The sequence below is a fragment of the Carnobacterium jeotgali MS3 genome (assembly GCF_000745125.1).
GTDB lineage: Bacteria > Bacillota > Bacilli > Lactobacillales > Carnobacteriaceae > Carnobacterium_B > Carnobacterium_B jeotgali.
Map to the genome: position 1 here is coordinate 576,714 of NZ_JQNF01000010.1, position 57,014 is coordinate 633,727.

The following is a 57,014-nucleotide window of genomic DNA, read 5'->3' on the forward strand; positions in this document are numbered from 1 at the left end:
TTTCTCTTTTGAATTCACTCTTTACACCGCCTTTGTCAACAGTACACACAATCTGAGTGCTGTTTACTGTTATGATCGATTATTAGCTTTATATCTTGCCTTTATGCCAGAAAAAAAGCACCAGCAAGATGCCGATGCTTTAACTCTATAGATTTTTTGTCAACTGAGGAATTAACCCAAATTGGACAAAAAACATCTGAAAACGTTGATACAATAGAGTATTGATTAACGTTTTGAGAATTGTGAAGCTTTACGCGCTTTTTTCAAACCTGGTTTTTTACGTTCAACCATACGTGGGTCACGAGTTAATAGACCTGCAGCTTTTAAAGCGCCGCGGAAATCTGGATCAACTTGTAATAACGCACGAGAGATACCGTGACGGGCAGCTCCTGATTGTCCAGTGAATCCACCACCATTTACGTTTACATGTACGTCATAGCTACCTAAAGTTTCTGTAAGAGCTAAAGGTTGTTTAATAACTTCGTGTAAATATGGGAATGGGATATATTCAGTGATATCTTTTTTGTTCATGATGATTTTTCCAGTACCTGGTACTAAACGTACGCGGGCAGTTGAATTTTTACGTCTTCCTGTTGCAATGTATTGTGCTTGTGCCATAGATATTCCCTCCTTAAATTAAGTTTGTGATGTCTAATACTTCAGGTTGTTGCGCTTGGTGATTGTGTTCTGCTCCACCGTAAACATGTAATTTCATGCCTTGAGCGCGACCTAAAGTATTTTTAGGAAGCATACCTTTGACAGATAATTCGATTAATTTACGAGAATCTTTAGCACGTAATGCACCAGCAGAGATTTGTTTCAATCCACCTGGGTTACCGTCGATGTTACGAGAATAGATTTTGTCAGTTGCTTTTTTACCAGTTAATTTTGTTTTGTCAGCGTTGATTACAATTACAAAATCCCCTGTATCAACATTAGGTGTGTAAGTTGGTTTATTTTTACCACGTAAAATAGCTGCGACTACACTTGACATACGTCCCATAGGGATATCAGTTGCGTCTACCACATACCATTTACGTTCTACTTCATTTGGTTTTGCCATATAAGTTGTACGCACGTTTTATTCCTCCATATTCTTATCTGTTTGTTTGAATGCACAATAAGTTTCCGGGGCTCATCGTGGTGGCAAACAATACCATTTAATATTCTACCCTTAATATTAACTTTTGTCAAATTGTTTTTTATGAATAATCCATTTTTTTCATCAATCGTGATTTGGATTTTCATTGCTGGGTTATGCAACTCTTGAAACAAAGTAAGCCATCAATAAATCATCAACAAACTGAGCATCCATCCAAAACTCATCTTTCAACCGACCTTCTATTTCAAAGCCGTTTTTTTGATACAATTGAATAGCTGCGGGATTTGTAGATAAGACTCGTAACGATAATTTGTGGATACCCTGTTCAGCGGCTAAGAGCTTGATAGCCGTTAACAAAGCTGTTCCCACCCCTTTACCCTGAGCATCCGGATGAACACCGACATCAACCATCCAGGTCTTTTGGTGCGTCGTTAATCCTGTAGGGTTATGGAATCCTAGAAAACCAGCAATTTCCCCGCTCTCTTCTGCTCTAGCGACAAGTTGTGAACCCTCAGTGTACTGTTTTTGGTAATCTTCCACTGTTTCATAAGTTGTTACCTGAGGCGTATTGCCTAAATGCCAAATTTGATTTTCAATCGCCATCAATTGAGGGTAATCCTTTCGTTCACTTAACCGTATGATCCAATTCATGTTGCACCTGCTCTCCCAGTTTGTTGCTTTCTTGATAGTCTGTCCCAGATTGAGCGATCGAGGGTTTGTAATAGACTTCCATTAAATACAATCCTTGAGGTTTAGCTGTAGGACCTGCTTCATTGCGGTCTTTGACGGCTAATAGTCGTTTAATCTCATCTGCTGGACGCAGCCCGTTTGCAATTTGCAATAATGTGCCAACGAATATACGGACCATATTGTACAAAAAGCCATTTCCACTAAATGTAAAAATCAATTCATTGTTGAAGACATCTTTTACGACACTAGCTTCATAAACGGTGCGCACTTTATTTTCTCTGCCACTGTTGCTCGCACAAAAGCTGGAAAAGTCATGTTCCCCTTCTAGATCCTTCAGCGCGTTTTGCAACTTTTCCATATCGATTGGATAAGGGTGGTGCAATGTGTACAACCGTTTAAAAGGATTTGGAATCGCATTTAAATCAACTCGGTATTGGTATTTCTTTCCTGATGTGTTGTACCGTGCATGAAAGTTCGTATCCACAATCGCTACTTTTTCTACGAATAATTCATCTGTCGTTAAACTGTTCAATGCTCGCTGCATATTTTCGACAGGCAATAGGATTGGGTAGTCAAAATGGATCACTTGCCCTTTTGCATGTACGCCAGAATCAGTCCGGCCAGAACCGTGAATAATAATTTCTATTCCTTTTGTCATGATTTTCAAAGCTTTTTGAATTTCACCTTGAACGGTACGATCATTCGGTTGGATTTGAAATCCAGCAAAGTGCGTCCCATCGTATTGTACAATCATTTTATAACGTATCCATTCCATCGTTGTTCGACTCCTTTAAAAATAACCTATTCTCAATCAACTAAAAGTCAAAGAACCTTTCACAATCTTAATAGAAAGGTTCTTTGAATGTTTTTTATTTTCTTAATACGACTAATCCAACGGTCAATGCAGCGTATCCTAGCATCGCTATAGTATCGCGTGATACCCAATCTAACTTACGGTATTTCGTTCGTCCTTCGCCACCTTTATATCCTCTTGCTTCCATGGCCGTAGCCAATTCTTCAGCACGGTTGAATGAGCTGACAAATAATGGAATCAAGATGGGAACGATAGATTTCATTTGTTGAAAGATGTTTCCTTCGCCAAAATCAACCCCACGAGCACGTTGAGCATTCATAATTTTTTCAGTCTCGTCCATCAATGTTGGGACAAAACGCAAAGCAATCGACAACATCAAAGCAATTTCATAAACCGGTACTTTGACCACTTTCAAAGGACGCAATAAGTATTCAATCGCATCTGTTAATGATAGCGGCATCGTGGTCAATGTCAGCAGTGTCGACATAAAAATGATTAAAACAAAGCGACAAAAAATGAAGACTCCGTTTAACAGCCCTTCTTGAGAGACAATGATTGGACCCCAATCAAAGTACACAGTACTTCCGCCTGTAAAGAGAACCTGCAAGACCACTGTAAAGAGTATTAACCAAATCAAAGGTTTGACCCCATTGATAAAGAAACTTAGTTTAATCGTAGATAGGCGAATCGCCGTTAACGCGAACGCTAATAACAAAAGATACGTCAGCCAATTATTCGCTAAGAAAATAATACCGATAAAAATAACTGTTCCAAGTAATTTAGCTCGTGGATCTAATTTATGAATCCAAGAATCTCCAGGGATGTAACGACCAAAAATCAATTTATCCATCATTGGTCATCACCCACTTTTAATTCATTTGGTTGTTGTTTTAAAGCTTTAGCAATTTCATCTGCTAAATCAGCTGTTGTCAATGGCAATTCATTGAAGATAAGGCCTGTTTTTTGGCTTAAGAGGCTGCCAAATGAAACTGCGGCAGGAACACCTAATTGTTTTGATTCAAGCCATGGTGCGTCTTTAAATACGTCTTGAGGCGCACCTTCTTTAATGACGGTACCTTTTTCAAGCACGACCATATGATCGGCATAATTTGCTACATCATCCATTTGATGCGTCACTAGGATGATTGTCAGTCCTTGCGTGCGGTATAACTGATAGAACATGTCCATCATTTCTTTTCTACCTTGCGGATCTAGTCCAGCAGTCGGTTCATCTAAGACCAACACTTCTGGTTCCATCGCTAAAACGCCAGCAATAGCCACGCGTCGCATTTGCCCACCAGACAGGTCAAAGGGTGAGCGTTCCATGTAGGATGCGTCTAAACCTACAATAGGCAGTATACGCTTAGCCAACTCAATTCCTTCTTCTTCAGAAGCTCCAAAATTTTTCGGTCCAAAAGCAATATCCTTAGCAACCGATTCTTCAAACAGCTGTGATTCCGGAAATTGGAAGACGATTCCGACTTTTTTGCGGATACTCTTCAAGTTTTTATTATTGGATTGTGATGTAATGACGCGGTCTCCAATCGTTACCGTACCTTCACTAGGTTTCATCAGCGCATTCAGATGTTGCAATACAGTTGATTTCCCACTACCCGTATGACCTACTAACGCCGTAAAGCTGCCTTCTTTGATATGTAAATCGATATCATAAAGTGCTCGGTTTTGGAAAGGTGTCCCTTTTTGGTAGGTATAGCCTACTTTTTCGAAAGTAATGTCCATAGCCATTCCACCATCCCTTCTTCAGTCAAATAATCTGCTGGAACAGCGATTCCACGGTCACGCAAATCACTTTTCAATTTCTCAGCAAATGGTAAATCAAGACCCATTTCTACTAATTGGTCTCCATAAGAAAAAATTTCTTCTGGTGTTCCTTCTTGCACCAATTCGCCATTTTTCATCACTAAAATACGATTCGCATTTGCGGCTTCATCAATATCATGTGTAATCGAAATAACAGTCAAATTCGCTTTTTCTTTAATTTCCTTAACTGTTGCTAGAACTTCTTGTCGGCCTTGAGGATCAAGCATGCTAGTAGCTTCATCTAAAATAATGATTTGTGGGCGCAATGCTACAACACCTGCAATAGCCACCCGTTGTTTTTGTCCACCAGACAAACGAGCTGGTTCTTTTTCCATAAAGTCTTGCATCTTCACACGTGTGATTGCACTTTTGACACGTTCGATCATATCGGCTCTAGGGACACCTTGATTTTCTAGTCCAAATGCAACATCATCTTGCACTGTTGAGCCTACAAATTGATTGTCCGGGTTTTGAAAAACCATTCCAACCATCTCACGGATGTTCCAAATGTTTTCTTCACTTAAAATAAGCCCACCCACGGTTACTTCACCTTGACTAGGAGCAACTAACCCATTGATCGTTTTTGCAAGAGTAGATTTTCCAGAACCATTATGCCCAATAATAGCGATCCATTCGCCATCTTCAATTGATAGAGAGACATTTTTCAACGCTGGTCTATCATCCGTATCATGGTACTGATAAGAAATATTTTTTAATGTTATTATTTTATCCATTGAACATTCCTCACGTTCTATATACTAAAAAAGAGTCGTTTCTTTTCCAGCTTTCTAAATACAAATTTAATTAAGCCTAACAAAAAACAAGATCGGTTGCAATCTGAGAATCGCAGACTCACCTAAATAGTTTTCACTAAACTACTGTAATAGTATAGCACTTTTTCATCCGTTTTCGGAGGTGTCTTGACATATTTTAAAAGAAGCTTACATTTTTTTATTTTCATAAATCCAAATCTTTAATAGATAGTACGCTCTTAGGTATACTATCCGTTAGCCATATTCTACCCATATAGCCTGCAAACTCTCTAAAAGTACCATATGCTTAATTTCAGAGCACACATACACTCTTTATTCTGTGTGGTTAGACTATATCGCAGTCATTCCATTTTCCATATTGTCTTTTCAGCCGATTTTTTATATTAAAAAAGGAAACAAATATATGGACACCCCCACCTACTTGTTTCCTTTCTTAAGACAAAAAAAATCACTTTCTTTTGATGAATTTACCTCTCCTGAATGAGCAAACTCAGTTCAGGAGAAGTTTCGAGCTAGACTTGGAAATCAATATGAATTGATCCCATCATCATAACACTCTTTGCATACATCTAAAAAGTGAAACATATTGAACTTAAACAATTTTTTGTAAGCACTAAATACACGCGGCAACTCGTCATTTTAGTGACACTTTAAAATTAAACTAATTCAATAATAACCATTGGTGCAGCATCGCCGCGACGTGGTTGAGTTTTCATGATACGTGTGTATCCACCTTGACGCTCAGCGTAACGTGGAGCAACATCGCTAAATAATTTTTGTAAAACTGATTGAACAACGATATCTTCGCCTTCTTCTTTAACAGAAGCGACTTCATTGCGTACGAATTCTGCAGCTTGACGACGTGCATGTAAATCGCCTTTTTTACCTAAAGTTATCATTTTTTCAGTCGTTTTACGGACTTCTTTAGCGCGAGCTTCAGTTGTTACGATACGTTCGTTGATGATCAAATCAGAAGTTAAGTCGCGTAGCATTGCTTTACGTTGTGAACTTGTACGTCCTAATTTACGGTAACCCATTGTACATTTCCTCCCTTGTTACAGTACTAGTCATCTTGGCGTAAGTTTAAGTCTAATTCAGCTAACTTAAATTTCACTTCTTCAAGTGATTTACGTCCTAGATTACGTACTTTAATCATTTCAGCTTCAGTTTTATCTGTTAACTCTTGAACAGAATTGATTCCGGCACGTTTCAAACAGTTGTATGAACGGACAGATAAATCAAGTTCTTCAATTGTCATTTCAAGCATTTTTTCTTTATGAGTTTCTTCTTTTTCTACCATGATTTCAGCTTTACGAGCTTCATCAGTTAGATTTACAAAGACATTCAAATGTTCTGTAAGAATTTTAGCTGCTAAACTTACAGCCTCTTCTGGACTAATTGAACCATCAGCCCAAACATCAAGTGTTAATTTATCAGAAATATTTTTCTGACCCACTCGAGTATTCTCAACTTGATAATTCACACGACTGACCGGGGTGTAAATTGAATCGATTGGCAATACACCAATTGGCATATCATCTTGTTTATTGTGTTCAGCTCTTACATATCCTCGTCCTGATTTTGCTGTCATGCGTACGTGGAAACGTGCACCTTCTGCAACAGTACAAATGTACAAGTCAGGATTTAAAATTTCAACATCGCTATCATAAATGATATCGGCTGCTGTAACAACAGCTGGACCTTTAACATCGATTTCAATCGTCTTGTCTTCACCAGAATATAACTTGAGAGCAAGTTTTTTAATATTTAAAATGATTGATGTTACATCTTCAACAACACCATCTACAGTTGAAAATTCATGTAATACACCATCAATTTGAATAGTAGTTACTGCTGCTCCTGGAAGAGAAGACAACAAAATACGACGTAGTGAATTACCTAGCGTTGTACCATAACCACGTTCAAGTGGTTCTACAACGAATTTACCAAACTTGGCATCATCGCTGATCTCAATCGTTTCAATTCTTGGTTTCTCAATTTCGATCATTCTATCTATACCCCTTTCAAAACGTTAAGTTCATGTTACTGAGTGCAACCTTACATAGTGAAGCAGCTCTCAATTAAACACGACGGCGTTTTGGAGGGCGGCATCCATTATGAGGAATTGGAGTTACGTCACGAATTGCTGTAACTTCTAAACCAGTAGCTTGTAAAGAACGAATTGCTGCTTCACGACCAGAACCTGGTCCTTTAACTGCAACTTCTACAGTTTTCATTCCATTTTCCATACTTACTTTAGCAGCTGCTTCTGCTGCCATTTGTGCTGCAAATGGAGTAGATTTTTTTGATCCGCGGAATCCTAGAGCTCCGGCTGAAGACCATGAAATCGCATTTCCATGTACATCTGTAATCATTACGATTGTGTTGTTAAAAGTAGAACGAATATGTGCAACTCCGCTTTCTACATTCTTTTTAACACGACGTTTACGTGTAACTTTTTTTGCCATGAGGTTACCTCCTTACTAATGTTTTATTTTTTCTTGCCTGTAATTGATTTAGCTGGGCCTTTACGAGTACGCGCGTTGTTTTTCGTGTTTTGTCCACGAACTGGTAAACCACGGCGATGGCGCATGCCTCGGTATGATCCGATTTCAATTAAGCGTTTGATGTCTTGGCTTACTTCACGACGAAGGTCACCTTCAACTTTTAATGTATCAATTGTCGCACGAATAGCGTCTAATTGATCATTTGACAAGTCACGTACACGAATTTCTTCAGATACGCCAGCATCTTTTAAGACTTTTTGAGCTGTTGTTTTACCGATTCCATATATATAAGTTAAAGAGATTATTACACGTTTGTCACGCGGAATATCTACACCTGCAATACGAGCCATTAACAATTACACCTCCTGTTTTTTTTAATGATTATCCTTGACGTTGTTTGTGTTTAGGGTTTTCGCAAATCACCATAACACGTCCTTTACGACGGATAACTTTGCATTTGTCACAAATTTTCTTTACTGATGGTCTTACTTTCATGAACTATACCTCCTATTTTATTGACGGAGTACAATTATTTAAAGCGATAAGTTATGCGACCACGTGATAAATCGTACGGGGACAACTCAACTGTTACTTTGTCTCCTGGTAGGATTCTAATGTAGTGCATTCGGATTTTACCTGAAACGTGAGCCAATACAACATGGCCATTTTCAAGTTCGACTTTAAACATTGCATTCGGCAAAGTTTCAACGACTGTTCCTTCAATTTCAATGACATCGTCTTTCGCCACGCCTAGTACCTCCTTAAAATTGTTTCGCATTTACACGCGATAAACAGTGAGCGCACTTAGCCCTCACCTTCTATTTGTTTAATCTTCTTATAATAACACAACATATCAGCATTGAAAAGTCAACACCTCGAATATTGTACCACAAATTAAATATAGTGACAAGTAGCCTCGCTCGAATACTGATTAAACAATTTCAATCGTGAGCTAGCTGGCAGTGACTTATATCAAGAAAATAATGAAGCCATTGTTCCTCTGTTCAATTACTTAGTGTTTGAAATTATGTTTTGGACATTTATAAAAACATCTTTAACATCATCTTCACCATTTACAGTGTACAACACATTACGTTCTTTATAAAAGTCTAATAGAGGTTCGGTCAACTCTAAGTTGACACTAATACGATTTTCAACTGTTTCAGGTTTGTCGTCTTCTCTTTGATAGAATTCATGTCCACCACATCGATCACAAGTTCCTTCAACCACTGGTGGTTTATTGATTTTATGATACGTTGCGCCACATGAACGACAAATGATCCGTCCAGTCAAACGTTGCATTAAAATATCTTTGTTAACACTGATGTAAACAACAGCATCTAACTTTTTGTTTAGATCTATTAAAATTTCTTCCAAAGCTTGCGCTTGGTTAAGCGTTCTAGGAAAGCCATCTAATAAAAATCCATTTTCAGTATCTGCTTCAGCCAAACGTTCTTTTACAATCCCGTTTGTAACTTCATCAGGTACTAAATCGCCTTTATCCATATAAGTTTTAGCTTCTAGTCCTAAGGCAGTTTCATTTTTGATAGCAGCACGGAACATATCCCCTGTTGAAATGTGTGGCACATTGTATGTGTCAACAATTTGTTCAGCTTGTGTTCCTTTACCTGCACCAGGAAGACCCATTAAAATGAGATTCAAGATTATTCCTCCTTAAATGTAAGAATGAGTGCCGAGGATAATCCTCAACACTTTCTTCTTATTGTATAAAGCCTTGGTAACTTTTTTTAGACATTTGGCCTTCAAGTTGTCTCATAAGTTCTAAAGCAACACCAACTACGATAAGTAGGCTGGTACCACCTAGAGAAACAGATTGAGGTAAGTTCCAAACGTTTGACGCAAGTATTGGTAGTAATGCGATAACCCCTAGGTAAACCGCTCCGACAGTACTCAAACGCGTTAACGTGTTTGAAATAAAATCTTGAGTGGGTTTTCCAGGACGCACACTAGGAATATATCCGCCTTGTTTTTGTAAATTCTCAGCAACTTTTTCTGGGTTCACTTGGATGAATGCATAGAAATAAGTAAAGACTACAATTAAAACAGTATAAAGAACTGCTCCGATTGGTTCTTGCAAATTAAAAATCTTGTTTAAAATGATAAACCATTGTGCATCTGCATTCGTAGCACTAAAGAATCCTAAGATTGTTTGTGGTGTCATAATAAATGAACTTGCAAAAATTACTGGAATTACACCAGCTGAATTTACTTTTAACGGCAAGTGAGTATCCTGACCTGAGCCAGCTGAGCGTTTTGAGTATTGAACAGGAATTTTTCTTTTTGCATTTTCAACGTAAACGACTGTTACAATAATTGCTACAAAAGCAATGGCAATTAGAAGTGAGAAGAATAAAGCTTGCGCCATTTGATCTCCAGCATTTCGTATTTGCGAATTGTAAAAATCCCATAAATCAGAAGGTACACGAGCAACGATACCTGAGAAGATAATCATTGAAGTCCCGTTTCCAAATCCCTTAACTGTGATTTGTTCCCCTAGCCACATAACCAACATTGTACCAGCAGTAAACATGATAGCAATCATAAGGTAAGTATTCGTTCCTGGATTGATAATCAATCCTTGGTTCGTGCCAGCATTAAACCCATAAGAGATACCGATTGCTTGAACAAACGCCAAACCAATCGTTAAGTATCTAGTAACTTGATTTAATTTTCTGCGGCCTACTTCACCTTGTTTTGCCCATTCAGCAAACTTCGGAATAATATCCATTTGTAACAGTTGAACAACAATTGAGGCAGTGATATATGGTGATACGCCTAGTGCAAAAATAGAAAATCTGTCTAATGCTCCCCCACCAATTGTATTTAACAAGCTAAACAATGAACTATTTGAGGATAGATCTTGTAAAGCTGCCGCATTGACACCAGGAACCGTTATATGAGTTCCTAGTCTAAATACGATTAAAATACCTAAAGTGAAGATAATTCTACTTCGAATGTCCTTTGCTTTAAAGGATTCTATAAGCAGTTTGATCATTAGATCACCTCAACTGAACCGCCAGCAGCTTCAATTGCTTCTTTAGCTGCTTGGGAGAATTTGCTTGCTTGAACAGTAAGTTTACGTTCAACTTGACCATTACCCAAAACTTTAATCCCTGATTTTTCAGATTTAATGACTTTAGTTTCTATTAATAATGCTGGTGTTACTACTGTACCATCTTCGAAACGGTTCAAAGTATCAAGATTAACAATAGCAAACTCTTTACGATTAATATTCGTAAATCCACGTTTTGGAACACGACGGAATAATGGAGTTTGTCCACCTTCAAATCCTAAACGTACGCCACCACCTGAACGTGAGTTTTGTCCTTTTTGACCTCGACCTGATGTTTTACCGTTACCTGATGAAGTCCCACGTCCAACGCGGTTACGCACTTTACGAGATCCTTCTGCGGGTTGTAATTCATGAAGTTTCATATAGATTAGGCACCTCCTTCAATTAAAGTTTACTTACTTGTTTCTATACTTCTTTAACGTCAACTAAATGTGAGATTGTTTTTACCATACCAGTGATAGCTTCATTGGCAGGTTTAACTACAGTGCTATTGATTTTTCTTAATCCAAGAGCTGTAACTGTATCTCTTTGGTTTTGAGGACGTCCGATAACGCTACGTTTTAAAGTAATTTCTAAATTAGCCATTTCTTAATGTCCTCCTTATCCTATAATTTCTTCGACAGTTTTTCCACGAAGTTTTGCAACTTCTTCAACGCGTTTTAATTGTAATAAGCCCTCAACGGTAGCACGGATCATGTTGATCGGTGTGCTTGAACCTAATGATTTGCTTGTTACGTCTGCAACTCCAGCTAATTCCAATACGGCACGTACTGGACCACCAGCAGAAACCCCAGAACCGGCAACAGCAGGTTTAATTAAAATGTTACCGCCGCTATAACGACCGATAACTGCGTGAGGAATCGTAGTATCTACCATAGGTACTTCAATAAGATTCTTTTTAGCATCTTCAATTGCTTTGCGGATAGCTTCTGGTACTTCTTGTGCTTTACCAGTACCGAAACCTACGTGTCCGTTTTTATCTCCGACAACAACGATAGCAGCAAAACGTAGACGACGTCCACCTTTAACAACTTTAGTTACGCGGTTGATTGAAACGACACGATCTTCTAATTCCAAATGTGTTGGATCGATGTAAACCATGTGTGGTATTCCTCCTTTTTTTAAAATTCTAGTCCATTTTCGCGAGCAGCTTCAGCTAAAGCTTGAACACGGCCATGGTAAAGGTATCCACCACGGTCAAAGACTACTTCTTTAATACCTTTTTCAACAGCTAATTTAGCGATAGCTGAACCAACAGCTGAAGCTTGTGCTGATTTTGTTTCGCCTGAAACTTCTTTATCTAATGAAGATGCACTTGCTAGCGTCACACCCGCTACGTCATCAATTACTTGAGCGTAGATGTTTTTATTAGAACGGAACACGTTTAAGCGTGGGCACTCTGCAGTACCAGAAATCTTAGAACGTACACGACCATGTCTTTTCAGACGTAGTTTGTTTTTGTCTGGTTTTGTAATCACAATTGTCACCTCTTTAATTTAATGGTTGAATCTTAGGCAGCCAGGCTATTATTTACCTGTTTTACCTTCTTTACGACGTACAACTTCGTCAGAATAACGAATTCCTTTACCTTTATAAGGTTCAGGTGGACGTACGCTACGAATGTTAGCAGCTAAAGCGCCAACTTTCTCTTTGTTCATTCCTTTAACAACTACTTTAGTATTTGCAGGAACTTCAATGTTAAGACCATCTTCTGCAGTAAATTCTACAGGATGAGAGTAACCAACGTTCAATACAAGTTTACTACCTTGTAATTGTGCACGGTACCCTACACCAATTAATTCTAAAGTTTTTTCAAAACCAACAGTTACACCAACAATCATGTTGTTTAAGTTAGCACGCATTGTGCCATGTAGTGCACGATTTGCTTTCAAGTCATTTGGACGAGAAAAGTTAATTTCGTTGCCTTCTACATTCATTGTGATAACTGGGCTGAAAGAACGACTCAATTCACCTTTTGGTCCCTTAACGGTAACGATATCCTCATTACGAGTAACCGTTACACCTTCAGGGATAGTGATTGTTTTATTACCGATACGGCTCACAGCAATACACCTCCTTGATTATTATTACTTATTACCAAACGTAAGCGATTATTTCGCCACCAATATTTTTTGCTCTTGCTTCTTTATCTGTGATGACACCTTCAGAAGTTGATACGATCGCAATACCAAGTCCGTTAAGAACTTTAGGTACTTCGCCAGCTTTAGCGTATACACGCAAACCTGGTTTAGAGATACGTTTCAATCCTGTGATAACACGTTCGTTGTCTTTTCCGTATTTTAAGAAAACGCGGATAACGCCTTGTTTGTCATCTTCCATGTATTCAACATCTTTAATGAAACCTTCACGTTTCAAGATGTTAGCAATGTCTTTTTTAATTTTTGAAGCAGGTGCTTCTAATTGTTCGTGACGTGCTTGGTTAGCATTACGTACACGAGTTAGAAAATCTGCAATCGGATCTGTCATGACCATTGAATTTAGCCTCCTTTATGCGAGTATCGTATTACCAGCTTGCTTTTTTCATGCCTGGAATTTGTCCTTTATAGGCAAGTTCACGGACGCAAATACGGCAAAGTTTAAATTTGCGGTAAACTGAATGTGGGCGTCCACAGCGTTCACAACGAGTATATGCTTGAGTTGAGAACTTAGCAGGGCGTTTGTTTTTAGCAATTAGTGATTTTTTAGCCACGTAGTTCGCCTCCTATTATTATTTTTGGAATGGCATTCCAAGTTGTGTTAAAAGTTCACGAGATTCTTCGTCTGTATTAGCAGTAGTTACAATAACAATGTCCATTCCGCGAGTTTTGTCTACTTTATCGTAGTCAACTTCAGGGAAGATTAATTGTTCTTTAACTCCTAATGTGTAGTTTCCGCGTCCGTCAAAAGCTTTATTGCTTATGCCGTGGAAATCACGTACACGAGGAAGTGAAACAGAAACCAATTTGTCTAGGAAATCGTACATTCTGTCTCCACGTAATGTTACTTTAGTACCAATTGGCATACCTTCACGTAAACGGAAGCCAGCGATTGATTTTTTAGCTTTAGTGATCAATGGTTTTTGACCAGAGATTACTGTTAATTCTTCAACAGCTTTATCTAAGTTTTTAGCATTTGATACAGCATCACCCACACCCATGTTGATAACGATTTTATCTACTTGAGGTGTTTGCATAATTGATTTGTAACCAAATTTTTCTACCATTGATGGTGTTACTTCTTTGATATACTTTTCTTTAAGGCGGTTCATGAAGTTCATACCTCCTTCCTTATCTATTATTTATCTAAAACTTCACCGGTTTTTTTAGAAATACGTACTTTTTTACCGTCTTCTACTTTAAAGCCAACACGAGTTGGTTCGCCAGTTGAAGCGTCTATAAGCATAACATTTGAAACGTGTATAGGGGCTTCCATTTCAATGATTCCACCTTGTGGATTCGCTGAATTAGGTTTTTGATGTTTTTTCATAACATTAACGCCTTCTACGATTACACGATCTTTTTTAGGAAAAGCTTTTAATACAACAGCTTCAGTTCCTTTGTCTTTGCCAGTAATAACTTTTACTTTATCACCTGTTTTAATGTACATGTCTTTCACGCACCTCCTTTGTGGATGGTAATTAATTAAAGAACTTCTGGAGCAAGTGAAACGATCTTCATGAAGTTGTTGTCACGTAATTCGCGAGCAACTGGTCCAAAGATACGAGTTCCACGTGGGCTCTTATCGTCACGAATGATTACACATGCATTTTCATCAAATTTAATGTATGAACCATCTGCACGGCGAGCTCCTGATTTAGTACGAACGATAACTGCACGAACGACTTCACCTTTTTTGACAACGCCACCTGGTGTTGCTTGTTTTACAGTACAAACAATAACATCACCAATATTAGCAGTTTTACGGCCAGATCCGCCTAATACTTTAATAGTTAAGACTTCACGAGCTCCTGAGTTATCTGCAACTCTCAAACGACTTTCTGTTTGGATCACGGTTGTATCCTCCTTCCAGATTTGGAAACTAAGTTATTTGTTGTTCATCTTAAACGGTAACAGATTCTTCAACAACTTCTACTAAACGGAAATGTTTTGTAGATGATAATGGGCGAGTTTCCATAATTTTTACGATATCGCCAATTTTGGCAACATTGTTTTCATCATGTGCTTTATATTTTTTAGAGTATTTAATACGTTTACCGTAACGGCTATGTTTCTTTTGCGTTTCGATTACGACAACAATCGTTTTATCCATTTTGTCTGAAACAACACGGCCTTGGTAGACTTTACGTTGATTACGTTCTTCACTCATCGTTTGGTGACCTCCTTTGACAATCAACTATTTTTGTAATTCAGCTTGACGTAACGCAGTTTTAATGCGTGCAATCGATTTGCGAACTTCACTTAAGCGAGCAGTATTTTCTAGTTGGCCAGTAGCTAACTGGAATCTTAGATTGAATAACTCTTCTTTAAATGTTTTTTCTTTTTCAACCATTTCAGCAGTGGTTAACCCTTTAAGTTCATTAGCTTTCATTCGATTCACCACCAATTTCTTTACGTTTTACAATCTTAGTTTTAACAGGTAATTTGTGAGAAGCTAGGCGAAGTGCTTCACGAGCAACCTCTTCTGAAACTCCATCAACTTCAAACATGATTTTACCACGTTTAACAGGTGCAACCCAACCTTCAGGTGCTCCTTTACCAGAACCCATACGAACTCCAATTGCTTTAGACGTATATGATTTATGAGGGAAGATTTTAATCCATACTTTCCCACCACGTTTCATGTAACGTGTCATTGCAATACGAGCTGCTTCAATCTGACGGTTTGTGATCCATTTTGACTCTACGGCTTGTAAACCCCATTCACCAAAAGTTACTTCTTTCCCACCTTTAGCTTCACCGCGCATTTTACCTCTAAATTCACGACGGAATTTTACACGTTTAGGTACTAACATGATTATTTCCCTCCTTTCTCAATGTTCTTTTTTGTAGGAAGAACTTCTCCACGGTAGATCCAAACTTTGATGCCTAGTTTACCGTAAGTTGTAGCTGCTTCTTCCCATGCGTAGTCGATATCGGCACGCAATGTGTGAAGTGGAACAGTTCCTTCTGAATGTGTTTCGCTACGAGCGATATCTGCACCGTTTAAACGACCAGAAACCATTGTTTTAATACCTTTAGCTCCAGCACGCATTGTGCGTTGGATAGCTTGTTTTTGAGCACGACGGAAAGCAACACGGCTTTCAAGTTGGCGAGCAATTCCTTCACCGACTAATTTAGCGTCTAAGTCAGGGCGTTTGATTTCAACGATGTTGATGTGAACTCGTTTGCCTGTTAAATCGTTTAATTTTTTACGTAATGCGTCAACTTCAGAACCACCTTTACCAATAACCATTCCTGGTTTAGCAGTATGAACTGAAACGTTAACACGATTAGCAGCACGTTCGATTTCTACTTTAGAAACTGAAGCGTCGCTTAATTTTTTTGCAATGTATTCGCGGATAGCGATATCTTCGTGTAAATAGTTTGCGAAATCTTTTTCTGCATACCATTTAGAATCCCAATCGCGGATGATACCTACACGTAAGCCTGTTGGATTAATTTTTTGACCCACAGATTATCCCTCCTTCTTTTCAGATACCACTACTGTAATGTGGCTTGTGCGTTTCAAGATTGGTGCAGCTGATCCTTTTGCACGTGGACGGAAACGTTTCATCGTTGGTCCTTCGTTAACATAAGCTTCGCTTACTACCAAGTTTTCTACGTCTAAATCGTAGTTATGTTCTGCGTTAGCAATAGCTGACATCAAAACTTTTTCGATTGCTGGTGAAGCACCACGTGGAGTGAATTTCAAAATTGAAATTGCTTCTCCAATGCTTTTCCCTCTAATAAGATCGACAACTAAACGAACTTTACGAGCTGCAATACGAACAGTTTTGGCAGTTGCTTTCGCTTCTGTAATTTGTTCTGGCATATCGAGTTATCCTCCTCTCAAAATTAACGTTTAGTTTTTTTATCATCCGCAGTATGACCGCGGTATGTTCTTGTTGGTGCAAATTCACCTAATTTGTGTCCGACCATGTCTTCTTGAATATAAACTGGTACATGTTTGCGTCCATCATAGACAGCGATTGTGTAACCAATGAAACTTGGGAAAATTGTTGAACGACGTGACCAAGTTTTAACGACAGTTTTCTTTTCGCTTTCAGCCAGTACATTCATTTTTTTCATTAAGTGTTCATCGACAAATGGTCCTTTTTTAAGACTACGACCCATGGGTGAACCTCCTTCCATTCCTTAGGAAAGTTGGAAAATCAACTAACCTGAATTTATTTTGTTTTACGACGACGTGTGATAAATTTATTAGATTGAGCTTTTTTATTACGTGTTTTCAATCCAAGAGCAGGTTTACCCCATGGAGTCATTGGACCAGCGTGTCCGATTGGAGCTTTACCTTCACCACCACCGTGTGGGTGATCGTTCGGGTTCATTACAGATCCACGAACAGTTGGGCGTTTGCCTAACCAACGAGAACGTCCGGCTTTACCAATGTTAATCAATTCATGTTGTTCATTACCAACTGAACCGATTGTTGCACGACAAGTTCCTAAAATCAAACGAACTTCACCTGAGTTTAAGCGGATCATTACGTATTTGCCTTCTTTACCTAACACTTGCGCGCTAGTTCCAGCTGAACGAACTAATTGTCCACCTTTACCAGGTTTCATTTCGATGTTATGGATTACAGTACCAGCAGGAATGTTTTGTAATAGAAGAGCATTACCTGTTTTAATATCTACTGTTTCTCCTGAAACGATTTGTTGTCCTACTTGAATTCCTTTAGGTGCAATGATGTATGTTTTAACACCATCAGTGTATTGTACTAATGCAATATTTGCAGTACGATTTGGATCATATTCAATCGTTTTAATGATCCCAACGATACCGTCTTTATTACGTTTAAAGTCGATTACACGGTAATTACGTTTATGTCCGCCACCACGGTGACGTACCATGATTTTACCAGCATTATTACGACCGGCTTTTCTTCTGTTTGGTTCTAACAATGTCTTTTCAGGCGTTGTTGAAGTGATTTCTGCGAAATCAGAACCAGTCATATTACGACGGCCGTTTGTGGTAGGTTTGTACTTTTTAATTCCCACGTGTTTTCCCTCCCGGTGTTTATTTTACAGCTTTAATTAAGCTTCAAATAATTCAATTTCTTTTGATTCAGTTGTTAAAGTTACGATTGCTTTACGACGTTTTTTAGTGTATCCAGTATGTTTACCCATACGTTTTAATTTTCCACGTACGTTCATGATGTTTACGTTTGAAACTTTTACGTCAAAAATTTCTTCAATCGCTTGTTTTACTTGAGTTTTGTTTGCGCGAACATCCACTTCGAAAGTGTATTTTTTGTTATCTTGAGCAGCCATTGCTGCTTCAGTGATAATTGGGCGCAAGATTACGTCACGTACATCCATTATTGAAGAACCTCCTCTAGCTTAGTTAGAGCAGTTTGTGTCAAAATCAATTTTTCATGCGCTACAACATCTAACACAGTAACGTTATCAAAAGCTACAACTTTAACTCCTGGAAGGTTACGAGCAGATAATGTTGCGAAATCATTGTCGTTTTCTACTACAATAAATGCTTTAGAATCAACGTTTAGATTTTTTAACACTTGTGCAAATTCTTTAGTTTTTGGTGCGTCAAAGTTCAATGCGTCAACAACGATTAAATCTCCACTTATTACTTTAGTAGAAAGAACAGATTTAATTGCTAAGCGACGAACTTTTTTTGGAAGTTTGTAGCTGTATGAACGTGGAGTTGGTCCGAAGACGATTCCACCACCGCGCCATTGTGGAGATCTGATTGACCCTTGACGAGCACGACCAGTTCCTTTTTGAGCCCACGGTTTACGTCCACCACCGCGTACTGCACTGCGGTTTTTTACTGAGTGATTTCCTTGTCTTAATGAAGCACGTTGCATGATGATTGCATCAAAAACAACATTTTCGTTTGGTTCAATACCGAAAATAGCGTCGTTTAAAGTAACTTCACCATTTTGAGTACCATCTTGTTTGTATAAGGCTACGTTTGGCATTCCTTTGTTCCTCCTCTCTTAATTTTTACTTAGCTTTTTGAAAAGCTGATTTAATTTGGATTAAGGATTTTTTAGACCCAGGTACATTCCCTTTAATAAGAAGTACATTTTTTTCAACGTCAACGCTAACGATTTCAAGGTTTTTGATCGTTACGCGATTTCCGCCCATACGACCTGGTAGTAATGTGCGTTTGAACACGCGGTTAGGATCTACAGGACCCATTGACCCTGGACGACGGTGGTGACGGGATCCGTGGGACATTGGTCCACGACTATGTCCGTGGCGTTTGATAACACCTTGGAATCCTTTACCTTTGGTAGTCCCCGTTACATTAACGATGTCTCCAACTGCGAAAGTATCAACTTTCACTTCTTGTCCTACTTCATATTCTCCAAGCACAACATCGTTAAATTCACGAATGAAGCGCTTAGGAGTAGCATTTGCTTTTGCTACATGACCCATTGCAGGTTTATTTGACAATACTTCACGTTTTTCTTGGTAACCCAATTGAACTGCTTCGTAACCATCCGTTTCCATTGTTTTAACTTGTAAAACAACGTTTGGAGTTGCTTCGATTACAGTTACTGGTATTAATTCACCTGATTCAGTAAAGACTTGCGTCATACCTACTTTTTTTCCTAAGATTCCTTTGGTCATGAGTACACCTCCATTATATTTTTTTTAATAAAATTAAAGCTTGATTTCGATATCTACGCCAGATGGTAGATCTAGTTTTGTTAAAGCATCAACAGTTTTTGCTGTTGGGTTAACGATATCAATCACACGTTTGTGTGTAAGCATTTCAAATTGTTCGCGAGAATCTTTATATTTGTGAGTCGCACGGATCACTGTATAAAGAGTTCTTTCTGTTGGCAATGGAATTGGACCAGATACACTAGCACCAGTTCTTTTTGCTGTTTCTACAATTTTTTCCGCTGATTGATCTAAGATACGATGTTCATATGCTTTTAAGCGGATACGAATCTTTTGTTTTGCCATTATTTTCCCTCCTTCGCCTATTCTTATAAATTAGACATTGCTCCACGAAAATTTCCGTCACACTCGCCGTGGCAAAGCGGCCGGGTGTGTCGCAACCTCTCGTTTCATAGCCATTTGGGTTTCTATCGAATACCCAGTACGATTCCACGTGTGAAATCAGCACCTTTTATATTATACAAAAAATAACTCTTTTAATCAAGCATTTTTCGTTTAAATATTAAATTAATTTATTCTTACTTATAAACTATTTTTTTAGTTTTTGATTTGCTTTTTTTATTCTCAAATAATTGTTTAAAAAAATAAACTAAGTTAGGAATACATCAACGTTTCCCATCTTAGCTTATTTCTTTTTATTTGTCTATTTATTTGTTTTATTTTTTTCTTCTTCTATATATATATATATTTATACTCTCTATCGAATCCTACTAAACTTTTACAATCCAGCCGTCCGGTGCTTCTACATCACCATACTGGATTCCTGTCAGTTCTTCATATAATTTTTTAGTGACCGGTCCTGTTTCTGTTTCACTATAAAAGACATGAAAATCATCTTTGTATTGAATTCCTCCAATTGGTGAAATCACGGCAGCCGTTCCACAAGCTCCGGCTTCTTCAAATCTTTCTAATTGGTCAATAAAGACGTCGCCTTCTACCACTTCAAGTCCTAGACGTTCTTTTGCAAGATAAAGCAAAGAATATTTTGTGATACTTGGTAGAATAGAAGGAGAAACTGGTGTCACAAATTTATTGTCTTTCGTGATGCCAAAGAAATTCGCTGAACCTACTTCTTCTATCTTAGTATGGGTTATTGGATCTAAATAAATCGCATCGCTAAAATTGCGTTTATGCGCTTCTACTCCCGGAAGTAAACTCCCCCCATAATTCCCTCCTACTTTAGCTGCACCTGTTCCATTACCAGCAGCTCTATCATAATCTGAGACGACAAAGTTCGTTGGGGTCAGTCCACCCTTAAAGTAAGCTCCTACAGGCATGCAAAAAATAGAGAACAAATACTCTTCAGCCGGTTTTACACCAATATTATCTCCAACACCAATCATATATGGGCGAAGATACAAAGATCCTCCTGTTCCATAAGGCGGAATATATTGTTCATTCGCTTTTACTACTTTTTTAACAGCTTCAATAAATTCTTCTGTTGGTACTACTGGCATCATTAAACGTCTACAGCTACGTTGCATCCGTTCAGCATTTTGTTCTGGTCTAAAAAGATTGATTGATCCATCTTTTGTTCGGTAAGCTTTCATCCCTTCAAAAACAGTTTGGCCATAGTGTAAGGCTGTCGACCCTTCACTGATATGAACTTTATTATCTTCTGATAAAGTTCCAGCATCCCATTGTCCGTCTTTCCAGTAAGAAATATACCGGTAGTCCGTTTTAATGTAACTAAAGCCTAAATTTTCCCAGTCAATGTCTACTGCTTTTACCATAATTACCACTCCTTATCACTAATGCTATTTAGTGTAACACAACAATGATAAATTTATGAGAGTTTCCTTACTTTTATGTAAAAATTTCTTTTTCATTCTTTTGGATTACCTTGGTTAATATTATCTGAGCTTTTTAACTAGCACAAAACACAATTTCCTAGTACATACTTACCCATTAAGGCTAAACGTAGTTTCTTTATACCCTATATCATTTAATATCTCTTGCACAACTTCTTCTTGCGTTGAGTCTTTCCTAATAGTTTTTTCGTTTGGAACCCCTAAATAATCTTTATCATTCCACCAACTGCGCATCTCAGTTTCTCCAAACTCATTTACTTTCCCTCTTTTTTTATGTCTTTCAAGGGTTTCTTCAAAAGGTATGTCAAAGTAATAAATATAAGTATCTGATTCAAAGACCTTGATTAGCTTTAGTAACATCTCTTTATATCTTTTAGTACTCAAAATACCTTCTACTATTACAAATGGGCATTTTCCTAAACCGTACTCAGCAATTTGCTTAATCAATTCTATAGATAAATTTCCTTCTCGATCATTAACTTTGAGCATATCCCGTCTAACCATATCTTGAGAAACAACTAAAGTCGCCTTTCCCAAGATTTCTTGCAGTCTTAAAGCAGTTGTTGTTTTGCCACTTCCAGAGTTGCCACGCAAAATAATTAGTTTTGAATTCATCTTTACAACCCCTTGTTCATTTTTAAGTGCTCTGCTCTTCGCACCTAGTATACTATACAAATAAAGCAACATTTAATAAAAAAATAAAAAAGCCTTGTCGCAATGACAAGGCTTTTTTCTCGGATGGGCACGCTCTATTCCAGATAGAGTCAATTTTTAAATTTTATTTTTAAGAGTTGATTAAGCTTCGATTGAAGCTACAACGCCAGCTCCAACAGTACGTCCACCTTCACGGATAGTGAATTTAGTACCTGGGTCGATAGCGATAGGTGCGATCAATTCAACGTTAATTGTAACGTTGTCTCCTGGCATAACCATTTCAGTACCTTCTGGTAACTCAACAACACCAGTTACGTCAGTAGTACGGAAGTAAAATTGTGGGCGGTAGTTAGCGAAGAATGGAGTGTGACGTCCACCTTCTTCTTTAGATAAGATATAAACTTCACCTGAGAATTTTGTATGTGGAGTAATTGAACCTGGTTTAGCTAAAACTTGTCCACGTTGGATGTCTTCACGAGCAACCCCACGTAATAATGCACCAATGTTGTCCCCTGCTTGAGCAAAGTCTAACAATTTACGGAACATTTCAACACCAGTAACTGTTGATTTAGTAGTAGCTTCGTGAATTCCGATGATTTCTACTTCTTCACCGACTTTGATTTGTCCAGTTTCTACACGTCCTGTAGCAACTGTTCCACGTCCAGTAATTGAGAATACATCCTCAACTGGCATCATGAATGGTTTGTCAGTATCACGTTCTGGAGTTGGGATGTAAGAATCTACAGCATCCATCAATTCCATGATTTTATCTTCGAATTCTTCAACGCCTTCAAGAGCTTTAAGAGCTGAACCAGAGATAACTGGAGTGTCATCGCCTGGGAAGTCATATTCTGACAATAAGTCACGAACTTCCATTTCAACTAATTCTAATAATTCTTCATCATCAACTTGGTCAACTTTGTTTAAGAAAACAACGATGTATGGAACACCAACTTGGCGAGACAATAGAATGTGTTCACGAGTTTGTGGCATTGGACCATCAGCAGCAGATACTACTAAGATAGCTCCATCCATTTGTGCAGCACCAGTGATCATGTTTTTAACGTAATCGGCATGGCCTGGGCAATCTACGTGAGCGTAGTGACGAGTTGCAGTTTCGTATTCAACGTGAGAAGTGTTGATCGTGATTCCACGTTCGCGTTCTTCAGGAGCTCCATCGATTGAAGCGTAGTCCGTTGCAGTACTCTTGAAACCTCTTTTAGCTAATACAGTTGTGATTGCAGCAGTTAATGTTGTTTTACCATGGTCAACGTGTCCAATAGTACCAATGTTAACGTGCGTTTTTGAGCGATCGTATTTTTCTTTTGCCATTTTAGTAATTTCCTCCTCATAATGAGTTCTTTTTTTATTGATAAGAATAGAGCGTTTTGCTCCACCCTCATCATTTGTAAAAATTATAACGATTATTCTTTAGAAAATCAATACTTAAGGTTGGAGAACTAATTAAGATTAACTAGCTGTTCCACCATTTTTCTTGATGATTTCTTCAGAGATAGATTTTGGTACATCTTCATAATGATCAAATGTCATTGAGAAAGTACCGCGACCTTGTGTTGCTGAACGTAATGCAGTTGCATAACCGAACATTTCAGCTAATGGAATCATACCTTTAACGATAGTAGTATTTCCACGAGCTTCAGAACCTTCGATACGTCCACGACGAGCAGAGATGTGTCCCATTACGTCTCCTAAATAATCTTCAGGAATTGTAATTTCAACACCCATCATAGGCTCTAAAATAACTGGATTTGCTTTTTTAGCAGCATTTTTCAATGCCATTGAAGCAGCAACTTTAAAGGCAGTTTCATTTGAATCGACATCATGGTATGAACCATCATAAAGTTTTGCTTTAATATCAACTAATGGATATCCAGCAAGAACTCCGTTGTCTAATGAAGCTTCTAAACCAGCTTTTACTGCTGGGATATATTCACGAGGAACAGTACCACCAACGATTGCATCTTCAAAGTCAAAACCTTTTCCTTCTTCATTAGGAGAGAATTCGATCCATACGTGACCGTATTGACCTTTACCACCTGATTGACGAACGAATTTACCTTCAGCTTGAGTAGAACCACGGAATGTTTCACGATAAGAAACTTGTGGAGCACCAACACTAGCTTCAACATTGAATTCACGTCTCATACGGTCAACAATGATGTCCAAGTGTAACTCACCCATACCAGCGATAATTGTTTCGCCAGTTTCGTGGTCAGTTTCAGCACGGAAAGTTGGATCTTCTTCAGCAAGTTTTTGTAACGCAACACCCATTTTATCTTGGTCAGCTTTTGATTTTGGTTCAATAGCTACTTGGATAACTGGTTCTGGGAAGTCCATTGATTCTAAGATTACTTGATCTTTTTCATCACATAAAGTGTCCCCAGTAGTCGTATTTTTCAATCCGACAGCTGCAGCAATATCTCCAGCAAATACTTCAGGAATTTCGCTACGAGAGTTCGCATGCATTTGTAAGATACGTCCTACACGTTCACGTTTTCCTTTAGTTGAGTTTTGTACATAAGATCCTGCTTGTAACGTACCAGAATAAACACGGAAGAAAGTTAAACGACCTACGTACGGGTCAGTCATAACCTTAAATGCCAATGCTGAGAATGGTTCGCTGTCATCAGAGTGACGTTCTACAGTTTCTTCAGAATCTGGTAAGATCCCTTGGATTGCAGGTACATCAAGTGGTGACGGTAGGTAGTCAACGACTGCATCAAGCATCATTTGAACACCTTTGTTTTTGAATGCTGAACCACATAAAACTGGGTAGAATTCAACGTTAACTGTTGCAGTACGGATAGCTTTTTTCAATTCAGCTTCAGAGATTTCTTCACCTTCAAGATATTTCTCCATTAAAGCTTCATCTGTATCAGCTACTGCTTCAACTAATTTTGTACGCCATTCTTCTGCTAGTTCTACGTATTCTTCAGGAATTTCTTCCTCGCGGATATCTGTTCCTAAATCATTTGTATACATTTCAGCTTTCATCTTGATTAAGTCAATGATACCTGTGAAGTTATCTTCAGCACCAATTGGCAATTGAATCGGATGAGCGTTTGCTTGTAAGCGATCAATAATAGTACCCACAGAATACAAGAAATCTGCACCTGTTTTGTCCATTTTGTTTACAAATACAATACGAGGTACGCCGTAAGTTGTCGCTTGACGCCAAACCGTTTCAGTTTGAGGCTCAACACCTGATTGTGCATCAAGTAAAGCAACAGCACCATCTAGTACACGTAGAGAACGTTCAACTTCAACAGTGAAGTCAACGTGACCAGGAGTATCGATGATGTTTACGCGGTGATCATGCCAAGCAGCTGTTGTTGCAGCTGATGTAATTGTAATACCACGTTCTTGTTCTTGTTCCATCCAGTCCATTTGTGAAGCACCCTCATGGGTTTCACCGATTTTGTGGATTTTACCAGTATAATAAAGAACACGTTCAGTTGTTGTTGTTTTACCAGCATCAATATGAGCCATGATTCCGATATTACGGGTATTCTCTAGAGAAAATTCTCTTTTTGCCATCTTGCAATAACACCTCTCTTAAATTAATTTGAACTAAGAAACTTCAATTTTTCCTTTAAAGACTACGCTGCACAAATGGCAACGCAGTCTTTTCTAGAAAAAATCTTACCAGCGGTAATGAGCAAACGCTTTGTTAGCTTCAGCCATTTTATGAGTGTCTTCACGTTTTTTAACTGCTGCTCCAGTATTGTTAGCAGCATCCATGATTTCTTTAGCAAGACGTTGTTCCATAGTATCTTCTCCGCGTAAACGAGAGTAGCTTACTAACCAACGAAGAGCAAGAGCCGTACGACGTTCTGGACGAACTTCGATCGGAACTTGGTAGTTAGAACCCCCAACACGGCGAGCTTTAACTTCAAGAACAGGCATGATATTTTTCATTGCTTGTTCAAATACTTCAATAGGTTCATTGCCAGTTTGTTCTTTAATCATGTCAAATGCATTATAAAGAATTGTAGCAGCTTTCCCACGTTTTCCGTCAACCATGATACGGTTGATCAAACGAGTTACAAGTTTAGAATTATATAGTGGATCAGGTAAAACATCACGTTTAGTAATAGGACCTTTACGAGGCATCCAAATTCCTCCTTTCGATAATAATTATCTTTTTAGAATAGTTTTTGTTTTTTTAAGCACTAAGCTTATTATTTAGGGCGTTTAGTTCCGTATTTAGAACGGCTTTGTTTACGATCTGCAACACCAGCAGTATCTAAAGCTCCACGAACGATGTGGTAACGAACTCCTGGTAAATCTTTCACTCGTCCTCCACGTAAAAGAACCACACTATGTTCTTGCAAGTTGTGACCTTCACCTGGGATATAAGCAGTTACTTCAATTAAGTTAGACAAACGAACACGTGCATATTTACGTAACGCTGAGTTAGGTTTTTTAGGAGTCATAGTTCCCACACGAGTACAAACACCACGTTTTTGAGGTGAGTTTACTGTTGTTTGTTTTTTTCTTTTGCTGTTGTAACCTCTGTTTAAAGCCGGAGATTCAGACTTTTCAATTTTTGATTTACGAGGTTTACGTACTAATTGATTAATAGTAGGCATCGATTGTTTCCTCCTTCCCTATGTTATTATTCTAGTCCACACATCCAGGCGGTTCTTTTTTCAGCAAAAAAATAAGTGCTGCAAAATTGCAACCAACCGTTCCGTATAGTTTAAGGCCAATGTACCAGTCAGCACGACTGATAGACAGGAATCTGCGTACAAAAGCACCTTTTGAATCATAACATGGTCTAATAATATTGTCAACAAGTTGAGTTGAAAATGCTAAAAGTTTTTTTATCTTTTTTGCACTTTCATTAGTATACTCCTACTCTCTATTTTTTTAAAGCTTTCTTTACTAAATAACAGATATTTATTGTAACTTATTGAATCGAGGCGAAAAAAATGCAGACAAGTATCTTGTTTTTACTTATTTGGTTTACAGGGTGTTGTTTTGGTTCTTTTTTAATGGTAGTTGGTTTAAGAGTGCCTATTCATCAATCTATTGTCTTTCCACGTTCTCACTGTCCGAATTGTCAGCAAACATTGCAGGTTTTTGAGCTGATCCCTATTTTATCTTATGTTATTCAAAAAGGGCGGTGCCGAAATTGCAAACAGCCTATTTCCATTTTATATCCTTTAGCCGAAGCTTTCACTGGAGCTATCTTTTTAGCTACCTTTTTAACTTTCCTGTATTCACCAACAGAAGGCTTATTTGTTATCGGAATTATTTCCTTCAGTCTCATCTTTATCATTACGGATATTTGCTATCAACTCTTACCTGACCGTTTAATGCTTTTTTTCTTGTTGTGGGTTTTCTTAGGTCGTTTGGCAATCCATCCTCATCCTTTCAGCTCTTATCTTTTTAGCGGTTTTGGTTTTTTCTGTTTTTTTTACCTGCTTTATCAGTTCTCTTCTACTCCTATAGGTGGCGGTGACGTAAAATTATTCGGTATCATCGGATTATTACTTGGTTATAACTTAACTTTGATTGCTATTATGATTGCTTGCTTTTTAGCACTTTTAATTCATTTTCCATTAGTGGTCAGCAAAAAAATCCCCTATAAACATCCTATTCCATTTGCCCCCTTTATTTTTTTAGGAACATTTTCGACTTATTTTTTACAAGATTTTTTCACGACTTGGTTGTTAATGTAAAATTAAAAAATTCATCACTAAAAAAAGTATTCGCACACTGTATTGAGAGATTTATCGTATTTATATGGTGTGCAAATGCTTGTTAAGTACCATAGGGTTAATACATACACACTTGTATAGTCTTTAACTCGATTTTAAATACCCTATGACAATCCATTCATCCTTAACACGGTACTTCGCACCTCTTTAATTGAATTGTTCTAGTTCAAAAAACAACATTTTAATCATTTGCTAAAATGAACAAAAAAAAGAGCCCTCATATCAGATATGAGGAACTCTTTTCAAGTTATTTAGGTTCGATTTGGTCATTGATACTGTAAACATTTTCGCTTACAACGCCAACGCCTTTAGGTTTCATTTTACGGTATTTAGCCATTCCGGTACCAGCTGGAATAACTTTACCAATGATAACATTTTCTTTCAATCCTAATAACGGATCACGTTTTCCACGAATAGCAGCATCAGTTAAGACACGTGTTGTTTCTTGGAATGATGCAGCAGATAAGAAACTATTTGTTTCAAGGGAAGCTTTTGTAATTCCAAGCAATACAGGACGAGCCGTTGCAGGAATTCCGCCAGATACCAATGTGTCAAAGTTTTTATCTGTGTAATCATGAATGTCAATCAATGTACCTGGTAAAATATCTGTTTCACCTGGATCCATTACGCGTACTTTACGTAGCATTTGACGTACCATAACTTCGATATGTTTGTCGCCGATTTCTACCCCTTGCATACGGTATACTTTTTGAACTTCACGTAGCAAGTAGTTTTCAACAGCAAGCACATCACGAACACGTAATAATTCTTTAGGATCAATTGAACCTTGGTCTAATGCTTCACCACGGTGAATAATATCTCCTTCTTCAACTTTCAAACGTGCAGAGAAAGGTACTTGGTAAGAACGAGTATCCGTATCTCCCTTGATTGTAACTTCTTTCGTACGAGCTGCTGGATTTTCATCGATCGATACGACTTCCCCAGTAACTTCAGTAATGACAGCTTGACCTTTAGGGTGACGAGCTTCAAAAATTTCTTGGATACGAGGAAGCCCTTGAGTAATATCATCTCCGGCAACCCCACCTGTATGGAACGTACGCATTGTTAATTGAGTACCGGGTTCTCCGATTGATTGAGCGGCAATTGTTCCAACTGCTTCTCCAACTTCAACTTCAGAACCGGTTGCTAAGTTACGGCCATAACAATGTTTACATACACCGTGTTTAGTATTACATGTAAATACGGAACGAATCGTAATTTCTTCGATTCCTGCAGCTATTATCTCTCTTGCAATGTCTTCAGTAATAATTTGGTTTTCACCAATAATAACTGTTCCATCTTCAGGGTTAAAGACTGTTTTACGAGTGTAACGTCCTAATAGGCGTTCTTCAAGTGGTTCAATTACTTCGTTTCCTTCTTTGATTGCTTGAATCACTAATCCACGGTCAGAACCACAGTCTGTTTCACGAATGATAACATCTTGTGCAACGTCAACTAAACGACGAGTCAAGTAACCTGAGTCGGCTGTTTTCAAGGCTGTATCGGTCATCCCTTTACGAGCTCCATGGGTAGAGATAAACATTTCTAAGACAGATAATCCTTCACGGAAGTTAGAAGTAACCGGTAATTCCATGATTTGACCATTCGGTGCAGCCATCAATCCACGCATACCAGCAAGCTGAGTAAAGTTGGAAATATTCCCACGGGCACCAGAGTCACTCATCATGAAGATTGGGTTAAGGTCATTCAAACTTTCCATTAAGCGGATTTGAATGTGATCTTTTGTTTTGTTCCAGATATCAATAACACGTTCATAACGTTCTTCATCCGTAATTAAACCACGACGGAATTGTTTCGTTACTTTTTCAACTTGTTTATGAGCATTATCTAGAATTTCTTGTTTTTCTTCTAATACTACGATGTCGGAGATACCAACTGTAATACCAGCTTTTGTTGAATATTTGTATCCTAGATCTTTCATTCTGTCTAGCATTTTAGACGTTTCAGTTATTTTGAATCGTTTGAATACTTCAGCAATGATATTTCCAAGATTTTTCTTTTTGAATGGTTTGACTAATTCTTGAGCTTGAATGTGTTCAAGAACATTTATGCCACCTTCAACAAAATAGCTGTCTGGAGTTTGCACTTCTAAGTTACTTTGTGTTGGTTCATTCATATACGGGAATTCATTTGGCATGATATCGTTAAAGATCAATTTACCAACAGTAGTGATCATTAATTTATCTTTTTGCCATTCAGTAAATGGTTTGTTTGGAATATCAGTTGGTTTGATTGCAATTCTAGAATGCAAATGAACATATCCGCTTTGGTAAGCAAGCATTGCTTCATTCAAACTACTAAATTGCATTCCTTCGCCTTCGCGTCCTTCTTCTTCCATTGTTAGGTAATAGTTACCTAACACCATATCTTGAGATGGTGTTACTACTGGTTTACCATCTTTTGGATTTAAAATGTTTTGGGCAGCTAGCATCAACATACGAGCTTCAGCTTGTGCTTCGTCACTTAAAGGTACGTGGACAGCCATTTGGTCACCATCAAAATCGGCATTATACGCTTCACATACTAATGGGTGAAGACGGATAGCTTTACCTTCAACAAGAACGGGTTCAAATGCTTGAATTCCAAGTCTGTGTAAAGTAGGTGCGCGGTTCAATAGTACTGGATGTTCACGGATAACTTCTTCTAAGATTGGCCAGATAGCATCATCTTGACGGTCAATTTTACGTTTTGCATTTTTAATGTTACTTGCAATATCACGTGAAACTAACTCTTTCATTACAAAAGGTTTGAACAATTCAATTGCCATTTGTTTTGGTAAGCCACATTGGTACATTTTCAAGAAAGGTCCAACAACGATAACAGAACGTCCTGAATAATCGACACGTTTACCTAGCAAGTTTTGACGGAAACGTCCTTGTTTCCCTTTAAGCATATGTGACAATGATTTCAATGGACGGTTACCTGGTCCAGTAACTGGACGGCCACGACGACCATTATCGATCAATGCATCTACTGCTTCTTGCAACATACGTTTTTCATTTTGTACTATAATGTTTGGAGCGTTTAAATCTAATAAACGTTTCAAACGGTTGTTACGGTTGATTACACGACGGTACAAGTCATTTAAGTCACTTGTAGCGAAACGTCCACCTTCTAATTGAACCATTGGGCGAATTTCTGGTGGGATGATAGGAATAACATCCATTACCATCCATGAAGGGTGGTTTCCAGAATTACGGAATGCTTCTAAGATATCTAAGCGACGAATAGCACGTGTCCGTTTTTGACCTGTAGTTGTTTTTAAGATTTCTTTTAATTCTTCAACTTCTTGATCCAATTTAACATCGTTTAAGAGTTGTTTAACCGCTTCTGCTCCCATTTCAGCTTGAAATTCATTGCCGTATTGTTCACGTTTTTCACGGTATTCTCTTTCTGTTAATAATTGTTTCTTTTCTAATGAAGTGCTACCTGGTTCGATAACCACATAAGAGGCAAAGTAAATGATTTCTTCAAGAGCACGCGGACTCATGTCTAAGACAAGACCCATACGACTTGGAATACCTTTAAAGTACCAAATGTGAGAAACTGGTGCTGCTAATTCAATATGACCCATACGTTCACGACGAACTTTTGAGCGTGTAACTTCTACTCCACAACGGTCACAAACAATCCCTTTATAACGGATACGTTTGTATTTTCCACAAGCACATTCCCAGTCCTTTGAAGGTCCAAAAATACGTTCACAGAACAAGCCATCACGTTCTGGTTTTAAGGTACGGTAGTTAATGGTTTCTGGTTTTTTTACTTCACCATAAGACCAACTACGGATTTTATCTGGAGAAGCCAAACCAATCTGCATGCTTTCAAAATTATTAACGTCTATCAAGGGGCTAACCTCCCTTTATTTTTGTTGAGCTGCCCTACCTGCTCTATTGTTTTTTTTATAGATAGTGGTATCTATCTTTGTTTTAAAAGGAGTGCTCGAATAGTCACTTAAGTCATGTCAACTTATGAACCATTCGAGTTCTGCCCGTTTTAGTCTTCTTTTAATCTTTCTTGTTCAGCTGCTTCAGCGCGAATCTTTTCTTGCTCTTCAGCATATTTATTTAATGCATCTGGGTTCACGATATCGTCATCATCATCCATATCACGCAATTCAATTAATTCATCATTTTCATTTAGCACTTTCATGTCTAAACCTAATGATTGCAATTCTTTTACTAATACGCGGAATGATTCTGGAACACCTGGTTTTGGAATTTTTTCGCCTTTAACAATTGCTTCATATGTTTTCACACGACCAACAACATCATCGGATTTGTAAGTTAAGATTTCTTGTAGTGTATAAGCTGCCCCATACGCTTCAAGAGCCCAAACTTCCATTTCTCCAAAACGTTGTCCACCAAATTGAGCTTTACCACCCAATGGTTGTTGTGTAACTAATGAGTAAGGTCCAGTTGAACGTGCATGTAACTTATCATCAACCATGTGGGCTAATTTAATCATGTACATAACTCCAACAGAAATACGGTTATCGAAAGGTTCTCCTGTGCGTCCATCATATAATACAGTTTTCGCATCAGCAGCCATTCCAGCTTCTCTAACAGTGTCCCATACATCTTCATCTGACGCTCCATCAAATACTGGTGTTGCAATGTGGATACCTAACTGACGAGCAGCCATTCCAATGTGCAATTCTAATACTTGTCCAATATTCATACGTGATGGTACCCCTAATGGGTTCAACATGATGTCAACTGGAGTTCCGTCAGGCATAAATGGCATATCTTCTTCCGGCATGATCAAAGAGACAACCCCTTTATTACCATGACGTCCGGCCATTTTATCCCCTTCGTTAATTTTACGTTTTTGAACGATGTAAACACGAACAAGCATATTTACGCCTGGTGATAATTCATCGCCTGCTTCACGAGTAAAGATTTTAACATCATGAACTGTTCCGCCACCACCATGTGGTACACGAAGAGATGTATCTCTAACTTCACGAGCTTTTTCACCAAAGATAGCATGTAATAGACGCTCTTCAGCAGATAATTCAGTTACCCCTTTAGGAGTTACTTTACCAACTAATAAATCGCCATCTTTTACTTCAGCACCGATACGGATAATTCCCATTTCGTCTAAGTCTTTCAAAGCGTCGTCTCCAACGTTTGGAAGTTCACGAGTAATTTCTTCAGGCCCAAGTTTTGTATCACGTGCTTCTGATTCAAATTCTTCAATATGAATAGAAGTGTATACATCATCTTTAACTAAGCGTTCGCTCATGATGATAGCATCTTCATAGTTATAACCTTCCCATGTCATGAAGGCTACTAATGGGTTTTGACCTAAAGCCATTTCGCCATTTTCCATAGAAGAACCATCGGCTAAGATTTCACCTTTTTCAACGCGATCGCCTTTTTCTACGATTGGGCGTTGGTTGTAACAAGTACCTGAATTTGAACGACGGAATTTTGTTACCGCGTATTTGTTCAAAGCACCATTTTCTTGACGTACGCGGATTTCATTTGCATCTACGTATTCAACGATACCATCATTTTTACAAATCAATGCAGCTCCTGAATCTCGAGCAGCTACGTGTTCCATACCCGTTCCAACAAGTGGTCCTTGAGGGTGGATTAATGGAACAGCTTGACGTTGCATGTTTGCTCCCATAAGAGCACGGTTACTATCATCATTTTCTAAGAACGGAATACAAGCTGTTGCTACTGCGACTACTTGTTTAGGAGAAACGTCCATGTAGTCAACACGACTAATAGGAACCTCTAAGTTTTCTTCCACGTAACGAGCAAGTACAATATCATTTGTAAATGTGCCATCTTCATTTAATGGAGCATTTGCTTGTGCAACAACATAGTTATCTTCTTCGTCAGCTGTTAGGTAATCAATTTGATCCGTAACAACACCTGTTTCGCGGTCAACACGACGGTAAGGCGTTTCAATGAAACCAAATTTATTTACTTTAGCGTAACTTGATAGACTGTTGATTAGTCCAATGTTTGGACCTTCTGGTGTTTCAATCGGACACATACGGCCATAATGGGAATAATGCACATCACGAACTTCATATCCAGCACGGTCCCTAGTTAATCCACCGGGTCCTAATGCAGATAGACGACGTTTATGAGTCAACTCACCCAATGGGTTTGTTTGGTCCATGAACTGAGACAATTGAGATGAACCAAAGAATTCTTTGATTGATGCTACAACTGGACGAATATTGATCAATTGTTGCGGTGTAACTGTAGCCATATCTTGGATAGACATACGTTCACGAACCACACGTTCCATACGAGACAAACCAATACGGAATTGATTTTGCAACAATTCACCTACTGAACGAATACGACGGTTTCCTAAGTGGTCAATATCGTCTACATTGCCAATACCTTCTTGTAAGTTAAAGAAATAACTCATAGAAGCTAAAATATCAGCTGGTGTAGCATTTTTTGTTTCATCAGCAATTATTTTGTTTCCAATCATATTTACAACGCGTTCTGGGTCTTTTTGAGAAAAGACTTTTACAACTTGTAATTCTACAGGTTCTGGAACAACACTGTCTTCTGATGGATAATATGTCACACTGTTTAAACCAGCAGTCAAATACGGTGTTAACTTGTTCATTTGATCACGGTCTAAAAATGTACCTGCTTCAACAATGATTTCGCCTGTTTCAGGGTCAACTAATGTTTCAGCCAATGTTTGATTGAATAAACGTGTTGCTAAGTTTAATTTTTTATTTACTTTGTAACGACCAACATTTGCTAAGTCATAACGTTTTGGATCGAAAAAGCGAGCTGTTAATAAGCTTCTTGAACTATCCGCTGTTTTGGGCTCACCTGGACGAAGACGTTCATAAACATCTTTCAAGGCTTCTTCTGTACGAGAATCGCTAGCGTTTTTGTGCAAATCTTTTTCCATTGTTAAACGAAGACTTTCGTTGTCACCAAAGATTTCCAAAATTTGATCATCTGATCCAAATCCTAATGCACGAACCAATACAGTTAATGGTATTTTACGTGTACGGTCTATACGAACATAAGAAAGGTCTTTTGCATCAGTTTCAAATTCAAGCCATGCTCCACGGTTAGGGATAAGAGTTGAACCAAATCCTTCTTTACCGTTTTTATCTAATTTTCCATGGAAATAAACACCTGGAGAACGTACTAATTGAGAAACGATTACTCGTTCTGCTCCGTTAATAACGAATGTCCCCATTTCTGTCATTAATGGGAAATCGCCAAAGAAAACTTCTTGTTCTTTAACTTCTCCACTTTCTTTGTTAATTAAACGTAATTTAACATAGATTGGAGCTGAATAGTTTGCGTCATGTGAGCGAGCTTCTTCAACGGTATATTTAGGTTCTTGTAACTGGTAATCCGTAAATTCTAATGAAAGATTTCCAGCAAAATCATCGATTGGAGAAATGTCTTTAAACATTTCGCGTAATCCTTCATCTAAGAACCATTGGTAAGAATCAGTTTGAATTTCAATTAAATTTGGAAGTTCTAAAACCTCATGGATACGTGAAAAACTTCTACGTGTACGGTGCTTACCGTAATTTACTAAATGGCCTGCCAACCTGTTCACCCCTCAAACTGTTTTTAGTGTGGTCGTTCTAAGCAAATTAATATATTTCATTTACGTTACTTTTATTAAAAACAAGTAACAATCTATATATCCGTCTATTTTTTGGCAAAAAAAAACCAAAAGATTCGTGAACTTTTAAAAAATAAAAATCCATTTCCTTTTGTTTTCTTCTTTAAACTTGTTCTGGACAATATTTCAAAACAAGTTTTTCTTCTTTAAGACACACTATATGCATTAGATTATTTTACATTATTACTCTGGTTAAGTCAATCATTTTTTTAGTTTTTCACACTTTGAATAATCCAATACCCTTTATCTTTAACCATTACTTGAGCATTGCCAAATGTTTCTTCCATTTTAGCCTTAGCACTCGGTGCACCTTGTTTTTTCTGAATCACAATCGTCAACGTACCACCCTTTTTTAATAGCTCAAAAGCACCGGTTAAAATACCATGAACCACTTCCTTACCCGCACGAATAGGAGGATTGCTAACGATTGCCGCAAAATCTTTCCCTACTACTGATTCATAGATATCTGATGTATGGATCAACACATTTGGCAACCGATTATTTGATGCATTTTGTTTAGCTAATCCTAGTGCCCGCTCATTGACGTCAACCATTTCCACTTTACGTTCAGGGTCTTCTTTTGCTAACGCCAAGCCCATTGGACCATATCCGCATCCAACATCTAATAGATCGCCTGGAATCATCTCTGAAAAATCAAAGGCTTCAATTAATAATCGAGAACCAAAATCAACCGTTTTTTTAGAAAACACTCCTGCGTCAGTGACGAATTTAAACTCGTGCCCGCGTAATGTATATGTCCAAGCAGCTGTTTCACTTACAACAGTGGGTTTATTAGTAAAATAATGATCTGACATATTTATTCCTCCTTAATTTAGCTTTTTAACAACTCGCTTATCACTCAATAAAGATAAAAAAGACACGCAGCGGACTGCGTGTCTTTTTAAAAGCATAGTAAAGTTAAATTATTTAACTTCTACAGATGCTCCAGCTGCTTCTAAAGCTTCTTTCAAAGCTTCAGCATCTTCTTTAGAAATGTTTTCTTTGATTGCTGCTGGTGCTCCATCAACTAATCCTTTAGCTTCTTTCAAGCCAAGGCCTGTAGCTTCACGTACAGCTTTGATAACTTTAATTTTTGAGTCTCCAGCAGAAGTTAATTCTACTGTAAATTCAGTTTGTTCAGCTGCTGCTGATTCTCCAGCACCTGCTGCTGCTACAGGAGCTGCTGCAGTTACGCCAAATTCTTCTTCGATTGCTTTTACTAAGTCGTTTAATTCTAAAATCGTTGATTCTTTCAAGTCAGCAACGATTTGTTCAATGTTTAATGCCATTGTTGGTTTCCTCCATTATTGGGTATTTTTTTTTTGATTCAACTTGCTTGATATTCAAGAAAAACTCGCTTAATTAAGCTACTTCTTCTTTTGATTCTGCAACTGCTTTGATAGCAAGTGCAGTATTGCGAACTGGTGCTTGAAGTACAGATAACAACATTGATAACAAACCATCGCGATCTGGTAATGTTGCAAGAGCATTGATTTCAGTAGCTGAAGAAACACGTCCTTCAATTACGCCACCTTTGATTTCTAATGCAGCTGCTCCTTTAGCAAATTCAGCGATAATTTTTGCAGGTGCTACCACGTCATCATTACTAAAAGCAATTGCTGTAGGTCCTTTAAAAACATCGTCCATTCCTTCTAAACCTGCTGCTTCTGCTGCACGGCTTAAAACTGAATTTTTGATAACTTTCATTTGGATTCCTGCATCACGTAATTGTTTACGTAAATTAGTCACCTCTTCAACAGTTAATCCACGGTAGTCCATTACGACTACTGAAGCTGCTTCTTTAAATTTAGTTGATGCTAAATCAACTAATTCTTGTTTTTTTGCGATTGCTGCTTGACTCATTAATTTTTCACCTCCCGATCGATTGGCTAGAATTCTTTGTTTTCAAAAGCTTAAAGGCTCATTAAACGCAAAAAACTCTACGTCACCTTAGACATAGAGGGATAATTGTATGTTTTCACATATTCATCCTCGGCAGGAAATTAAGGCATCAGCCACCTACTGTCTTCGGTAATATTTCTTAACCTAGACGATTTTAACAATTTCCATCGTCTAGGTCAAGACTTTTAATAGTTATTTATTTAAATGATCCTGCATCAACTTTAACACCAGGTCCAAAAGTAGTAGTTACTGTAATGTTTTTGATGTATTCGCCTTTTGCAGTTGAAGGTTTAACTCTTAACATTGTGTCATTAATTGTTTTGAAGTTCTCAACTAATTTAGCATTGTCAAATGATACTTTACCGATTGGAGCATGAACATTCCCTGCTTTGTCAACACGGTAAGTTACTTTACCAGCTTTGATTTCGTTGATTGCTTTAGTAACGTCCATTGTAACAGTACCAGTTTTAGGGTTTGGCATTAGGCCTTTAGGTCCTAAAACACGTCCAAGACGACCAACTTCAGCCATCATGTCTGGAGTTGCTACAACAACGTCGAAATCAAACCATCCGCCATTGATTTTTTGAACTAATTCAGCTTCTCCTACGTAATCTGCTCCAGCAGCTTCAGCTTCTTTAGCTTTTTCGCCTTTAGCAAATACTAATACTTTTTGAGTTTTCCCTGTTCCGTTTGGAAGAACAACTGCTCCACGAATTTGTTGGTCAGCTTTCTTAGGGTCAACGCCAAGTCTATAAGCAACTTCTACAGTTGCGTCAAATTTAGCAAAATTAACGTCTTTAACTAATGCTACAGCTTCTTCTAATGAATAAGCTTTTAAAACATCAACTTTTTCAACTGCTGCTAAATATTGTTTACTTTTTTTAGCCATAATTTTTTTCCTCCTTGATTGTGGTTATAACGGTTTTACCTCCCACTTAATCCTTACACCATTACGCATAAGGTATACTGAGAAGCGGACTACAGAATTAACCTTCTACAGTGAATCCCATGCTTCTTGCAGTACCTTCGATCATTAACATAGCAGATTCAACGTCTGATGCGTTTAAATCAGCCATTTTTGTTTCTGCAATTTCTCTTACTTGGTCGCGAGTTACTTTTGCAACTTTTTTAGTGTTTGGTTCACCAGAACCAGATTCAACACCAGCAGCTTTTTTAAGTAAAACAGCAGCAGGTGGAGTTTTTGTAATAAATGTAAATGAACGATCTTCATATACAGAAATAACAACGGGAGTGATTAATCCATTTAAATCAGCAGTACGAGCATTGAATTCTTTACAGAATCCCATGATGTTGATTTGTGCTTGACCTAAAGCTGGACCTACGGGTGGAGCTGGAGTTGCTTTCCCTGCAGGAATTTGCAATTTAACTAATTTAACTACTTTTTTAGCCACGTGACATACCTCCTTGATTGAGTCCGTGATGTGGTTAATGGGGTTAATATTTCCCCTCCCACATTTGACGCATACGTAAAACGTACCAAAATACTATACCATTCAAATAATGGATTTGCAACTACTTTTTAAACTTAGTTGTTTTTTTAACTTGTGAACGATAAACCGTCGCTTTTTCTTCCGGTTCTTGCGTCGTCGCTTTCAAGTTACCGTCTTTTTTATCTAGCGCGGCCACTTTCTTTTTCTTCTTAGTACGAGAATAGATACTATAAATAATCCCAACGATAATGGTATATAGAGCAAAGAAGACAATAAATCCCCATAACCCCATTGCAGCATCCGCAAACTCCATATTGCCTCGATTTGTAATCGCTTGTTGAATTTCAATAGCAAAGACCAGCACAGTCATCATTGTAAAAGTGAATATAAATGAAAGAATCGTTGCACTAAATTTCCATTTCTCAATTATCTTAAATATAATATAAACAACTAGAAATAAAATGATACCCATGATCCCAAAAACCCAAAAATGCAGATCTTTATCAGACATACTCATACCAAATATCTGATTCAAAATATCATGAACCTCATTTACACTATTCGCGAGTAACAAAATAAGTTCTCTCATTAACCTTCACCTGCTCATTCCGTTTTTTCTAGTATACCATACCACTCTTTAGCATATACTTGTAAATAAAGTAGGTGGTGGACTGACCATGTGTTTAATCGTATTTAAATTCCAAGAACATCCTATTTATAAGCTGATTTTAATTGTTAACCGTGACGAGTCTTATAGTCGTCCGACTGCAACAGCAACATTTTGGATAAATTACCCGCATATTTTAGCACAATTACAACTAAACCATTACATTTAACGAACGAAGCTATGATAAACTCGGCACTACCGGAGATGTATACTACTCATTCACTATTCAATAATTCATATCCCATCTACAAAAAAAGAACTTTGGCATTTCTGCCCAAGCTCTTTTTTGTAGTCTACGCTTCATCTAAAACATGCTCCGTAGTATTCACCAATTTACAGTTTATCTGCTTGTTCAAAATCAAGTTCTGTACTTGTTTCACGACCAAACATTTCAACATTAACTTTAAGTTTCGCTTTTTCCATTTCGATTTCAGTGATTTTACCTGTCAGGCCACTAAATGCTCCTTCAATGATCGTAACTGTTTCGCCAACTTCAAAGTTAATTTCTTGATGACGAGCACTCATACCGATACGACGTAAAATAACTTCTATTTCTGAATTCAAAAGCGGAGCTGGTTTACTACCTGCTCCATGTGATCCAACAAAGCCGGTTACACCCGGCGTGTTACGAACAACGTACCAAGAATCATCAGACATGATCATTTCAACTAAAACATATCCAGGAAAAGTTTTTTTCATATTCACTTTTTCTTTACCATTTTTCACTTCTTTTTCTTCTTCTTCAGGGATAACAACTCGGAAAATATAATCCCCCATACCCATGCTATTTGCTCTAGATTCGATATTTTGCTTTACTTTATTTTCATAGCCAGAATATGTGTGTAAGACATACCACTGTTTTGCACTTTCTATTTCTTCCACGTGTATCACTCCTATTCATTAGTTATTGCCAGTTATATTTTTGATAGCGGCTAGTCAATTTATTTTTCACAACATACAAAAAAACCTTCATTTACTTTTAAAGAAGGTTTCGTGCATTCATTAGTGAATTTATTATACCATCACGCAAAGCTTCACGCTAGTGGTTTCTCTATTCCAGTCATCTTATAGAATCAAATCTAAGATTGCATCGATTCCAAAGTCAACAACCGCAAAGAAAAGAGCAAATAATAGGCAGACCACAAAAACAGTCAATGTATACTTTCTAAGTTCTTTACCAGTAGGCCAAGTAACTGCTTTGATTTCTTGGCGTACGCCGCCAAAAAAGTTTTTTATTTTCTTCATTTTTGTTCCCTCCAAATTGGCATTGAGACTTTTTTGGTTATTTCGTTTCACGATGTAATGTATGTTGATTGCAATATTTACAGAATTTTTTCACTTCTAAGCGTTCTGTGCGATTTCCTTCATTTACTTTTTTAGAATAATTTCTAGACCCACAAACAGAACAAGCTAAAGATGTTTTTTTACCACTCATTTTTTCACCTATTCCCTACTATTTCTACGGACGAATGACATCTTACATAATTTACCATCACTTACGAAACATGTCAACACGCTCTTTCACATTTACTTAAACAACAGACTAACAGCTAGCAACACAACTTCGCTGCTGCTAAATAAAACAATGTTTTTTATCGCAATTATAAATGTTTCTGATTTCACCTGTTTGTCATTATATACAGCTAAATTTTTTCTCATAGGTATTATCGTTCCCAACAAGAGCAACAAAACAGGATGTAACAGTCCTAATAAAACAGCTAAAACAATCACTACATAACTCAAGTATACTAACACATTAAATAATTGAACAGCTTGCTTTTTACCAATATAAAAAGGCAAAGTGTAACGATGGTTAATAATATCTTGTTCTAAGTCACACGTATTATTTGCCAACATAATATTGGCAATTAAAAATACCGTTGGCAATGATACAAAAAACAGTGACAAAATAGAAACTAGATTTCCTTCTAGAATAAAACTTTGTTTTGAAAATAATAAACTTAATAAATTAGTATCTTTAACATTTACAAAAGCTGCAATGAAAAAGATACCAAACCCCATTACTAATCCTGAAATAGGCTCGCCTAAAGGCATTCTTGAAATGGGTATTGGTCCAAAAGTATAAAAAATCCCTATAAAAAAACAACCTGCACCTATTACTAATAAAATGATATTCGTTCTAAATACGAGCAAAAAACCTAAGAGCATTGCAACAATCAACATTCCTATAATAAGACGAATGACTAGTTTTTCCGATATTTTTTCTTGTCCAATCACATTTACTTCATCTTTATATCCATTATCTTTAGCTTTTTGATAATCCATCAAGTTATTGATAGCTGTTGTTGTCATATCAAAAATAAGCATTGCTACAAAGAAGATAAGTGTATTTATTAGATTGAACGCATTAAAATAATAAGCTGCAAATAGCGTTCCTAATAGGAAAGGAAAAAAACTAGCTAGTTTCGTTTGAATCTCTACTAATTTAAAAAAGGTCGTTATCGGCATCTTTATCCCTCTTTGTTTTTATTTTAATGTAAAGTCATCATTTGTTAACTTGAATGATTCTTTCAAACCGTCAGAAACATAGACTTTTTTATCTTTCGTTACAAATATTGCATCAACATCTTCCAATGTATTAACATATTTCATGCCTTCTTTCAAACCTTTAGAAAATAGCGACGTTGACAGTCCATCACCATCAATAGACTTTTTAGTAATCACACTTACTCCTGCTATCTCGTTATCAAAAGGATACCCGTTTTCAGGATTCATTAAGTGATGGTAATTTACACCATCTACTTCAATGAACCGTTCATAAATTCCGGATGTTACAATTGATTTGTTACTTAAAACTAAAGAACCTATTATCTTCCCACGTGTTTCAAACGGATCTTGAATCCCTACATTCCAACCCACATCTTCGCCTCTAGCGCTGTCTCCTAATACATAAATATTTCCACCTAAATCAACAATTGCTGTATCTACTTCGTACTCTTTTAACACATCCACTACTTCATCTGTAATAAATCCTTTAGCAATAGCTCCTAAATCTATTCGCATACCTTTTTCTGGAAGATAAACTGTTTGAGCTTCATCATCAAATTCCACTTTCGAATAATCAATTAATGTCAACGCAGCATCGATTTCAGATTGTTCAGGCTTTCTAGCATCATCAAAACCAATATGCCACAATTCCGTGATTGGTCCGATAGTCATATCAAAGCTGCCTGACGTACTTTTACTATAGTCATAAGCCGCCTGTAATAAATAATACAAGTCATCGGTTACTTGGACAGGTTTTATACCTGCTTGTTCATTGATTTTTTCAACTTCTGAACCTCCGTCTACTTCATCAACGGTAATCAAACCCGCTAGTTCCTCAATTCGATTAAAAGCCGCATCCAAGGCTGCTTGTTTATCTTGATTATAAATCGTAACTTTCACAACCGTTCCCATCAAAAATTCAGTTCTTTCAAAAGGTTCATCGGTTAATGCACGTTCTTTAGTATTACTTGCTTTTCCGCACCCAACAATCAGGAACGACACAACTAGTATAGACAGCATTGCTTTCATAATGCTACTTTTCTTCATAAAAAAAACTCCTCATAATTTAGTCATTTAGCTGTTTGTATATCATTTCACTAATTTTTTTTTTAAAATAAACGGGTCTTAGAAATTTATCCAAGACCCCTATATTATGTCATTTAATAGCAACCTTTACAATCCTTACCAAAAGTATTTCCTTTGGTAAAAAGTTCTTCATAAAGAAGGTTTAGTTATCTATTTCAATTGTTTCTGTTTTACCTTCTGCTGCTGCATCAACCAATTGTTGTGCATACTCCACAAATAAGTCATGAGAATGAGTTGCTCCTGAAATAACTTCTACAGATGAAGGGTCTTGTTTATCAACTAGAGCTTTGTTGTATACCGGAATATACTCAATAGGACCAGTCCCCACTTTTTCTTCCATTATTTTTTGGTACTCTGCGTCTTTAGATTTCAAATCTCCAGCATCATTGACATAATCATAGTCAGACTCTGTAATTTTTCCGCCTTCCGTAGTCATGTTAAAAACAACGCTCCAACCATTGTCATCAAAATTCTTTTCTTCTAATATGTAATGACCATCCTCTAACTTGCCAGATTCAGTCGAACTCGTTGTATCCTCAGAACCACATGCTGTCAAAATAAATGTCGAAGCAAAAACGACTGATGCCAATTTCAAACCTGTTTTGAATTTCATAATTAATCTCCTACCTATTTTTAAATTCTAGCTTCCCTAATAAAAATTTTTCATTCGGTCGACCATTCGTGAATAGTATAACCGTTTTCTTTTTTATTGTCTACTTTTTCACATGATATTGTCATTTTGAAAATTCATTCCCATTGTTCCTTCTATATAATTTTAAATAATTAGGTGATATCAATGTTTTTAACTTAATTTCCATTTTTTTTATTCATTTATATTTCAATAATCCTTTGATTTTACTTATTTATTTATCACAAACTTGCTCTTATATTAAGAAAAAAACTTTACAACGTTTTTTTTAGTTATCATTTTTTTTTTTGAAAAAAAGCACCTGTTCGTTGTTACTAAAGGGAATTTGTCCATAATGTGACATTTTCGGCATTTTGATGCTTTATTCTTTTTTATTGATTTAACAGTGTTTTAAACAAGAGTTTGATAATTATTTCATAAAAAAACTCATTAGCCAATTATTTTTTTGAAAAAACCCTTTTTAAAACGTGGACATATCAGTTTTTTTTTGTATACTATGTTTATTAGTTAATTGTGAAACTTTTAACTAACTCGGTTTTATTTTAATTATTCAGTTTATTTTATTAACTTATTTTTCTTTATAGTATAAATCTTATGAAAAAAAACGATTAAAAAAGGAGCTCGAAAAAAATGACTCAAACAAATGTGGTTGTTGTTGGCGCTGGATTTGCCGGTGTTGCTGCTACAAAACAATTAGCTAAAAAACTGAAAAAAAATAAAGATGTTACGATTACTTTGATCGATCGCCATTCTTATCTTACTTATATGACAGAATTACATGAAGTGGCTGGAGGACGCGTTGAACCTGAAGCAATCCAATACGATTTACAAAGATTATTTGCTCGTAAGAAAAATGTTAACTTAGTAACTGATAACGTTACGGCTGTTGACCACGACAAAAAAATGGTTGTAACTGAAAATGGCTCTTATTCATATGATTATTTAGTTCTAGGAATGGGTGGAGAACCCAATGATTTCGGAACACCTGGTGTTAAGGAAAATGGCTTCACTCTTTGGTCATTAGAAGATGCAGTTCGCTTACGTCATCATATTGAAACAACAGTTGCAGCTGCAGCTATCGAACACGATGCAGCAAAACGCGCAGCAATGATGCGTTTCGTTATTTGTGGTTCTGGATTTACAGGGATTGAAATGGTTGGAGAATTATTAGATTGGAAAACTGTTTTAGCGAACAAATATAAATTTGACGCTTCAGAAATTGAATTGATAGTTGTAGAAGCTGCTCCAACTATCTTGAATACTCTTCCTCGTCAAGATGCTGATAAAGCTGAAAACTTCATGACGAAAAAAGGCATCAAGATTATGAAAAATGCTCCAATTATAAGTGTTGGTTCAGATTCAGTTTTATTGAAATCTGGTGAAGAAATTCCTACAAAAACATTAGTCTGGACCGCTGGCGTTAAAGCGAACACAGATACAGCAGAATTCGGAATGGAACAAGCTCGTGCTGGTCGTTTAGTTGCGAACGAATTTATGGAAGCTAAAGGGTTAGAAAACGTTTATGTTATTGGAGATCTTGTCTACTATGAGGAAGAAGAAGGAAAACCAACTCCTCAAATCGTACAAGCTGCTGAACAAACTGGTCACACTGCAGCAGTAAATGTTATTGCAGCTATTGAAGGAAATGAAAAACATAAATTCGAATCAAATTATCAAGGTACTATGGTTTCAATCGGTTCTAAATATGGCGTTGCTTATTTAATGGATAAATTCCACCTTAGCGGATTCTTAGCTATGTTAATGAAACACATTGTTAACTTAAAATATTTCTTAGATATTCGTTCTGGATACTACATGGTACAATATTTATTCCATGAATTCTTCCACATTAAAGATCAACGGAATATTTTCCGTGGCCACCTTTCTCGTTACGGTAATGTTTTATGGAGCGTTCCTTTAAGAGTCTTCTATGGTAGTATGTGGTGTTTTGAAGGAGTTAAAAAGGCCTTTGGTTTATTCGGCTCTCAAAGTTGGTTTGGTGATAACGTAGCTTTACCATTTTCATGGTTGCAAGATGTAACTAGTGGAGCTTCAGAGGCCGCCGGTGACGTTACAGAAGTCGCAAAACCGATCTTTGGCCTAAGCTATGTATACGGTGAAGAACCGATGATGGTTTTCGATCATGCTCCTGGTTGGTTTAACAGCATTATGGAATTCATGATTCCAACTCCTGAAGTCGCTTTAATTTTCCAAAAGTTCATGACTTGTGTGGAAATTGCTATTGGTTTAGCTATCATTGCTGGTTTGTTCACTTGGTTAGCTAATGCTGCTACTGTTGCTTTAGTTGTCAGCTTTGCTTTATCTGGTATGTTCTACTGGGTCAACATTTGGTTTATCTTCGCTGCTATTGCTTTGATGAATGGTTCTGGTCGCGCATTTGGTTTAGACTACTACGTGATTCCATGGATTCAAAAATTTGCCGGTAAATGGTGGTACGGTACACCTAAATCTTTATACAAATAAAAAATGATTTTATAGATTATTCATACTAGATGAGTGAAGGTAGGTCTCTCTACCTCCACTCATTTTCTTATGGATCAATTGCTGCTAAACTTCATGTATGGAGTAGAAAAAAATGTTAAGATAGAAAGAAGAACGAACGAGCTGTTCTTTTTTGTCTCTTGTTATTTTTGATTTGCTACACAAACAAGCACTCGTTATTCAACTAATCTCACCTAAATAAGGACTGGTGTCTATGACTCGAAATCAAAAACTTGTATATATTGCATTATTAGCAGCACAAGCTGTTGTTTTAAGTTTAGTCGAAAGGAGCATCCCGTTTCCTTTTGCATTTGCTCCAGGTGCTAAACTTGGTATTGCTAATCTGATTACTATCGTAGCTATCTTTACTTTACCATTAAAAGATAGTTTTACTGTAGTCTGGATGAGGCTTATTATGACGACTCTTCTTGGAGGTACATTGTCTACGTTTATGTACAGTTGCGCCGGAGCCATGCTGAGTTATGTTGGGATGCTAGCAGTAAAGCAACTTGGACCAAAGCGAGTGAGTATCATTGGAATCAGTGCTACTGGAGGTATTTTGCACAATGTTGGTCAATTAGTTGTCGCAAGTTGGATCTCCCAGACTTGGACCGTCATGCTTTACTTGCCTATTCTATCCTTTATGGGAATTTTATCCGGTATCGCGATTGGCATTGCAGCTAATTACCTAATGACTCATGTGCGAACACTAAAAAATTTCCAAAGTCATACTCAGCAACTTAACAAGAAAAAGCAACGTAACACTACATGTACAAATTCTTAAAAGTCACAATTTTATTGTACTTAACTTTATGAAATGAAAGGGGAATACACATGCAGATTCATCCAATGTGGGAAGCCTACCCTGAATTACAGTCTGAATTAATGCAAACAATCGAATTAATGGATTCGAGAATCCATCTTCGCAATAAATCAATTGAACATGCTTTAATGGATATGATGCATACTGGCGGAAAGCTGGTTCGTCCAGCTTTCACCTTATTGTTTTCAACGTTTGGCGAGGATCATGATCCTCGCCGAGCACGCGCTTTTGCGGCTGCTATTGAAATACTGCATATGGCTACTTTAATTCATGACGATGTCATTGATGACTCCCCTAAACGCCGTGGTCAATCAACGATTCAATCAAAATACGGCAAAGATGTAGCTGTGTATGCTGGTGATTATTTATTTACCGTGTCATTTAAACTGCTAACTGATTATTCTAATTCTATGAAACAAATGCAGATTAACACCAACGGGATGGAACGAATCTTAATGGGCGAAATTGACCAAATGCATTTAAGATACAACCAAAAAATAACAGTTCGGAATTATTTGACTCAAATATCTGGAAAAACAGCTCAATTATTTGCTCTTGCTTGTTATTCAGGTGCGCTAGAAGGTGGGCAATCAGAACGATTTGCTCGAAATTGCTATTATATTGGAAGTCATATTGGAATGGCATTTCAGATTATGGATGATATACTAGACTATTCTCAAACAGCTGAATCTTTTGGAAAGCCTGTTTTAGAAGATGTGAGACAAGGAATCTATTCCGCACCTCTTATTTATGCTATGCGAAAAGATCATTCTGCTTTTCAAGTACTACTTGAAAAAAAAGAGAAGATAACAAACGAAGACACCATTAAAGTCCAACAATTGGTAACGGATTTAGGCGGATTGGACGAAGCACAACAGTTGGCTGGTAAATACACCCGAAAAGCCTTAACACGCATTAATCAATTACCAGATAGTCCAGAAAAAAAAATTATTCGTAAAGTAACTATGTCATTATTAGACAGAACGATTTAAACTTTAAATCAGTATAAAACAACAAGAGATAGGCATCTTTCATCTGGCCTATGTCTTGTTGTTTTGTTTTAAAAACTTACGAGAATGGTAGAATTTTTATTTCTCAAAAAAACAGAAGTTTAAAAGGATACGCTTTCATTTTTTCACTTATAAATTTCTTTTGTGAACATTTCAGTAACAGCTAGTTTTCCAATACTTGTTTCATTTTACGCTTGCAACGGTCTAACGCATTTTTTATTTGCAGATTATCACAATTTAATTGCTGAGCAATCTCATCAATTTCTTTATTTTTTAAGTACAGAGAAAACACTTGCTGCTCTAAATTTGACAATGTATGGTGATAGCCAGCTAATTTTTCTTTAACTTGTAAAATATCTAACGCAGACAGTCCTTCTTTTCCATTCATTATGTACTGAGGACTCATTCCCTTTTCTAACATGCCATCTAATGATTCAGCAATTTTTTCGATCCGCCGTTTCTTAGCCATATCTTTTCGAATCAAACTGAAAATATGGTGTTTAAAATTCAACTTGTAGAAATTTCCAAACGTGTGTCCTTTACCTTTATCGTAAGTTTGTATTGTCTTGTGAAAGACCATCCGCGCTTCTTGCCATAAATCTTCTTGCTCATAACTTTTAAGGTAGTACTCTTTTGTTAAATTGGTTACCAAAGGATGATAACGCCTAAATAAAATTTGGAACGGATACCCATCTCCATTTTTGATTATGTTGATCAATTCGTCGTCGCTCATAAGTGAGATTGCATCTTCTTCATTGGCCAAACCTATTGCCTCCTTTAAGTGGCTGAACTAGTAAGATTAATTGGATAACGTTTGTTATTTAGATTGTCTACCATTCTCGAAAACTCTCAAAATAGCATTTAATATTTCGTTAAATCATCTCTCAATTTTTCCAATCTATCCATTTGATGATGCGACCAGGGTGAATTTCTACGATAACTTTGCAATCGATACTCTTTAGTATCGGCTTCAATTGCTTTTTTGATACGTTTGACATCACTAAAGAGTTCATTAGCTGATTTTCGCAAAGCACCTTTTTGAAAAACAATCCATTGTTCAGCAAGATCACTTGTGGCGACTGTCACTTGTGTAACTATCGTATTCTCAATTCCAACAACACGTTCTATATAACTATCCGCAGTTTCTCCTTCTTTCGTGAAAACAACCGTTAATTGATATTTTTCATACGATTTTTGGATCCCAGGAACAAACTGGGCGTCAAATATCACACGAATTTTTATGCCGGTGTATTTTTGGTAGTTGGATAACTCATGCAATAATGAGTCTCTGGCATCTTCCATCTTATCTTGATTTTTTAGTTTCACTAAATGCGGCCATGCCCCAATAATATTGTATCCATCAACAATTAACAACTCTTTTTTCATGCTATTTGACCCCCTTTCCTCTTTAAACTATTGTACTAAATTTTATTTCTTCCACGGTATACTTCATACATCAATAAACTTGCAGCTACACTAGCATTCAGACTTTGAACGTGTCCAGTCATGGGTATAGTAATCATACCATCCATTTGTTCTTTTACTAAACGAGAAATGCCTTTTCCTTCATTGCCCATTACCAATCCGATAGGTAAAGTAGTTTCCCATTGTCGGTAATCTTGACCTTCCATGTCTGTTCCATACAACCATAATCCGCGTTCTTTTAATTCTTTTATAGCTTGAACTAAATTGGTTACTCGTGCAACCGCTACATGCTCTATCGCTCCGGTTGAAGCTTTAGCAACAGTAGCCGTTAAACCTACAGCTCGTCTTTTAGGAATGATGATTCCGTGTGCTCCAATAGCATCAGCGGTTCTCATGATCGAACCTAAGTTATGCGGATCTTCAACGCCGTCCAAAAGGATGAAAAATGGATCTTCATTTTTTTGAGCTGCAACTGCAAATAAATCATCAATCGTTGCATACTGAAAAGCAGAAGCTGCAACAACTACTCCTTGGTGATTCATTCCGTCAACTAATTGATCCAATTTAGATTTAGGCACAAATGAGATTTGAACACTACGTTTTTTTGCTAAATTTTGAATTTCTTCCATTTTAGATCCACTTAAACCTTCTTGCAAAAAGATCTTATTGATATCACGTTCAGATTTTAATACTTCAATAGCAGGCAAGCGCCCGGCGACTAAATCACGATCTGTCTCTTGCTCTTCAACGGTATCCTCAATTGGCTTAACAAATTTCCTTTCTGTTCTGTCTGTTTTTTTTGAAAAATTTGGTTTTTTAGGTTGTCGGTTTCGTTTATCGAAATTTTTATTATCTCTTGTCATCTTTTGTATCCTCCACTTTTTTAATACACCAATGGATCAATTCTTCCATTCGCTCCGTTTGTTTTGCTAAATGCAAGTAGCCCATCAATGATTCAAATCCAGTAGCTACACGATAGGTTGTGATATCTGCATTCTTTGCAGATGTATAGCTTTTAGAATTTCTGCCTCGTTTGTACATTGTCACTTCTTCTTCGGTTAAAAAATCCTCTACTGCTAGCATTTCATGCATCAAAAAACTTTGACCTTTGGCAGATACAAAGTGAGTAGCCATTTTGTGCAATTGACTTGGTTTTGTATAGCCTAGTCCTACTAAATAATCACGAATGTAGATTTCATATATAGCATCTCCCACATACGCTAATGCTAACCCATTTAATAATGCCCAATTTTTTTCAGTCATATCGTTTATTATCCTCTTCTCCATCTAGTTCCTTGCGGTGTATCATCTAAAATGATGCCTTCTTCTTTCAACTGATCTCTAATGTCATCACTGCGTTGAAAATTCTTTGCAGCGCGCGCTGCATTTCTTTCTTCAATTAATTGCTCAATGGTCTCATCTAACAATTCTGTTTCACCAAACGTTATACCAAAAACTTGAACTAACTCTTGGAATTGATGCAACATCGCTTCAAGAACAACTTTAGAAACAACCGTCCGCTCGCTATAGATATTCATTGCCTTGGCCATTTCGTAAATAACTGTAATACCATTAGCAGAATTAAAATCATCATCCATTTCCGTAACAAAGTTTTCTTTAAACAACTTGAACTGACTGATTTGTTCTTGATCATCTTCTCCTACTGCGGCTGCATCTTTCAAACGGTAAGTTACATTATCAAAAGCCATTGTTATTTTTGTTAAGTTCGCTCTTGCTTCTTCAATGGTCGTTTCACTGTAACTGATTGGTCTACGATATTGAGTCGTTGCCATAAAGAAACGTAAAATTTGCGGGTCAACTTGTTTGATAATATCATGAACCAAGACAAAATTCCCTAGCGATTTACTCATTTTCTCATTATCCATTGTCACAAAACCGTTGTGCATCCAATAATGTGCAAATGGATGGCCAGTTTTCGCTTCACTTTGGGCAATTTCATTTTCATGATGTGGAAAAGCTAAATCTTGTCCGCCAGCATGAATATCGATTGTATCACCTAAATATTTTGTAGCCATTACAGAACATTCTATATGCCAGCCTGGACGACCAGGTCCCCATGGAGACTCCCAATTGATTTCTGCTTCTTTAGCTGCTTTCCATAAAGCAAAATCTAATGGATCTTCTTTTTTGTTGTTTTCTTGGGCGTTTAATCGATTGCTTGCTCCAACTTCCAATTCATCAATTGAAATATCACTTAATTCACCATAATTTTTGAATTTTCTGGTACGGTAATAAACATCGCCATCTACCTCATAAGCATACTCTTTTTCAATCAATACTGCTATAAAATCAATGATATCAGGCATATTTTCCATTACTCGCGGATGATGACTAGCTTCTTCTACACCTAAAGCATGCGTATCTTCATGATAAGCCGCAATAAATTTGTCAGCCACTTCTGGAGCAGTTAAGTTTAACTCTTTTGCGGTACGAATAATTTTATCGTCCACATCTGTAAAATTTGACACATAATTCACATCATATCCACGGTACTCTAGATAACGTCTAACCGTATCAAAAGCTACTGTGCTACGAGCATTCCCAATATGAATGTAGTTATAAACCGTTGGTCCACAAACATACATTCTAACCTTGCCTTCTTCTATTGGAATAAAGGCTTCTTTTTTTCTAGTTAATGTATTATAGATTTTTAACATAGCTACTCTCCTTTTCTATTTGAATTTAGGTTTAACGGGAAACTTTTTCACCATTTACCTTAACAACTTTAGCAGGAATTCCTACTGCCGTTGAATGAGGTGGTATAGAACTTAAAACAACTGCTGATGCTCCAATTTTGGAGTGATCTCCAATCGTTATAGGTCCAAGAACTTGTACATGTGCGGATAGCAAAACGTCATTCCCAATCGTTGGGTGTCTTTTGCCAGTATCTTTCCCTGTTCCACCTAATGTCACTCCATGAAAAATAACGACATCATTTCCGATAGTTGCTGTTTCTCCAATCACGACTCCCATGCCATGGTCGATGAATAGTCGCCTACCGATTGTTGCACCAGGATGAATTTCTATCCCAGTTAAAAAACGAGAAAAATTAGCAATCATGCGACTGAGCAAAAATCTATTCCGCTTGTATAAACTATGTGACACTCGATGAAAAATAATAGCATAAAAGCTAGGGTACGTTAACAGAATTTCAAGGGTACTTTTAACTGAAGGGTCATTCTCTTTAATGGTCTGAATGTCTTCTCTCAATCTCCACATTGATTCTATTCCACCTTATTCGTATCTTTCTATTGTTAATTTTTTTTACAAAAAAAGCAACGTCTCTTATACTAAAAGACGCTGCTGCGTGGTTCCACTTTTCTTTATCGCCTAACTTCTAACTCTAGAATCAGCGACCTTTAACACAGTAACGGGTGTTGACCGATAAGAGTCTACTTAACATTCAACTCCTTAACTCAGAGACGCACTTCACCCAATCGCTATCATCTGCTTCCACCAATACAGACTCTCTTTAGATTTTAATTGGGTTACTCTTTCTCTTCATCGTTTTTAATTTTATTTAATTCAGTTTTATAGTTTTGCTAATGCTGCTTGCAAATGAGCTTGTGCTTTTTCACGACCAAGCAGTTCAATTGTTGGGCCAATTTCTGGGCCATGTGATTGTCCAGTTACCGCTACACGAATTGGCATGAACAGATTTTTCCCTTTGATACCTGTTTCTTTTTGAACCGTTTTGATTGCTTTTTTAATTTCATCAGCATCAAAAGGTTTGATTTCTTCTAATTGTTTAGCAAAAGCGGTTAAGACTTCTGGCACTGTTTCGCCTTCTAAAACTTCTTTTGCTACACTATCGATTACCGGTTCTTCACTAAAGAACAAGCTTGATAGTTCCACAATTTCTGCACCATAACTCATTTGTTCGTGATACAGGCTAACGACTTTTTGGACCCACTCTTTTTTCTCTGGTGTTGCATTTTCTTCAACATACCCTGCTTTAATCAAGTGCGGCATAGCTAATGCTGTTACCGTTTCTAAATCAGCTTTTTTCATGTATTGGTTATTGATCCATTCCAGTTTTTTAGCATCAAATGCAGCTGGAGATTTGCTTAAACGTTCTGCATCGAACATTTCAACAAATGTATCATGGTCAAAAATTTCTTCTTCTCCAACTGGAGACCAGCCCAACAAAGAAATAAAGTTAAACATAGCTTCTGGTAGATACCCTAATTCGCGGTATTGTTCGATAAATTGAAGAATATTGCCATCGCGTTTGCTTAATTTTTTACCGGTTTCACTGTTTATAATCAATGTCATATGGCCAAATTGAGGAGCTTCCCAGCCAAACGCTTCATAAATCATTAATTGTTTTGGCGTATTAGCGATGTGATCGTCCCCACGTAAAACATGAGTAATTTCCATAAAGTGATCATCTACAGCAACTGCAAAGTTATATGTTGGCATGCCATCACGTTTAATGATGACAAAATCTCCTCCTATACTTTCAGCTTCAAATGAGATAGATCCTTTTACGATATCTTCAAAACGATATGTGCTTTCTTTCACCACACGGAAACGAATAACCGGTTCAATTCCTGATGCTTCTTTTTCTTTTTGTTCTTTAGCCGTTAAATGAGCGCATTTACCACCATAGTGAGGCATTTCTCCTCTAGCTCTTTGTGCTTCGCGTTCTTCTTCTAACTCGTCTTCTGAACAGTAGCATTTGTATGCACGATTGCTTAATAATAATTGTTCCACTAACGGGTCATAAATCTCTCTGCGTTCTGATTGACGGTATGGTCCGAATTTCCCTGGATTATCAGGACTTTCATCCCAATTCATACCTAACCATTTCAAGTTTTCTAATTGACTTGTTTCTCCACCTTCAATGTTGCGTTTTAAATCAGTATCTTCAATACGAATGATGAAGTCTCCACCATTGTGTCGTGCAAATAAATAATTGAATAGCGCTGTACGAGCGTTCCCAATATGTAAATGTCCTGTTGGGCTTGGCGCGTAACGTACACGAACTTTTTTTGTCATAATTATTTCCTCTTTTCTTTCTATTTTTTTATCTAGTGAAATCTAAGTGAATGAAATAGGTGCAGGTTTTCTTTCTAATTTTTCTATCAAACAACTAGCCATTGCTGCCATACCTTCTTTTCGTCCAACAAAACCCATCGTTTCAGATGTTGTTGCTTTTACGTTAACATGTTGGATAGTTGTTTGACAATCATAAGCTATATTTTCTATCATTTTTTCTAAATAAGGAGCCATTTTAGGGGTTTCAGCTACAATAGTAGCATCGATATTTCCAATCGTATAGCCTTCTTTTTTTAGCATGCTCCATACCTTACGCAACAATTCTCTCGAATCGATATTTTTAAATTGTTCATCTGTCTCAGGAAAATGGCGCCCTATATCGCCTTTACCAGCTGCCCCTAAAAGAGCATCTATAATAGCATGAAGCAACACATCGGCGTCAGAATGACCCAATAATCCGTATTCAAAAGGAATATCTACTCCTCCGACAACCAAGCGTCTCTCACTAGCGAATTGATGGACGTCATAGCCTTGTCCTATTCGAAACATAATCCAAACCTCCTTCTACTTGCTTTGTTGTTCTCTGTGAAGCAAAATAGCTTCTCCAGCTACCATGTCTTCAGGAGTGGTAATTTTTATATTATCGTAAGAACCTTCTATTACTCGTATTTCTTTTTCTATTCGCTCAACTAACGAAGCATCATCTGTTCCTAAAAAATGGTCTGTTCTAGCCTTTTCATGTGCTTGAAGAACCAATGAGCTCTCAAAAGCTTGAGGAGTCTGGATTTGCCATAATTCGCTTCTTGGCAACGTAACTTTAACGGTATGATCAGGATATACCGCTTTAATTGTATCTTTTGCTGGTACACCCAAAATAGCTGCACCAATTTTTTGAACTTCTTCGTATAATTGACGAATGGCTGTCTGTTCAATAAAAGGCCTTGCGCCATCATGAATCATCACAATGCCTGAAGTTTTATTTTCCAATTTTTGCAATCCATTATAAACACTATGCTGTCGTTCCATTCCGCCTATAGCAATAGTGATCTTTTTTTTGCTAAGCATATGCTCTTGTCGCAGCAAATCATGAATCAATTCAACTTCATCTTCTTTTACAACTAAAATAATATGACTGCAATAATCATCTTTTAAAAATACATTTAATGGGTATTCAATCAACGGTTTGTTTAGTAACGGCAATAAAATTTTATTTTTAGAAGCACGCATGCGCCTTCCATGACCAGCTGCCAATAACACCAGCTCATAGTCTTTATTCATCGCACCCGCTCCTAATCTTTTTCTTTAATGCCTTTTTGTGAGTGAACTGGTTTGGCAAAGATCATTCGCCCAGCTGCTGTTTGAAGTGCACTAGTTACCACAACTTCAATCGTTTTATTCATAAAGTGCTGTCCTTCTTCAACAACGATCATCGTTCCGTCATCTAAGTAAGCTACACCTTGGCTACGTTCTGTTCCAGCTTTTACAATCATAACCGTCATATTTTCTCCAGGAATCACAACTGGTTTCACTGCATTTGCCAATTCATTGATATTTAAGACTGGTACATTTTGGAATTCACTTACTTTATTCAAATTATAATCATTCGTGACAACAACACCATCTAATAATTTTGCTAACTTAATTAACTTGCTGTCAACTTCTGCAATATCTTCAAAATCACCATCGTACATTTCAACTTTCATATCATCTTCTTTTTGCAAAGCATTTAATATGTCTAACCCTCTACGACCACGCACTCGTTTTAAACTATCCGAAGAATCGGCAATATACTGCAATTCTTGTAAAACAAAATTAGGAATCAAAATCGTTCCTTCAAGAAAACCTGTTTTAGCAATATCATAAATTCTTCCATCAATAATAACGCTTGTGTCTAATATTTTATATTTACGAAAAGTTTCGTCTGCTCTACGCTCTAAAACTTTTCCGTCTTCATCTTCTACATTCTTTTTTGTTTTTGCTTGAAATAATTTACGCCATTCGTCTCTACGTGTTGTTCCAACACGAAAACCTAAATACGCAAAACCAGCTACAAGAACAAACGGTATGACATCACTGATTACTGGAATATTCATCCCAATCAGCACTACGCTAATCAGCCATGCTAGGATTAACCCTATAATGGTTCCTAAACTTCCGAATAATAAATAGGTCACACTTTGTTGACTTAAAAAAGTTTCGATTTTTTTAAAACCTTGTTCAATGTATGCCACAGATAAAAAAGAAATAAATAAAAATATAATAGCACCAATCAGAATATTTGTGACTACATTATTAACATATACATTTTCAACACTTGCCATGTTCCATGCGATTGGCATCAAACTGGCTCCAATACTTCCACCGATAAGGATAAAGATACCGGTTATGATTTTTTTAACCAAAACTATTCCTCCTTCTTTATAAATGGTGTTCCTACTTTTTTTAAAAAAGTAGG

72 protein-coding genes and 2 other annotated features (1 of these 74 only partly in view) are annotated in these 57,014 nt (G+C 37.2%); of the genes, 5 read left to right on the forward strand and 67 right to left on the reverse strand.

The window, feature by feature from the left end; genetic code table 11:
- The 43 genes from BP18_RS12965 to rpsL form a co-directional block, all read right to left on the reverse strand.
- Window positions 1-18 carry the beginning of a hypothetical protein gene (locus BP18_RS12965; RefSeq protein ID WP_007722171.1) on the reverse strand. 114 nt of this gene lie to the left of the window's left edge, so 18 of the gene's 132 nt are visible here — the first part of the coding sequence; its start codon is at window positions 16-18; its stop codon lies beyond the left edge, outside the window.
- Window positions 19-225: 207 nt separating this feature from the next.
- A complete protein-coding gene (gene rpsI / locus BP18_RS10300; RefSeq protein ID WP_007722172.1) occupies window positions 226-618 on the reverse strand; it encodes a 30S ribosomal protein S9 in 393 nt (130 codons plus the stop codon).
- A gap of 13 nt (window positions 619-631) precedes the next feature.
- Window positions 632-1,078: a 50S ribosomal protein L13 gene (rplM, locus tag BP18_RS10305; RefSeq protein WP_007722173.1), complete on the reverse strand. Its 447-nt coding sequence runs from the start codon at window positions 1,076-1,078 to the stop codon at window positions 632-634.
- Between the two features lie 177 nt (window positions 1,079-1,255).
- Window positions 1,256-1,753: a GNAT family N-acetyltransferase gene (locus tag BP18_RS10310; RefSeq protein WP_029277877.1), complete on the reverse strand. Its 498-nt coding sequence runs from the start codon at window positions 1,751-1,753 to the stop codon at window positions 1,256-1,258.
- Window positions 1,728-2,567, reverse strand: coding sequence for a tRNA pseudouridine(38-40) synthase TruA (gene truA, locus BP18_RS10315; RefSeq protein ID WP_029277879.1), 840 nt, complete (start codon window positions 2,565-2,567; stop codon window positions 1,728-1,730). Before truA ends, BP18_RS10310 begins: the two co-directional genes overlap by 26 nt.
- A 94-nt stretch (window positions 2,568-2,661) precedes the next feature.
- Window positions 2,662-3,459 (reverse strand): energy-coupling factor transporter transmembrane component T family protein, encoded by a 798-nt coding sequence (locus BP18_RS10320; protein WP_029277881.1) that lies wholly within the window; start codon window positions 3,457-3,459, stop codon window positions 2,662-2,664.
- Window positions 3,456-4,346: an energy-coupling factor ABC transporter ATP-binding protein gene (locus BP18_RS10325; RefSeq protein ID WP_035050700.1), complete on the reverse strand. Its 891-nt coding sequence runs from the start codon at window positions 4,344-4,346 to the stop codon at window positions 3,456-3,458. The genes BP18_RS10320 and BP18_RS10325 overlap by 4 nt, the downstream gene beginning before the upstream one ends.
- A complete protein-coding gene (locus BP18_RS10330; protein WP_029277883.1) occupies window positions 4,322-5,161 on the reverse strand; it encodes an energy-coupling factor ABC transporter ATP-binding protein in 840 nt (279 codons plus the stop codon). Before BP18_RS10330 ends, BP18_RS10325 begins: the two co-directional genes overlap by 25 nt.
- A 695-nt stretch (window positions 5,162-5,856) precedes the next feature.
- Window positions 5,857-6,237 carry a 50S ribosomal protein L17 gene (gene rplQ, locus BP18_RS10335; RefSeq protein ID WP_007722182.1) on the reverse strand — a complete coding sequence of 127 codons (381 nt, stop codon included), beginning with the start codon at window positions 6,235-6,237 and terminating at the stop codon, window positions 5,857-5,859.
- Window positions 6,238-6,263: 26 nt separating this feature from the next.
- Window positions 6,264-7,208, reverse strand: a complete 945-nt coding sequence (locus BP18_RS10340) for a DNA-directed RNA polymerase subunit alpha (protein ID WP_007722184.1) — start codon at window positions 7,206-7,208, stop codon at window positions 6,264-6,266.
- Between the two features lie 73 nt (window positions 7,209-7,281).
- Window positions 7,282-7,668, reverse strand: a complete 387-nt coding sequence (gene rpsK, locus BP18_RS10345) for a 30S ribosomal protein S11 (RefSeq protein ID WP_007722186.1) — start codon at window positions 7,666-7,668, stop codon at window positions 7,282-7,284.
- 23 nt (window positions 7,669-7,691) lie between these two features.
- The gene (gene rpsM, locus BP18_RS10350; protein ID WP_007722188.1) at window positions 7,692-8,057 is read right to left on the reverse strand and encodes a 30S ribosomal protein S13; all 366 of its coding nucleotides are present in this window, start codon (window positions 8,055-8,057) and stop codon (window positions 7,692-7,694) included.
- A 31-nt stretch (window positions 8,058-8,088) separates the two neighbouring features.
- On the reverse strand, window positions 8,089-8,202 hold the full coding sequence (gene rpmJ, locus BP18_RS10355; protein ID WP_007722194.1) for a 50S ribosomal protein L36: 114 nt from the start codon (window positions 8,200-8,202) through the stop codon (window positions 8,089-8,091).
- A gap of 34 nt (window positions 8,203-8,236) precedes the next feature.
- Window positions 8,237-8,455 (reverse strand): translation initiation factor IF-1, encoded by a 219-nt coding sequence (gene infA / locus BP18_RS10360; RefSeq protein WP_013712012.1) that lies wholly within the window; start codon window positions 8,453-8,455, stop codon window positions 8,237-8,239.
- Between the two features lie 260 nt (window positions 8,456-8,715).
- Window positions 8,716-9,369: an adenylate kinase gene (locus BP18_RS10365; RefSeq protein WP_007725703.1), complete on the reverse strand. Its 654-nt coding sequence runs from the start codon at window positions 9,367-9,369 to the stop codon at window positions 8,716-8,718.
- A 58-nt stretch (window positions 9,370-9,427) separates the two neighbouring features.
- Window positions 9,428-10,723, reverse strand: coding sequence for a preprotein translocase subunit SecY (gene secY / locus BP18_RS10370; protein ID WP_007725702.1), 1,296 nt, complete (start codon window positions 10,721-10,723; stop codon window positions 9,428-9,430).
- Window positions 10,723-11,163, reverse strand: coding sequence for a 50S ribosomal protein L15 (gene rplO, locus BP18_RS10375; protein WP_007725701.1), 441 nt, complete (start codon window positions 11,161-11,163; stop codon window positions 10,723-10,725). Before rplO ends, secY begins: the two co-directional genes overlap by 1 nt.
- Before the next feature lie 43 nt (window positions 11,164-11,206).
- Window positions 11,207-11,386, reverse strand: a complete 180-nt coding sequence (rpmD, locus tag BP18_RS10380) for a 50S ribosomal protein L30 (protein WP_007725700.1) — start codon at window positions 11,384-11,386, stop codon at window positions 11,207-11,209.
- A gap of 15 nt (window positions 11,387-11,401) precedes the next feature.
- The gene (gene rpsE / locus BP18_RS10385; protein WP_007725699.1) at window positions 11,402-11,902 is read right to left on the reverse strand and encodes a 30S ribosomal protein S5; all 501 of its coding nucleotides are present in this window, start codon (window positions 11,900-11,902) and stop codon (window positions 11,402-11,404) included.
- 20 nt (window positions 11,903-11,922) lie between these two features.
- The gene (rplR, locus tag BP18_RS10390; RefSeq protein WP_007725698.1) at window positions 11,923-12,279 is read right to left on the reverse strand and encodes a 50S ribosomal protein L18; all 357 of its coding nucleotides are present in this window, start codon (window positions 12,277-12,279) and stop codon (window positions 11,923-11,925) included.
- A gap of 48 nt (window positions 12,280-12,327) precedes the next feature.
- Window positions 12,328-12,864, reverse strand: coding sequence for a 50S ribosomal protein L6 (rplF, locus tag BP18_RS10395; RefSeq protein ID WP_007725697.1), 537 nt, complete (start codon window positions 12,862-12,864; stop codon window positions 12,328-12,330).
- 31 nt (window positions 12,865-12,895) lie between these two features.
- Window positions 12,896-13,294 (reverse strand): 30S ribosomal protein S8, encoded by a 399-nt coding sequence (rpsH, locus tag BP18_RS10400; RefSeq protein ID WP_007725696.1) that lies wholly within the window; start codon window positions 13,292-13,294, stop codon window positions 12,896-12,898.
- A gap of 31 nt (window positions 13,295-13,325) precedes the next feature.
- A complete protein-coding gene (locus BP18_RS10405; protein ID WP_007725695.1) occupies window positions 13,326-13,511 on the reverse strand; it encodes a type Z 30S ribosomal protein S14 in 186 nt (61 codons plus the stop codon).
- Between the two features lie 18 nt (window positions 13,512-13,529).
- Window positions 13,530-14,069, reverse strand: a complete 540-nt coding sequence (gene rplE / locus BP18_RS10410) for a 50S ribosomal protein L5 (protein WP_007725694.1) — start codon at window positions 14,067-14,069, stop codon at window positions 13,530-13,532.
- A 26-nt stretch (window positions 14,070-14,095) separates the two neighbouring features.
- Window positions 14,096-14,407, reverse strand: coding sequence for a 50S ribosomal protein L24 (gene rplX / locus BP18_RS10415; protein ID WP_007725693.1), 312 nt, complete (start codon window positions 14,405-14,407; stop codon window positions 14,096-14,098).
- A gap of 35 nt (window positions 14,408-14,442) precedes the next feature.
- Complete coding sequence (rplN, locus tag BP18_RS10420; protein ID WP_007725692.1) at window positions 14,443-14,811, reverse strand: 50S ribosomal protein L14; 369 nt, start codon at window positions 14,809-14,811, stop codon at window positions 14,443-14,445.
- Window positions 14,812-14,860: 49 nt separating this feature from the next.
- Window positions 14,861-15,127, reverse strand: a complete 267-nt coding sequence (gene rpsQ / locus BP18_RS10425) for a 30S ribosomal protein S17 (protein ID WP_007725691.1) — start codon at window positions 15,125-15,127, stop codon at window positions 14,861-14,863.
- A 27-nt stretch (window positions 15,128-15,154) separates the two neighbouring features.
- Window positions 15,155-15,349: a 50S ribosomal protein L29 gene (gene rpmC, locus BP18_RS10430; protein ID WP_007725690.1), complete on the reverse strand. Its 195-nt coding sequence runs from the start codon at window positions 15,347-15,349 to the stop codon at window positions 15,155-15,157.
- Window positions 15,339-15,773, reverse strand: a complete 435-nt coding sequence (gene rplP / locus BP18_RS10435; RefSeq protein ID WP_007725689.1) for a 50S ribosomal protein L16 — start codon at window positions 15,771-15,773, stop codon at window positions 15,339-15,341. The genes rpmC and rplP overlap by 11 nt, the downstream gene beginning before the upstream one ends.
- A 2-nt stretch (window positions 15,774-15,775) precedes the next feature.
- Window positions 15,776-16,432 (reverse strand): 30S ribosomal protein S3, encoded by a 657-nt coding sequence (gene rpsC / locus BP18_RS10440; RefSeq protein WP_007725681.1) that lies wholly within the window; start codon window positions 16,430-16,432, stop codon window positions 15,776-15,778.
- A gap of 3 nt (window positions 16,433-16,435) precedes the next feature.
- Window positions 16,436-16,792, reverse strand: a complete 357-nt coding sequence (gene rplV / locus BP18_RS10445) for a 50S ribosomal protein L22 (RefSeq protein WP_007725679.1) — start codon at window positions 16,790-16,792, stop codon at window positions 16,436-16,438.
- Window positions 16,793-16,815: 23 nt separating this feature from the next.
- A complete protein-coding gene (gene rpsS / locus BP18_RS10450; RefSeq protein WP_007725675.1) occupies window positions 16,816-17,094 on the reverse strand; it encodes a 30S ribosomal protein S19 in 279 nt (92 codons plus the stop codon).
- 53 nt (window positions 17,095-17,147) lie between these two features.
- Entirely contained in the window at window positions 17,148-17,981 is an 834-nt protein-coding gene (gene rplB, locus BP18_RS10455; protein WP_007725674.1) for a 50S ribosomal protein L2, read from the reverse strand.
- Between the two features lie 36 nt (window positions 17,982-18,017).
- Window positions 18,018-18,302, reverse strand: coding sequence for a 50S ribosomal protein L23 (rplW, locus tag BP18_RS10460; RefSeq protein ID WP_007725672.1), 285 nt, complete (start codon window positions 18,300-18,302; stop codon window positions 18,018-18,020).
- Window positions 18,302-18,925, reverse strand: a complete 624-nt coding sequence (gene rplD, locus BP18_RS10465) for a 50S ribosomal protein L4 (protein WP_007725670.1) — start codon at window positions 18,923-18,925, stop codon at window positions 18,302-18,304. The genes rplW and rplD overlap by 1 nt, the downstream gene beginning before the upstream one ends.
- A 25-nt stretch (window positions 18,926-18,950) precedes the next feature.
- Window positions 18,951-19,583 (reverse strand): 50S ribosomal protein L3, encoded by a 633-nt coding sequence (gene rplC / locus BP18_RS10470; protein WP_007725669.1) that lies wholly within the window; start codon window positions 19,581-19,583, stop codon window positions 18,951-18,953.
- A gap of 33 nt (window positions 19,584-19,616) precedes the next feature.
- Window positions 19,617-19,925, reverse strand: coding sequence for a 30S ribosomal protein S10 (gene rpsJ / locus BP18_RS10475; RefSeq protein ID WP_007725668.1), 309 nt, complete (start codon window positions 19,923-19,925; stop codon window positions 19,617-19,619).
- A gap of 425 nt (window positions 19,926-20,350) precedes the next feature.
- A complete protein-coding gene (locus BP18_RS10480) occupies window positions 20,351-21,373 on the reverse strand; it encodes a branched-chain amino acid aminotransferase (protein WP_029276476.1) in 1,023 nt (340 codons plus the stop codon).
- A 168-nt stretch (window positions 21,374-21,541) separates the two neighbouring features.
- Entirely contained in the window at window positions 21,542-22,066 is a 525-nt protein-coding gene (locus BP18_RS10485; RefSeq protein ID WP_029276478.1) for a kinase, read from the reverse strand.
- A gap of 180 nt (window positions 22,067-22,246) precedes the next feature.
- Window positions 22,247-23,437, reverse strand: coding sequence for an elongation factor Tu (gene tuf, locus BP18_RS10490; protein ID WP_029276480.1), 1,191 nt, complete (start codon window positions 23,435-23,437; stop codon window positions 22,247-22,249).
- A 138-nt stretch (window positions 23,438-23,575) separates the two neighbouring features.
- Window positions 23,576-25,663, reverse strand: a complete 2,088-nt coding sequence (gene fusA, locus BP18_RS10495) for an elongation factor G (RefSeq protein WP_029276482.1) — start codon at window positions 25,661-25,663, stop codon at window positions 23,576-23,578.
- Between the two features lie 105 nt (window positions 25,664-25,768).
- Window positions 25,769-26,239 (reverse strand): 30S ribosomal protein S7, encoded by a 471-nt coding sequence (rpsG, locus tag BP18_RS10500; RefSeq protein WP_013712039.1) that lies wholly within the window; start codon window positions 26,237-26,239, stop codon window positions 25,769-25,771.
- A 68-nt stretch (window positions 26,240-26,307) separates the two neighbouring features.
- Window positions 26,308-26,718, reverse strand: coding sequence for a 30S ribosomal protein S12 (gene rpsL, locus BP18_RS10505; RefSeq protein WP_013712040.1), 411 nt, complete (start codon window positions 26,716-26,718; stop codon window positions 26,308-26,310).
- Between the two features lie 342 nt (window positions 26,719-27,060).
- Here rpsL and BP18_RS10510 point away from each other — a divergent pair, with 342 nt between their 5' ends.
- Window positions 27,061-27,813 carry a prepilin peptidase gene (locus BP18_RS10510; protein WP_029276486.1) on the forward strand — a complete coding sequence of 251 codons (753 nt, stop codon included), beginning with the start codon at window positions 27,061-27,063 and terminating at the stop codon, window positions 27,811-27,813.
- 286 nt (window positions 27,814-28,099) lie between these two features.
- Here BP18_RS10510 and rpoC read toward each other — a convergent pair whose 3' ends face one another.
- The 8 genes from rpoC to BP18_RS10550 all read right to left on the reverse strand — a co-directional run bounded on the left by rpoC (window position 28,100) and on the right by BP18_RS10550 (window position 39,456).
- Window positions 28,100-31,720, reverse strand: coding sequence for a DNA-directed RNA polymerase subunit beta' (rpoC, locus tag BP18_RS10515; protein ID WP_007725716.1), 3,621 nt, complete (start codon window positions 31,718-31,720; stop codon window positions 28,100-28,102).
- A 149-nt stretch (window positions 31,721-31,869) separates the two neighbouring features.
- Window positions 31,870-35,436, reverse strand: coding sequence for a DNA-directed RNA polymerase subunit beta (gene rpoB / locus BP18_RS10520; RefSeq protein ID WP_007725718.1), 3,567 nt, complete (start codon window positions 35,434-35,436; stop codon window positions 31,870-31,872).
- A 287-nt stretch (window positions 35,437-35,723) separates the two neighbouring features.
- Window positions 35,724-36,329: a class I SAM-dependent methyltransferase gene (locus BP18_RS10525; RefSeq protein WP_029276488.1), complete on the reverse strand. Its 606-nt coding sequence runs from the start codon at window positions 36,327-36,329 to the stop codon at window positions 35,724-35,726.
- A 108-nt stretch (window positions 36,330-36,437) separates the two neighbouring features.
- Window positions 36,438-36,803, reverse strand: a complete 366-nt coding sequence (rplL, locus tag BP18_RS10530) for a 50S ribosomal protein L7/L12 (RefSeq protein WP_007725723.1) — start codon at window positions 36,801-36,803, stop codon at window positions 36,438-36,440.
- A 73-nt stretch (window positions 36,804-36,876) separates the two neighbouring features.
- Entirely contained in the window at window positions 36,877-37,377 is a 501-nt protein-coding gene (gene rplJ / locus BP18_RS10535; RefSeq protein ID WP_029276491.1) for a 50S ribosomal protein L10, read from the reverse strand.
- Between the two features lie 59 nt (window positions 37,378-37,436).
- Window positions 37,437-37,564 (reverse strand) — a sequence feature (ribosomal protein L10 leader region).
- 48 nt (window positions 37,565-37,612) lie between these two features.
- On the reverse strand, window positions 37,613-38,305 hold the full coding sequence (gene rplA, locus BP18_RS10540; RefSeq protein WP_029276493.1) for a 50S ribosomal protein L1: 693 nt from the start codon (window positions 38,303-38,305) through the stop codon (window positions 37,613-37,615).
- A gap of 97 nt (window positions 38,306-38,402) precedes the next feature.
- A complete protein-coding gene (gene rplK, locus BP18_RS10545; protein WP_029278386.1) occupies window positions 38,403-38,828 on the reverse strand; it encodes a 50S ribosomal protein L11 in 426 nt (141 codons plus the stop codon).
- Between the two features lie 121 nt (window positions 38,829-38,949).
- A complete protein-coding gene (locus BP18_RS10550) occupies window positions 38,950-39,456 on the reverse strand; it encodes a membrane protein (protein WP_029278388.1) in 507 nt (168 codons plus the stop codon).
- Window positions 39,457-39,544: 88 nt separating this feature from the next.
- On the opposite strand from BP18_RS10550, the gene BP18_RS12475 reads away from it, so the two are divergent.
- A complete protein-coding gene (locus tag BP18_RS12475) occupies window positions 39,545-39,703 on the forward strand; it encodes an NRDE family protein (RefSeq protein WP_081835493.1) in 159 nt (52 codons plus the stop codon).
- Between the two features lie 164 nt (window positions 39,704-39,867).
- Here BP18_RS12475 and nusG read toward each other — a convergent pair whose 3' ends face one another.
- The 6 genes from nusG to BP18_RS10580 all read right to left on the reverse strand — a co-directional run bounded on the left by nusG (window position 39,868) and on the right by BP18_RS10580 (window position 43,741).
- Window positions 39,868-40,416 carry a transcription termination/antitermination protein NusG gene (gene nusG / locus BP18_RS10555; RefSeq protein WP_029278391.1) on the reverse strand — a complete coding sequence of 183 codons (549 nt, stop codon included), beginning with the start codon at window positions 40,414-40,416 and terminating at the stop codon, window positions 39,868-39,870.
- A gap of 183 nt (window positions 40,417-40,599) precedes the next feature.
- A complete protein-coding gene (secE, locus tag BP18_RS10560) occupies window positions 40,600-40,779 on the reverse strand; it encodes a preprotein translocase subunit SecE (protein WP_029278392.1) in 180 nt (59 codons plus the stop codon).
- A gap of 37 nt (window positions 40,780-40,816) precedes the next feature.
- Window positions 40,817-40,969: a 50S ribosomal protein L33 gene (gene rpmG, locus BP18_RS10565; protein WP_013712055.1), complete on the reverse strand. Its 153-nt coding sequence runs from the start codon at window positions 40,967-40,969 to the stop codon at window positions 40,817-40,819.
- A 92-nt stretch (window positions 40,970-41,061) separates the two neighbouring features.
- Window positions 41,062-42,003: a 1,4-dihydroxy-2-naphthoate polyprenyltransferase gene (gene menA / locus BP18_RS10570; protein ID WP_035050615.1), complete on the reverse strand. Its 942-nt coding sequence runs from the start codon at window positions 42,001-42,003 to the stop codon at window positions 41,062-41,064.
- 18 nt (window positions 42,004-42,021) lie between these two features.
- Window positions 42,022-43,089 (reverse strand): FAD:protein FMN transferase, encoded by a 1,068-nt coding sequence (locus BP18_RS10575; protein WP_029278159.1) that lies wholly within the window; start codon window positions 43,087-43,089, stop codon window positions 42,022-42,024.
- Window positions 43,090-43,270: 181 nt separating this feature from the next.
- On the reverse strand, window positions 43,271-43,741 hold the full coding sequence (locus BP18_RS10580) for an FMN-binding protein (RefSeq protein ID WP_007725882.1): 471 nt from the start codon (window positions 43,739-43,741) through the stop codon (window positions 43,271-43,273).
- A 666-nt stretch (window positions 43,742-44,407) separates the two neighbouring features.
- Between BP18_RS10580 and BP18_RS10585 the strand changes: the two genes are divergently transcribed.
- From BP18_RS10585 to BP18_RS10595, 3 genes are all read left to right on the forward strand, one after another.
- Entirely contained in the window at window positions 44,408-46,261 is a 1,854-nt protein-coding gene (locus tag BP18_RS10585) for an FAD-dependent oxidoreductase (RefSeq protein ID WP_007725884.1), read from the forward strand.
- A gap of 232 nt (window positions 46,262-46,493) precedes the next feature.
- Window positions 46,494-47,063: a Gx transporter family protein gene (locus BP18_RS10590; RefSeq protein ID WP_007725887.1), complete on the forward strand. Its 570-nt coding sequence runs from the start codon at window positions 46,494-46,496 to the stop codon at window positions 47,061-47,063.
- A gap of 50 nt (window positions 47,064-47,113) precedes the next feature.
- Window positions 47,114-48,094: a polyprenyl synthetase family protein gene (locus BP18_RS10595; RefSeq protein WP_035050617.1), complete on the forward strand. Its 981-nt coding sequence runs from the start codon at window positions 47,114-47,116 to the stop codon at window positions 48,092-48,094.
- 181 nt (window positions 48,095-48,275) lie between these two features.
- On the opposite strand, the gene BP18_RS10600 is transcribed toward BP18_RS10595, so the two are convergent.
- From BP18_RS10600 to BP18_RS10645, 10 genes are all read right to left on the reverse strand, one after another.
- A complete protein-coding gene (locus BP18_RS10600; protein ID WP_007725893.1) occupies window positions 48,276-48,875 on the reverse strand; it encodes a sigma-70 family RNA polymerase sigma factor in 600 nt (199 codons plus the stop codon).
- Window positions 48,876-48,973: 98 nt separating this feature from the next.
- Window positions 48,974-49,498, reverse strand: coding sequence for an NYN domain-containing protein (locus BP18_RS10605; RefSeq protein WP_029278156.1), 525 nt, complete (start codon window positions 49,496-49,498; stop codon window positions 48,974-48,976).
- A 35-nt stretch (window positions 49,499-49,533) separates the two neighbouring features.
- Complete coding sequence (rlmB, locus tag BP18_RS10610; RefSeq protein ID WP_007724620.1) at window positions 49,534-50,400, reverse strand: 23S rRNA (guanosine(2251)-2'-O)-methyltransferase RlmB; 867 nt, start codon at window positions 50,398-50,400, stop codon at window positions 49,534-49,536.
- Window positions 50,387-50,800 carry a Mini-ribonuclease 3 gene (locus tag BP18_RS10615; protein ID WP_007724623.1) on the reverse strand — a complete coding sequence of 138 codons (414 nt, stop codon included), beginning with the start codon at window positions 50,798-50,800 and terminating at the stop codon, window positions 50,387-50,389. The genes rlmB and BP18_RS10615 overlap by 14 nt, the downstream gene beginning before the upstream one ends.
- 8 nt (window positions 50,801-50,808) lie before the next feature.
- Complete coding sequence (gene cysS / locus BP18_RS10620; protein WP_007724626.1) at window positions 50,809-52,215, reverse strand: cysteine--tRNA ligase; 1,407 nt, start codon at window positions 52,213-52,215, stop codon at window positions 50,809-50,811.
- A 31-nt stretch (window positions 52,216-52,246) separates the two neighbouring features.
- Window positions 52,247-52,777, reverse strand: coding sequence for a serine O-acetyltransferase EpsC (gene epsC / locus BP18_RS10625; protein ID WP_007724630.1), 531 nt, complete (start codon window positions 52,775-52,777; stop codon window positions 52,247-52,249).
- Window positions 52,778-52,848: 71 nt separating this feature from the next.
- Window positions 52,849-53,072, reverse strand: a binding site (T-box leader).
- Window positions 53,073-53,089: 17 nt separating this feature from the next.
- A complete protein-coding gene (gltX, locus tag BP18_RS10630; protein ID WP_007724632.1) occupies window positions 53,090-54,559 on the reverse strand; it encodes a glutamate--tRNA ligase in 1,470 nt (489 codons plus the stop codon).
- A 42-nt stretch (window positions 54,560-54,601) separates the two neighbouring features.
- Complete coding sequence (gene ispF / locus BP18_RS10635; RefSeq protein WP_007724635.1) at window positions 54,602-55,108, reverse strand: 2-C-methyl-D-erythritol 2,4-cyclodiphosphate synthase; 507 nt, start codon at window positions 55,106-55,108, stop codon at window positions 54,602-54,604.
- A 15-nt stretch (window positions 55,109-55,123) separates the two neighbouring features.
- A complete protein-coding gene (gene ispD, locus BP18_RS10640; protein ID WP_007724638.1) occupies window positions 55,124-55,837 on the reverse strand; it encodes a 2-C-methyl-D-erythritol 4-phosphate cytidylyltransferase in 714 nt (237 codons plus the stop codon).
- Window positions 55,838-55,848: 11 nt separating this feature from the next.
- Window positions 55,849-56,961: a PIN/TRAM domain-containing protein gene (locus BP18_RS10645; RefSeq protein ID WP_007724641.1), complete on the reverse strand. Its 1,113-nt coding sequence runs from the start codon at window positions 56,959-56,961 to the stop codon at window positions 55,849-55,851.
- Between the last annotated feature and the right edge of the window lie 53 nt (window positions 56,962-57,014).

Coding starts and splice junctions, on each gene's coding strand:
- rpsK (WP_007722186.1), bottom strand. CDS start 7,668: ATGGCAAAAAAAGTTACACGTAAACGTCGTGTTAAAAAGAATGTAGAA.
- BP18_RS10340 (WP_007722184.1), bottom strand. CDS start 7,208: ATGATCGAAATTGAGAAACCAAGAATTGAAACGATTGAGATCAGCGAT.
- tuf (WP_029276480.1), bottom strand. CDS start 23,437: ATGGCAAAAGAAAAATACGATCGCTCAAAAACGCACGTTAACATTGGT.
- rpsM (WP_007722188.1), bottom strand. CDS start 8,057: ATGGCTCGTATTGCAGGTGTAGATATTCCGCGTGACAAACGTGTAATA.
- BP18_RS10605 (WP_029278156.1), bottom strand. CDS start 49,498: ATGAAAAAAGAGTTGTTAATTGTTGATGGATACAATATTATTGGGGCA.
- rplA (WP_029276493.1), bottom strand. CDS start 38,305: ATGGCTAAAAAAAGTAAACAATATTTAGCAGCAGTTGAAAAAGTTGAT.
- rplV (WP_007725679.1), bottom strand. CDS start 16,792: ATGCCAGAACAAATTACAGAAGCGAAAGCAACTGCCAAAACTGTTCGT.
- rpsE (WP_007725699.1), bottom strand. CDS start 11,902: ATGGTTTACATCGATCCAACACATTTGGAATTAGAAGATCGTGTCGTT.
- rplL (WP_007725723.1), bottom strand. CDS start 36,803: ATGGCATTAAACATTGAACAAATCGTTGCTGACTTGAAAGAATCAACG.
- rplP (WP_007725689.1), bottom strand. CDS start 15,773: ATGTTAGTACCTAAACGTGTAAAATTCCGTCGTGAATTTAGAGGTAAA.
- BP18_RS10590 (WP_007725887.1), top strand. CDS start 46,494: ATGACTCGAAATCAAAAACTTGTATATATTGCATTATTAGCAGCACAA.
- rplO (WP_007725701.1), bottom strand. CDS start 11,163: ATGAAACTTCATGAATTACAACCCGCAGAAGGATCTCGTAAAGTGCGT.
- BP18_RS12475 (WP_081835493.1), top strand. CDS start 39,545: ATGTGTTTAATCGTATTTAAATTCCAAGAACATCCTATTTATAAGCTG.
- rplW (WP_007725672.1), bottom strand. CDS start 18,302: ATGGATGTACGTGACGTAATCTTGCGCCCAATTATCACTGAAGCAGCA.
- rplD (WP_007725670.1), bottom strand. CDS start 18,925: ATGCCAAACGTAGCCTTATACAAACAAGATGGTACTCAAAATGGTGAA.
- BP18_RS10615 (WP_007724623.1), bottom strand. CDS start 50,800: ATGACTGAAAAAAATTGGGCATTATTAAATGGGTTAGCATTAGCGTAT.
- BP18_RS10525 (WP_029276488.1), bottom strand. CDS start 36,329: ATGTCAGATCATTATTTTACTAATAAACCCACTGTTGTAAGTGAAACA.
- ispD (WP_007724638.1), bottom strand. CDS start 55,837: ATGAATAAAGACTATGAGCTGGTGTTATTGGCAGCTGGTCATGGAAGG.
- truA (WP_029277879.1), bottom strand. CDS start 2,567: ATGGAATGGATACGTTATAAAATGATTGTACAATACGATGGGACGCAC.
- rpsH (WP_007725696.1), bottom strand. CDS start 13,294: ATGGTCATGACAGATCCGATTGCAGATTTTCTAACTCGTGTACGTAAT.
- BP18_RS10320 (WP_029277881.1), bottom strand. CDS start 3,459: ATGATGGATAAATTGATTTTTGGTCGTTACATCCCTGGAGATTCTTGG.
- gltX (WP_007724632.1), bottom strand. CDS start 54,559: ATGACAAAAAAAGTTCGTGTACGTTACGCGCCAAGCCCAACAGGACAT.
- rpsG (WP_013712039.1), bottom strand. CDS start 26,239: ATGCCTCGTAAAGGTCCTATTACTAAACGTGATGTTTTACCTGATCCA.
- BP18_RS10310 (WP_029277877.1), bottom strand. CDS start 1,753: ATGAATTGGATCATACGGTTAAGTGAACGAAAGGATTACCCTCAATTG.
- epsC (WP_007724630.1), bottom strand. CDS start 52,777: ATGTGGAGATTGAGAGAAGACATTCAGACCATTAAAGAGAATGACCCT.
- BP18_RS10595 (WP_035050617.1), top strand. CDS start 47,114: ATGCAGATTCATCCAATGTGGGAAGCCTACCCTGAATTACAGTCTGAA.
- rpmC (WP_007725690.1), bottom strand. CDS start 15,349: ATGAAAGCTAATGAACTTAAAGGGTTAACCACTGCTGAAATGGTTGAA.
- rpsJ (WP_007725668.1), bottom strand. CDS start 19,925: ATGGCAAAACAAAAGATTCGTATCCGCTTAAAAGCATATGAACATCGT.
- BP18_RS10330 (WP_029277883.1), bottom strand. CDS start 5,161: ATGGATAAAATAATAACATTAAAAAATATTTCTTATCAGTACCATGAT.
- rplX (WP_007725693.1), bottom strand. CDS start 14,407: ATGTACATTAAAACAGGTGATAAAGTAAAAGTTATTACTGGCAAAGAC.
- rpmD (WP_007725700.1), bottom strand. CDS start 11,386: ATGGCTAATTTAGAAATTACTTTAAAACGTAGCGTTATCGGACGTCCT.
- rplQ (WP_007722182.1), bottom strand. CDS start 6,237: ATGGGTTACCGTAAATTAGGACGTACAAGTTCACAACGTAAAGCAATG.
- menA (WP_035050615.1), bottom strand. CDS start 42,003: ATGCCGATAACGACCTTTTTTAAATTAGTAGAGATTCAAACGAAACTA.
- BP18_RS10575 (WP_029278159.1), bottom strand. CDS start 43,089: ATGAAGAAAAGTAGCATTATGAAAGCAATGCTGTCTATACTAGTTGTG.
- rlmB (WP_007724620.1), bottom strand. CDS start 50,400: ATGACAAGAGATAATAAAAATTTCGATAAACGAAACCGACAACCTAAA.
- BP18_RS10325 (WP_035050700.1), bottom strand. CDS start 4,346: ATGGACATTACTTTCGAAAAAGTAGGCTATACCTACCAAAAAGGGACA.
- rpmG (WP_013712055.1), bottom strand. CDS start 40,969: ATGAGTGGTAAAAAAACATCTTTAGCTTGTTCTGTTTGTGGGTCTAGA.
- rplC (WP_007725669.1), bottom strand. CDS start 19,583: ATGACCAAAGGAATCTTAGGAAAAAAAGTAGGTATGACGCAAGTCTTT.
- fusA (WP_029276482.1), bottom strand. CDS start 25,663: ATGGCAAAAAGAGAATTTTCTCTAGAGAATACCCGTAATATCGGAATC.
- BP18_RS10510 (WP_029276486.1), top strand. CDS start 27,061: ATGCAGACAAGTATCTTGTTTTTACTTATTTGGTTTACAGGGTGTTGT.
- rpmJ (WP_007722194.1), bottom strand. CDS start 8,202: ATGAAAGTAAGACCATCAGTAAAGAAAATTTGTGACAAATGCAAAGTT.
- BP18_RS10550 (WP_029278388.1), bottom strand. CDS start 39,456: ATGAGAGAACTTATTTTGTTACTCGCGAATAGTGTAAATGAGGTTCAT.
- BP18_RS10485 (WP_029276478.1), bottom strand. CDS start 22,066: ATGAATTCAAAACTAATTATTTTGCGTGGCAACTCTGGAAGTGGCAAA.
- secY (WP_007725702.1), bottom strand. CDS start 10,723: ATGATCAAACTGCTTATAGAATCCTTTAAAGCAAAGGACATTCGAAGT.
- BP18_RS10480 (WP_029276476.1), bottom strand. CDS start 21,373: ATGGTAAAAGCAGTAGACATTGACTGGGAAAATTTAGGCTTTAGTTAC.
- ispF (WP_007724635.1), bottom strand. CDS start 55,108: ATGTTTCGAATAGGACAAGGCTATGACGTCCATCAATTCGCTAGTGAG.
- BP18_RS10585 (WP_007725884.1), top strand. CDS start 44,408: ATGACTCAAACAAATGTGGTTGTTGTTGGCGCTGGATTTGCCGGTGTT.
- rpsI (WP_007722172.1), bottom strand. CDS start 618: ATGGCACAAGCACAATACATTGCAACAGGAAGACGTAAAAATTCAACT.
- rpsS (WP_007725675.1), bottom strand. CDS start 17,094: ATGGGTCGTAGTCTTAAAAAAGGACCATTTGTCGATGAACACTTAATG.
- secE (WP_029278392.1), bottom strand. CDS start 40,779: ATGAAGAAAATAAAAAACTTTTTTGGCGGCGTACGCCAAGAAATCAAA.
- rpsL (WP_013712040.1), bottom strand. CDS start 26,718: ATGCCTACTATTAATCAATTAGTACGTAAACCTCGTAAATCAAAAATT.
- cysS (WP_007724626.1), bottom strand. CDS start 52,215: ATGTTAAAAATCTATAATACATTAACTAGAAAAAAAGAAGCCTTTATT.
- BP18_RS10580 (WP_007725882.1), bottom strand. CDS start 43,741: ATGAAATTCAAAACAGGTTTGAAATTGGCATCAGTCGTTTTTGCTTCG.
- rplE (WP_007725694.1), bottom strand. CDS start 14,069: ATGAACCGCCTTAAAGAAAAGTATATCAAAGAAGTAACACCATCAATG.
- rplJ (WP_029276491.1), bottom strand. CDS start 37,377: ATGAGTCAAGCAGCAATCGCAAAAAAACAAGAATTAGTTGATTTAGCA.
- rpsQ (WP_007725691.1), bottom strand. CDS start 15,127: ATGAGTGAAGAACGTAATCAACGTAAAGTCTACCAAGGCCGTGTTGTT.